The sequence below is a fragment of the Polyangium sp. y55x31 genome, assembly GCF_029946505.1.
Classification (GTDB): domain Bacteria; phylum Myxococcota_A; class Polyangia; order Polyangiales; family Polyangiaceae; genus Polyangium.
Window position 1 is genome coordinate 115,344 of sequence record NZ_JARZHG010000012.1, and the last position, 57,394, is coordinate 172,737.

Below are 57,394 nucleotides of genomic sequence, written 5' to 3' on the forward strand. Positions count from 1 at the left end.
CCCGTACGCGCGGTATTACCCGAGCCCGATGGGGATGATGCTCGACGTCATGCTGATCTCGTCGTTCATGCACATGATGCATGCGCCGATGATCCACGTGGTGAACCCGTCGGGAACGCCCGTCGGGTCGGCCGCGGACGTCTCGCAGAACCCGGGGCTCGCGGAGGCCGGCTCCGCAGATTCGGGCGACGGCGAGGACGTCGACCACGGCGATTTCGGAGGCGACGACGTCGGAGGTGACGACTTCGGAGGCGACGACTTCGGAGGTGACGACTTCGGCGGGGATTACGGCGGGTTCGACTGATTCCCCGGGGCACGATCCCCGTCCCTCCCCTGCACGCTCACCAAAACCGCCCGCCACCTCCCCATCCCACCGCCAGAGCGCTGACACCTCGTGATGCTGGAAGTTGGCGAGCGCGCAGGAGTGGTGTCTACTCCGTGCGTCGCAGCACCACCCGCTTCGAGCCCGAGCCCCGTATGCGCACGTCCTCTCGTTTCTTTTCGTCATTCCTCGCGGCGAGCCTGTTCGTCCTCGGGTGTGCCCACCACCCGCCCCCTCCACCGCCGCAGGAACCCGTGGAGTTCGCGGCCGAGATCGAGCAGGCCGAGAAGCTCGGCGCGAGCCTCCATGCGGTGGACGATGCCTCGGCGGTGGCCACCGACGTGCTCCTCGCGGCGGGCGTACTTCCGCGAGACGAGCGCGTGCGCGGTTGGGTCACGCGGCGGGAGGGCGACGGGTTCCGGGTGGAATTCCTCGGCGAGCTCCCCGAGGGGCTCCGGGTTCTGCACGTCGTGTCCCTCGGCAAAGACGTACGAAAGGAGCCGCGATTCGAATCCCTGGAGCCTCCACGTCCGCCCGATGCGACGAGCCAGGCCATGTTCCTGGCCCGCCGAACCGCGGCGCGCTCGAGCTTCCGCGCATGCTCGAATCGATACAACGCGGTGGTGCTTCCCGGTGAGCTCGCCGGGAAATCCGGCTGGCTCGTCTACCTCCTGGCCGCGACCACGGACGCCTCGGAGCGGGTGATTGGCGGCCATCATCGCGTGCTCGTCTCGGAGGATGGAACCCAGGTGCGCGAGAGCTTCGCGCTCTCGCAAGCGTGCATGACCGTGCGGGAGGAACGCGGGGGGGACAAACGCGCGGCGGCGCTCGTGGTCGATCACCTCGCCACGCCCGCCCCCACGGAGGCCCACGTCTTCGTGAGCCTGCTCTATGGGATGCCGCTCGTCGTCAAGACGACGCGGGGGCTGTGGAGCGTGGAGGGAACACGGATCACGCATATCGGAATCGTCAATTGAGCCGGTCCCGGTGAGGCGTGAGCCGATGAATCGAAAGATCGCCGAGAGAGGCGCATATCGCCCGAGAATACGCCGCCGCCCAGCCTGCGGCCCTTTGTGGACGGCACGATGATCGTGCGTTGCGTGATCACCGGGGAGGGAGCGGTCGAGGGCTGTCGCGCCTCGAAGACCCTGCCCTACATGGAAAAGGACGTCGCCCGCGCGCTCGAAGCGAGCCGATACACGCCCGTCGAGCTCGCTGGTCGTCCCCTGCGAGTCGACGACATGTTCGTGCTCGAATTCGTACTTCCCTAGGATGAGCTTGGTCGTCTCAAGGAGCCTCGCCCGGGCCCTACTCGGCCGTATGGGTATGGCAATTGCTGCACGAGAACCCGTTCGGGGCGGTCGTGGGGTCATACTTTTCGACCTGGAGCAGGTCGGCCATGCGAGGCCAGACCTGCTCCCCCATGAACTGGGCCCACCGCATGTGCTCCGGATCCTTGATGTATTCGAGGAACGCTTCCTCGGACGGGGGTAGGGGGGCGATCTGCGGGCTCGGCATCGCGTAGGTGCCGTCGATGGCGCCATTGCCGTGGCAAGTCGTGCAGGCCATGGTCTCGAACTTGGGGTCGAACGCGACGAAGATCTCCTTCATCTCGGGCATGACGACGTCGTTCATGAAGACGACGCGCTCTGCGAAGCTCATGTCCTCGTATGCGAGCGGCTCCGCGGCGGGTTCATTGTCCTCTCCACCACATGCGGCGACGAACAGACACACGGCCATCGAGATGCGCTTCATGTTCATGTCTCTTCTCCCTCGACCGGGCGGCAAGCCCTGACGCTGCCTTCACGACGAACGAGGGGTCGCGAGATCGACACGGCGGCGACTTTTTTTCGACGTCCCTCCAAGTGCTCGAAAGAATTGGACTCTACCCGCGCGCTTTGTCAGCCGCGCCCCATCGCGAACGCGATGCCGCTCTGGAGCGTACCGCGCACCACGAGCCCATCGAGCCCCAAGTCCAGGTCGACGAGCGCCCGCGCCACCTCGGGCCGGATGCCCGTGAGGACGACCTGTGCGCCGAGCAGCTTCCACGCGCTCGCCTGGCGTAATGCGTCGATCGTCCGTTGCTGCTCGGCGATCTGTCGCTCGAGATCCGCAATACGCTGTCGCAACGGATCACCGTGGAACTCCTGGGCTCCGTCCGAGGCGCCATCCAGAGAGGACATACGGACAAAGTACCGGGAATTCCGCCCAGGGGCAATGTAATCGTCGCGACTGGAACGTTCGCGCAGGAAGCGCTCGCCACAACAATCTCACCACCGCTTCGATTGACGAGTTGTCGCGCTCGTGTGCGAGAAGATACGTGGTCATCCGAAAGCGTAGAATCCAGGGTGCAAATTTTCGACTGCTTTCGCGAACGCCTTCGGGACAGCCTCCCTTGCATTGAAGGCTGCAATCTCGGCTGCCCTCGCAATCCCCCTCCCTGGCTGGGAAAAACGGCGCGCTTCGCGGGCGCCACGCTCTTGCCCGAGGCGCAGCCATTGTGAGATCGCGCACGCCACAAGCGTGCACCTATGGAGTGCACGGACACGGGCACGGCGGGGCTTTTGCAGGGGCTGGATGAGCTGGAGCTCGAGGACGAACACCCCCCGCCCGAACGCGGGCTCCCCCACACCACGCCGCAAGAGGCAAGCCGGCGAGCAACCCTCGAGTGGGCACAAGTCAGCCAAAAAAATCAAGGGCGCAGCAAAAATCAGCGCTGCTCTCTGTACCCGCGCGGCTTCAAGGTGTGGTACATGATGACGAGTTATGCACGGTCGCATCAGTAACTTTCTTCGGATTTTGCTCTCGCTCTCGGTGGTGGGGGCCGCGGCAGGCTGCGAAGTGGGGGGAGAGTTCCCCGTCGGCGAAGACGCCGGCGCCAGCAGCAGTAGCAGTAGCGGCGCAGGAGGGGGTGATCCCGGGCCCTGCGGGGTGGACTGTTCGGCGATCGAGACACCCCAGTGCACGGTCGCGGTGTGCAACACCGGGCAGGTGATCGGCCCGCTGAACACCTGCATCGTGGTCCCCGCGCCAAAGGGAACCTCGTGCGACGACGGGAAGTTCTGCACCACGAACGACACCTGCGACGAGGGCGCCTGCATCGGCGGAGGTACGAACCACTGCGGGATCGTGCCTTCTCCCTGTTCGTCGGTCATTTGCTACGAGGACTCGAAGTCCTGCGACGTCACGCCGGTGAACGACGGCACCCCGTGCACCCCGACCGACCTCTGCCAGACGAACGGCATATGCAAGATCGGTGAGTGCATCGGCGAGCCCAAGGACTGCACGTTCTCGCCGCTGAACGAGTGCAACTCGGTGTCGTGTGATCCGGCCACGGGCAAGTGCGTCGGAAAACCCGACTTCACCAAGGACAACACCCCGTGCGTGCTCACCGGAGACCTTTGCAACGTCAACCGGCGATGCTCGTCCGGGCAATGCGTGGGCGGCGTACCCGTGGATTGCACGGCGCTCGACGTCGGCTGCCAGCGCGGTGAGTGCAACCCCGCGAACGGCCTCTGCGGTCCTCGGCCCGCGCCGGTCGGTACGCCCTGCGCGGAGGGCATCACCGAGTGCCAGGTGGGCGCCTGCGACGTGAAAGGCGTGTGCATCGGGACGCTCGCGCCCGACGGCAGCGACTGCAACGACTACAACGCCTGCACGAGCGACGACAAATGCATGGCCGGCGCTTGCGCGGCCGGCGATGCGGTCACGAGCTGCTCGGCGTACCTCCACGAAGACTTCGAGGTTTGCTCGAACGGCTGGACCTTCGGCGGGGATTGGGAATGCGGCACGCCCGAGAACGTCGGTCCGCCCGCGGCCCACATCGGCAGCGGTTGCATCGGCACGCAGATCGACGGCCTGTACCACGTGAACCAGCTCTTCAGCAGCGCGGTCGCGGATTCGCCGCCCATCAACCTGGCCGGCGCGACGAGCCCGCAGCTTTCCTTCTGGGCGTGGGACCACACCGAGGGCGGCACCTTCGACGGCTGGAACCTGAAAATCAGCATCGACGGCGGGCAGAGCTTCACGCAGGTCACGACGGTGACCCCGGCCTACAATCTGAGCCTCGTCGGCCAGCCCGCCTGGGGTGGGAATCACTCGGCGGAAGGCTGGCAGAACTACGCGGCGAATCTGAGCGCCTACGCCGGAAAATCGGTCATCCTGCGCTTCGCCTTCCGCAGCGACGCCGCCACGGTTTACCCGGGCGTATACATCGACGACGTCGTCGTCGCCGAGCCGCCGCAGATCCCGCTCTACATCACCACGACATCGCCGCTCACGGATGTGTATGCGGGAATGGCTTACTCGGCGCAGATCACCAAGGTCGGCGGCTCGAGCGACGTGGAGTGGAGCATCAAGGCGGGCGGTCAGAACACGGGCTGGCTGACGATCGATCCGACGACCGGCTTGCTCTCTGGCACGCCGTCGGCGGCGGAGTCGGGGCCGGTGAGCGTCACCGTGCACGTCGAGGAAAAGACGTTGCCCTCGAATTACGCGGAAAAGACGTTCATCTTCACGGTCAAGCCGAACGCGTACTACACGAGCTTCGAGGGCCCCTGCCCGGACGGCTGGACGCTGACCGGCGATTGGCAATGCGGTGTCCCCACGAACGTGGGCCCCGCGACCGCGTATCTGGGGGCGCAGTGCCTCGCCACGCAGATCGGCGCTCTTTACAGCGTGAGCCAGACGTGGGCGGATACGACCGCCACCTCCCCCGAGATCGACCTCACCGGCTCGGCGAGCCCGAAGCTCACGTTCCGGATGTGGATCGATACCGAGGGCTCGCAGTTCGATGGCGCCAACCTGAAAATCAGCACCGACGGCGGGATGACCTATACCGTCGTCAACAGCGTCGTGCCCGCATACCCGCTGACCATCGACGGCCAGCCCGCCTGGGGTGGTCACCTCGCCGCGCTCGGCTGGCAGCTCGTGCAGGCCGATCTCTCGGCCTATGCGGGTCAGGTCGTTCGCCTGCGCTTCGCTTTCCGGAGTGACCCTTCCCAGGTCTGGCCCGGCGTCTACATCGACGATATCTTTGTCGAGTGAGGAGCAGCCCATGAGCCGCACTTCAAAGACCCATCAGCTTGTTTTCGTATCCCTCACCCTGGCCAGCCTCGCCGTCGCGTGGGCAGGCTGCGCCACGTCCAATACAAACGAGCCCACGGGGGCGATGAGCAACTCGAGCAGCTCGTCCTCCGGCGAGGGCGGTGCGGGAGGCACCGGCGGAGGCGGAGCGGGAGGCACCGGTGGAATCGACTTCGATGGCGGAGGCTCCGGCGGCTCCGGCGGCGCTTGCGTCTCCACGAGCGCGGAAGCCCGCCGTATCCCGCTCGACATCGTCTTCCTCATCGACCAGTCGGGCAGCATGTCGGGCTCGAAGTGGACCAACACCACCGCCGCCTTGACGAAGTTTTTCAACGATCCGGCGTCGCTCGGCATCAGCGCCGGCCTGGTCTACTTCCCGACCCAGGAGCCGTACGACTGCAATCCCACGCACTACGCGCTCCTCGACGTCCCGATCGACGTGCTGCCGACGAACGCGTTTGCCTTGACGAACTCGATGCCGGCCGACGCGACGGGGATTGGTACCCCCACGTACGGCGCGCTCAAGGGTGCGCTCGCGGCGGCGACCGCGTACCAGGACAAGTACCCGACGCACAAGGTCGCCGTCGTCCTGGCCACCGACGGCGAGCCCCTCGGGTGCGAGCCGAAGACGGTCGACGACATCGCGGCCATCGCCTACAGCGCGCGTGAATACAACGGTGTTCGCACGTATGTCATCGGCGTGGCCGGCTCGCAAATCGCGACCCTCAACAAGATCGCAGTGGGGGGCGGTACGACGGCGGCCTACGACGTCACGCAGGACATCAGCCTGTTCTCCGCGAAGATGGCCGAAATCCGGCAGGTGGCGCTCGGCTGCGATTTCGAGATCCCGCCGGCGCCGAACGGCCAGGAGATCGTGCCGGACGAGGTGAACTTCACGTATACGCCGAAGGGCGTGGGCACGCCGAAGATCTTGCCCCGCGCCGACGATCTCGCCGACTGCAACGACCAGCCTGGTTGGTACTACGACAAGAACGTCGGGCCCACGAAGATCATCCTCTGCCCTGCGTCGTGCACCACGGTGCAAGCCGACAACACCGCGAAGGTCAACGTACTCTTCGGCTGCAACTCGATCCTCAATTGAAGGAAACTCGCACGTCTCGCGTCGTTGTTCGAGGGCGCGAAGTCCGCGCCAGCCGTTCTCGAGGAAAGCCTTAACCTTAACCCAAGAAGTGTAGGACGATATGCTTGGAAATCATCGCGTCTCTCTGGCCCTCGCGCTCGTGAGCACCATGGCCGCCGCGGCCGTGGGTTGTGGCGGCGGCGAGAATAACGTGAACACCGGCGGCGCCGGCGGCACCGGCGGAGAGGGCGGAAGCTCCTCCTCCATGAGCTCTTCGAGCAGCAGCAGCGGCAGCGGCGGCGCCGGCGGGGGCGCTGTCTGCCCGACGCACGAGGGCACCGTGTTCGCCGTCAGGGAGCTCTACTTCGGCGAGGGCAACAGCGGCGAGTGGAAGAGCTTCGGATTCAACCTCGACGACAAGGTGTCGACCGGGAATTCGAACGACGTGTGCAAGCCGAACGCGGGCGGCTCGCCTCAAAATGCATACCCCGACGGCACTGAGGGGATCGACAACTCGTTCGGAAAGAACCTCCTGCCCACGATCCTCTCGATTTATCCGGAGTGGGTGAACGACGTCAACAAGGGCATCCAGAACGGGAACTTCACCGCGCTGGTGAAGGCGGAGTGCCTGCCTGCGACGGGCGACGCCCCCGTGCTCTTGAGCAAGCTCTTCGGCGGGACGACGCTCGGCGGGAGCCCCAAGTTCGACGGGACGGACAAGTGGCCGATCGAGCCCGGGCTCCTCAGCGATCCCATGGATCCGCTGTCGTCGACGATCCTCTTCGAGCAGAGCTCGGTGACGGGCTCGTTGTTCGATTCGGGCCGGGGCGTGACGGTCGTCCTCTCGGTCCCGGTGCGGACGCCGTCGAAGAGCACGTCGATCAAGCTGACGTTGTACTCGGCGCACATGACCATGGTCCTCGCCGACGATCGGAAGAGCGCGACGAGCGGCATGATCGGCGGCGTGCTCAACACCGAGGAGTTCGTGGCCGAGATCAAGAAGGTCGGCGACCTGATGGGCTTGTGCGGCAATTCGCTGTTCGACGGCCTCGTGACCCAGGTCCGCCAGGCGTCGGACATCCTGACCGACGGCACGCAGGATCCGGAAAAGACGTGCGACGGTATCTCCATGGGCCTCGGGTTCGATATGTACGAGGCGCAGATCGGCGAGGTCGGGCCGGCGAACCAGGTCGGCGCGGCCTGCCCGTGATGGCGAATCGGGGCGACTAGGAATCGTGGGGCCCGTACGCTGCAACGGGCCCCGCGTCCCGCGCCCCGCTCCCCTGCCCCTCCGCCGCGCTCACCCGCCCCGCCGCCGATAGACCACCGTATTGTCCTGACGAACCCCCATCCCGACGAGCTCCCATTCTGCGTTGCGGGACTCGATCGCCATCCTCGCCTGGCTCTTCGCGCCGACGACGACCCAGGTCGGGTGGAGCTCCGCGATTCGCGCGAGGAAGGCGTCACGCCCCTCGAAGCGCAGGTACTTCAGGTGGTTCGACATCGCGTCGTTCCAGAATGCGCCGATGAATGCGGACTCGTCGGTGAACACGACGAGGCTGCCCGGACCGAGCTCGCGCTCGCGTTTTTGCGCGACGTCCGGCGGCAGATGGTACCCGCCCGAGTAGGCGCTCGCGCGCTCCGCGGGCGACATGCGGACGAGCGCTGACAGCTTTTCCGGCATGGGCTCGAGGCCGAAAAACCACGAATACCAGGCCCACGGGACGAGCGAGAGGACGAGCGCCGCGGCGACGGCGGCCTCGTGCAGGCGCGCGGACTTCGAGGCGCGCGCGGCGAGCCACGCGATGGTCGCGACGGCGAGCGCGACGATGTGGATGTTGAACCGGGCAATGTTGAGGTTCGGGGTGAGGCGGAGGAAAACGGCGCCGAGGGCCACGAGGACGAGCACGCGCTCGGCGCCGGCGTCGGGCTTCTTCGACAGGCGCGCTCGAAGGGCGGTGAACGCCGCGACGAGCGCCGCGATCGAGGCGAGCGGGACGACGACCCAGGGGACGGCATACCCATAATCACGCGCGATGATGTCGGCGACGCCGCCCGTGGGGTGGTGATACTTGACGCGCGCGATCGTCGCGAGCGGCGGCTCCAGGCTGAGCTGAGCGAGGGTCCCGACGCCGCGGAAATGAATGCCGAGCCGCGGGATGGCGTGATCGACCGGCCAGAGCGGATTGCCGAAGGCGAGCCAGTTGCGGCCGAACGTGAGCGCAGCGACGCCCGTGAGCAGGATCAGGCTCGAGGCGAGGAGCAGCGCCGTCGCGCGGGGACGCGCCTTCGCATGGCGGCGCAGGAGATTCACGCCGGCGACGAGGGCCATGGGCGGCGCCCAGAAAAGCGAGGCGCTCTTCGAGGCGAGCACGAGCGCGAGGCAGCCGGCGGTGATGACGGCGTCGCGCATACGCGCCTCCGCCCGCGTCGCGAAATGGAGCGCGGCGAGCAAAAAAGCGCCGACGACGACGTCGATCATCGACGTCCGGAGCTGGCTCGTCGTGGCGGGCATCAAGAGGACGACCGCGGCCCAGCCCATACAAGGGACGGGATCGGACGCGAATCGGCGCGCGAGGAGGAAGACGCCCAGGGAGAGGGCCGGCGCAGCCAGGGTGTTGCCGATCTCGACGAAGGTTTTTCCGGTAAAAGCAACGAAGAAGAGCGCGAACGCCTCGGCGCCGCGGGGGTATCCATTGGTGGCCTGCACGACGAGCGTGCGCGGCAGGTCGACCATCTGGAAGCCGTGGTTCTGGAGGGCGAAGCCGATCATCGGCTCGTGATAAAAGAAGCTATCCCACGACTCCGAGGGCGCGAGGTAGGTGATCCACGCGGATGCGACGATGGCGAAGGTGGAGGCGAGCAGGCCGAGGACCACGGAGCTTTGCGCGCGCCACGCGAGCCCGAGCGCGTCCCAGGGCAGCCGCGCGAGCGAGACGCCGGCGCGCGCGATTTCGCGTACGAACGCGCGAGGCGCGCGACCCCGGAGAGAGGCCGCGAAGGTCGCAGCGGACACGACGAAGGAGAGCAACGCGAGCGCGCCGGGCGTCAATCGGTTCGTGTACCCGAGCGCGAAGACGGGGACGATGATCAACCCGAAAAACACCGTGGAGGCGAGCAGGCCGAGCTCGGCGCGGCCCTCGGGTTCCGCGCGGAGCGCAGCGCCGAGCGCCGCGAATGCGGCGAACGAGACGAGCACACAGAGGAGCAACGACGAGGCCACGGCAGGAGGGGCGTACACGAACGAACACGCGGCGCCAAGCATCGTGTCCAACAGCGGGAGCGGCGGCAATGGCGGCGGAGCGGGCTCCGGCGGCTCGGGAATGGGCGGCGCCGGCAGGGAGGAGGGAGAGCCCGGCGTGACCGCAGGCCCCGGACCTGTCGAACCCCACGCAGGCCACACGCGCGGACGAGTTGCCCATCGAGCCAACGACGGCCCACGGGCAGGCCGGGCCTTGACACGGCCGGATCCAGACCCAAGTTGGGCAGCCTGAATGAGCACCAAGGCCTCCCTTCACCTCGCCCGAGCCAGCAAAGCCGCGAAGCTCTTGAAGGAGGCGACGTCGCAGGAGGAAGCAGCGCTCCTGCTCGACGCAGGCCTGAGCGAGCTCAACGCAGCGCTCGCAGCGGCACCGAAGGCGCTCGCTGAGCGCGTGCAGCGCGTCGTCAACGACATCGCCCGGCAGATGATGAGCGTCGTCCACGAGGACGCGCTCGCCGAAGCGGTCGAAGCGGCGCAGGCCTGACCGTCAGGGTCGTCCCCCTCCTCTTCGCGCTCCCCAGCCTCCTCCCAGCCTCCTCCCCCGCTCCGACGCCACCGCCGTTCCGTCCGCTGTAGCTCCTGCTACCTTTGTACGCGGTTCGCTTACGAGTTGGCTTCGACCGATGGAGGATGGCCATGAGCTTCAATACGATCCTCGAGCGATACGATTTCGATGAAGTATCGCGCCGCCTTTCGAGCGCGGACGGCTTCACGGATGCGGACGTCGAGCGCGCGCTCGACGCGGGGTCCGGGGACCGACGCCCGGAGGATTTTCTGGCCTTGCTCTCGGCGGCGGCGCTCCCGCGCTTGCCCGACCTCGAAGCCCGCGCGCGCGCGCTCACGCGCGAAACGTTCGGCCAAGACATCGAGATGTTCGCGCCCCTCTACCTCTCGAATACGTGCAAGACGACGTGCACGTACTGCGGTTTTGCATACAAGAACGATATCAAGCGGAAGACGTTGGCGATCGACGAGGCGGTGGCGGAGGGTCACATCCTGCATGCGCGTGGATTCCGGCGGCTCCTGCTCCTCACCGGCGAGGATTACGTGGCGACGCCGGTCGCCTACCTGGCGGACGCATGCCGGGCGCTCGCGGGGATGTTCCCTTCGCTCAAGCTCGAAGTGTATCCGCTGGGCGAGAGCGACTACGAAGGCCTGCGCGCCGCGGGGGCCACCGGCATCGTCTGTTATCAGGAGACCTACGATCGTCGGCGCTACCGGGAGGTCCACCTTCGCGGGATGAAGCGCAAATACGACCATCGGCTCGATTGCCTCGACCGGGCCGCGCGCGCGGGCATTCTCGAGCTGAGCACCGGGGCGCTGCTCGGCCTCTCGAATCCCAGGACCGATACGTTTTTCGCCGGGATGCACGCCCATTCCTTGCTGCAATCCCATCCGGGCGCGAAGCTCTCGATCTCGCTCCCACGCCTGCGCCCGGCGGCGGGCTTCGAGGACGTTCCCCTCTTGCCCGATCCCGTCTACGTCCAGATGTTCCTGGCGACGCGCCTCTTCCTCCCGCGCGCGGGCCTGATCCTGTCGACCCGCGAGCCGCACGCCATGCGCATGCACCTCGCGTCGCTTTGCATCACGACCATGAGCGCGGGCGTGAGCGTGGCGCCGGGGGGCTATTCGGGCGCCGATACGACCGAGCAGTTCTCGCTCGGTGATCACAGCACGACGGCGGAGGTGGCCGAGAGCTTGAAAACGCATGGCCTTCACGCCTCTTTTTGAGTCACGAAGCGCTCGCGGGCTCTCCCAACTGTTGCCGTCCCCCGGCCTCCTCCGTTACGCTCTCCTCTGAATGCCCTCCGCCCGTGACGAATCGTTCGTGATCACAGAGGAGCCCGACCTCGCCATTGCGCATTATGTCGGCCACGTCACCGCCGACGACATCCGGCGACTCACGGCCATTCGAATGCGTTTTTGCGAGGGCAAACCTTACGTTTTTCTGCTCATCGACCTGCATCGCATGGTTCACATCACGCCGGAGGCACGACGTGTCGCGGCGGAGACCTCCGGCACGCCCGACGATACCGTGGTCATCCACGGGGTCGCCATCGTCGGCGCGAGTTTTCAATTTCGGGTCCTCGGCAGCATGCTGTTCCGTGGGATCCGCCTGCTCCGCCGCACCAGCGGATTTCCCGTCCACTTCGTCGACACGCATGCCGAGGCCCGCGCCTGGTTCGACGAGCGACGGCGCGAACTCGGACTCGAACGTTGAGGTTCGTCTCGACTACTTCTTCAGCGACGGGTCTCCCCCGCGCCAGTCGCTGAATGCACCACGCTCGCGTCGACATTCCACCAGCACGACACGTTTGTTCGCCTCGGAGGACGTGCCCCATTGCGAGGGCATCACGAGGGCGCCGGTGCCCTCACCGCAGGCGCTCATGATCTGCGGGCGAATCGCTTCGACTTCCTTGGGGCCCTTGGCGGCGGGCGCCTCGGCGCACGGCGTGAAATACCACCCGCGCTTGGGCGGCGAGATCGTCGGATCGGTCCAGCCCGCCGGCGTGGCGAGGCTCTCGACCGAGACCTGTCGCGTGCCACAAGCGGTGATGGTCGCTGATTCGAATTCGTTGAACCGCTTCTCGCACTGGGACCGCATCTCGGCGGCTGAAAGCTCGCCTTTCGAGGTGGTGAGCTTCGCCTCGGAATAGTCGCGGGCGAACGTTTTCCACGCGTGCATCTCCCCCGTAGGGACGTCGCCACCACACTCCCAGAGCTTCTTTCGCGCATCGGCGCGCGCCTTCACGTCGGCCTCGGTCTCGAGATTCGCCGGCGCGTCGACGCCCATGGCCGCCTCGAACTCGGCGACCCTGGCATTCGCCATCCCCGGATCGGGGGAGCGGGAGCTGCCCCCCGAAAGCGCCCCGAGACAGCCGGTCCCGAACAAGACCAGCGCGGTTGTCCCGACCCGCAACCCAATTTTCATGGGAATGGGGCTATGCCGGGTGCCACCCCCTGTCAAGCGCAAAGATGCTGCATTGAGGCGCTGGAGGGGGGCGATTTTAATGGAATGTTCAATCGTCGCTGTTTTTCGCGGGCCCCAGACCGAACACACGCTCGTGGCGCGCGCTCACGTGGCAGCCCATGCACGACGCCACGCGCCCCGCGGACGTCACCTCCCCCTCGGGCGTCACCGTTCCATAGACCCACCCCGCGTCCGTCCCCGGCGTTCCGGGCGCGACCTTGAGCACGACATAAGCCCCAGCGAGGCGCGAGGCCCGGTAGACCCGATCGCCGAGCTGTACATACGGATTGAAATGGTCGGCCGTCGTGGGCTTTTCCTGCTCTGCGCGATTGGCCTGGGGATCGGCCTTTTCCACGAGGTCGGGGTGATAACTCTCCTTGACGAGGATCTGCCCCACGGGCTGGGGCGCGGACGGGGGGGCCTGGTTGATCGGATAAGCGTCCTGGTTCTTGGCAAACACCGAATAGAGCTTGCGCGCATGATCTCCGTCCTCCGCGGCGCTCATGCGCGCGCGGCCGGGCAGCGGCATGCGGCAGAGCCAGGGCGCCCAGCGCAGCTCGTCGTCGATGCGTCCCCAAGCCTTGTAATCGCGGAATGCGGCGGCGACGAGCGGGACGAATCGGGGATCGAGCGCAGCGGCGTCCGGGGCGGCGCGCGTCGATTGCGCGGAGGGTGTCGCCGGAGCCGCGGGCGCCGATGCTTCTTTGTTTTCGTCCGCCGCGGTGATGGGCTCGTCGAGGGGACGGGTGCATCCGGGTGCGAGGGCGAAAACGAGGAGGAGCAGGGCAGGACGCATGGGGTTCCATGATACGTACGCCACGCGAGGAAGATCTACGTCCTCCGCCGGTCTTCATCACGCGTGGCGCGCCGCGGCTCCGTCCATGCCTCCCGCGGCCGCCGCCTCGGACGCGAACGCGAGCGTGCGCGCGCGATCGGGCAGGAGAGCCTCGAGCTGCCAGGTGAGCACCCGCGCCTGCTCCTGCGCCTTGCGTTGCGCCAGGCGGCTGCGCCCGACGAGCAGCGAGGTGCCGCCCGTGCCCAGGATCAAGCTCGCGGCCATGACGATCAGCGAGTCCTGAAAGCCGAGCCCCGTGGCGGGCATGATGAGCTCGACGGTGTCGCCGCGGACCACGTAGCTCGGGGAAACGAGCCCGAGCGGCTCGATCAAGAAGCAGCCGACGATGCTCAGCACGCCGAGCGCGACGAGCACACGCCTGCGCCGCGTGCTCGACTGCAGCGCGAAGCCGATCGTATTGAGGCCGAGGAAAAACGGCGTGATGAGGAGCGGGATGAGCATCCGGCCCGCCACGATCCACGCCACCGCGGTGAGCACGAAGCTGCCGTACCACGCGGACGCGGCGAGCGTGCGGCGCCAGTACATGAGGAACTTGGTCGCGCTCGCGAAGAGCATGAGGCCGACGCAGCCGAGCACGGTGCCAAGATGCGAGGTGCCGCGGGCGAGCGCGAGCGCGAGGAAGGCGAGCGACGCCACGCACTGCGCCGTCCCCACGAAGAGCAGGCGCCCGAAGAGGTCGCGGCTCTCCTCGTCGTCGAGTTTGTCGCGAACGGCCGCGGGCACCTCGCGGGGCGGCTCCTTGAGCACACGCGCGACGACCGCGAGGGCCGCCTCGTTCGACGGATCGAGCGCGAGCGCGCGCCCGGCCTCGTGCAGCGCATCCTTCCGCGCGCCCATGTCACCCGCGCCCGCGAGCGCACGCTCCGCCGCATGCCCGGCCGCCGCCGCGTGTTTGTCCGCGAGCGAGCGGCGCAGCGCGACGTCGCGATCGCCGGCGAGGTAACGCTCGACGGCCTCGTGCAGGGCACGCGCGCTCGGGTAACGGTTCGCCGGATCGAGCGCCGTCGCGCGCACGCAGATCTCGTCGAGCTCGGGCGGTACGTCGCGGCCGGGGCAGCGCTCGGAGGGGCGATTTCCCGCGAGGCCTCGGGCCATGCTGAGCAGCATCTCGACCGGATCCTCCGAGCGCGGATGGAGCGGCTCGAGCGCGAGGATCTCGAACAGGATGACGCCGAGCGCGTAGACGTCGCTGCGCACGTCGACGAGCTCGCGTTTGCCGCGGGCTTGCTCGGGCGCCATGTATCCGAGCGTGCCCACGATGCGCCCGTCCTGCGTGGCGCCGGGGCCCGACACGGCGACGTCGAGCGAGTGCTCCGGCTCGGGCGCGCCGCGCACCCGGGCGATGCCCCAGTCGAGCACGTACACCTCGCCGAAATCGCCGATCATGATGTTCGCCGGCTTGAGGTCGCGGTGGAGCACGCCGCGGGCGTGCGCGAAGTCGACGGCGAGGCAAACGGCGGCGAAGATGCCGAGCAGCTTGTGGCGCGTGTACGTGGCGAGGGCGCGTTCGTCGCCCGCGGCGAGGTCCTTGAGGACTTGCCGGAGCGTGTGGCCGCGCAGGCATTTCATGGTGAAGTACACCTCGCCGCCCTCGCGCACACCGAGGTCGTAGACGGGGACGATGGAGGGATGCTCGAGCTGCCCCTGCACGCGCGCCTCGCGCAGGAAGCGCTCGCGTGCGTCCTTTCCGCGCCCGTGCGTGGGCAGGAGCGTCTTCATCGCGACCTCACGCCCGATCCAGTCGTCCTTGCAGAGCCGGACCTCGCCCATACCGCCGCGCCCGAGCAGCTTGCGTGGTGCATAACGGAGCGCCTCGGCCGCGCCTTCGAGGGCGGCTCGCGCCGGATCGACGGGCAACACGGCCTGTGTGCCGTCACCCTCGCCGTGCCGGGGGCGATCGATCGTCGGGGAAGGGAAATCGAAATCGGTGGGCTCTTCCGGCGCACGCTGCGGCATGCGGAGAGCAGAACGGCTCGCAAGGGCCCCGTCAAGCGCCGCGCAAATCGCCGCTCCCGCGGAAAGCTCGCGCTTTGGTTCGCGCGTGACGCGCTCGCCACGGCGTATTCGTCATTTTTGCGCGTCGGGTGCGGCGAATCGGCCGAGGATGGCAGGCGCGTCGCTCACGGAGATGAGGACGATCTCCTCGTCCGTGGCGACGGCGATCCGGTCGGCGGTCGGGCTGAATGCGGCCGCGAAGATCATCGCGTCGATCCGGAACCACAACGTCTCGCCGTCACTCACGACCCCGGTGCCGTGGAGAAAGCGAAATCGATTCTGCGGGGTCGATCCGATCGCCGTCGCCGTCTCTCCGGCGTCGCCTTCGTCACGCACGTCGGGGGCCTCGGGGGACATGCGCACCACGGGATCGTTTTCGTGGAACCAGGACTGCATCACGGGGTCGAGCTGCGGGATTCCCGTGTCCATGTCCAGAACCGCAGTTTCCTCCTGCTCGCCGACCCAGGCATATCGACCGTCACGCGTCGTGGCCAGCACCGCGGGCCGATCCCCGCCCCATCGAAGAGGCGCAGGCTGAGCCGACGCGGGCGGCGACGCGCCCTCCGCGACGCTGCCGACCACGAGCTCCTCGGGCTGGTCGTGTTCGAGCAAGCGCAGCGGCATGTCCGCGGGATAGGTATCGAGATACTCTCTCGTCTCGAGGTCGAGCACGGCGACGCTCGCGCGACCCGACTTGGCGTCCCAATACTCGTCCTGTCCGAACCAATCCCACTCGTCTCGAATCCACTTCGCCATGCGCAAGCGTGATCCATGCACGCTGGTGGCGATTCGACCGCACGACGGGACGTGCGCGAGCACCTCGCCGCGCGTGGTGACGAGCCACGATCCGTGGGGCCGCTGCACGAAGAGCCGCTCGTCGTCGACGAAGATGAGGCCTGCGACCTCGGTGCCGACGTCCTCCGGCAAACGGCCGGGCGCGCCCATGAGGCGCACGGGCGACAAAATCGGCGCCGGCTCGGGCCACAGGCGTGTCGCCGCGGGAGGGGACACGGTCGCCTGCACGACGGCCTCGAAGAGCGCCTGGACCGTGCGCTGCTGGTTCATCAGGACAACCGGCGGCGGCGAGAGCTCGACGAGCTGGAGCTGGCTCTGCGCCGCGAGCACGAGGGAGCGCCATGCCTCGTTGAGCGGGCCGATCCACGGATCGACCATGGCCGGACCGAGATCGGCGAAGAAGGGCCGCATCCCCGGCGGCGGCAGCGGAATGGCGCGCGTGACCACCACAGCAACGAGCGCCGGGTCGGCTCCTCTGCGGATCAATGCCGCCTCCAGCGCGCTCGGGCCCGTCGCGCCGGCGTTCTCGTGCGTATCCATTTCTTCGGCGGGGCGCACGGTGTCGCCGTCGAACCACGCTTCGCAGCGCGCGATCGCTCGAACCTGATCGACGGACAACCCCAGCGCGTCGGCCACGAGGGGCATGACCGCGGGGTGCACGACGCCCGCGACCAGGACGTGGCCATACCGACGTTCGCGCTGCGCGGGCGTGGAGCAGAGGACTCCGCATTTCTCGCACGATTCGCCCGCGCGCTCCTCCCCGCACAGCGCGCCGCACGCGCAGCGGAACGGGCTCACGGGCCCGAAGATTCGCTGGCAGAAAATGCCGTCGCGGGCCGGCCGCCGCCCGCTGCCCGACCAGCGCCGCATGAGATCGATGCTGGTCACGCGCCCATGCGAGCGTATGTCCTCGGGAGCCGCGGGATCGAGGAGGTTCGTCTGGACCCATGAAAGGTCCGCCACGACATCCGATGGAGAAAAGAACCGATCTCGTAGAGACATGTGCACGATTCCCGCTCGGCAAACCACGACGCCGACGTGGGATGCACGTACGCGACCTTGCCGGCGGCGTCAATGGGTGGAGCGAGCGGCCGACCGCCTTTGATGTTTCGTGGATTCAGGGCGAGATATCCGGCCGCCGCGTGGTGATGCTGATTTGATTCGGGACTTCCTCCGTGAACCAGGCGACCGTGCTCGCCTCGGCGGATCCACCGCGCACGCGGGCGACACGAACCTCACTGTCGATCCCCCCGGCGGCGTAGGCGATCAGCGCATCGTCGCCGCAAATGCCGGGAGCCGCGCTGATCGACGACGGGAAATGAGCCGTCGGATCGATCGGAAGAGGCTCGCCCCAGCCCGTGCCGGGCACGTAGCGAATGGCGGAGAGCAGGCCCGACGTCTGGAGGACGCCCACGATCACGTCGCCCGCGGGGGTCGCGGTGACGGCGAGGTCGAGGCTCTGCTCCGCCAAGGTAATGCTCTCCGGCGCGGACCAGACCCCCGCGTGGAGCCACGTCGCCGCAAGGGTGACGTAATTTTCGTAGTACACGACGACCACGTCATCGTTCGGCAACGCGACGGCGCGCGGGGGCGTGACGGGAATCTCCTGCTGGAAAACACTGATTTCGTCGCGGCAATGCATATCCGTCCAGCTTCCGCCGTCCGCCCAGAAGATCTCCGTGTCGCAGAGCTCGTGCTGGGGGCCGGTACCGACACCGAGGACGGTGCTCGACGCCACCCTTTTGACAGCCGAGGTCAGGTCGAACGGCGCCGGTTTGGGATAGGAAATCCAGTCGAACGCGTCCGGATCGAAATAGGCGAGGACCGATCCTTCACCGGTATTGCCGAGAAGCAAGGAGCGTCCGACCGTGACGACCTGGCTCCACGGCTGCGGGGACCAGCCGTTGACGTCGTGGAGGTCGAAGCTCGTGCCATCGGAGGTCGACACGAAATGGCTCTGCGCGGAGCCCTGGCTCTGCTCGGTCCAGAACACGCCGAGGTGTTCATAAACGTCCACGTAAGTCGTGAGCCAAACCGGATCCGCAATCGGATATGTGTTCTTGGTCCACGTGCCCTCGTGCTCGACGGCGACGAGGCCGGTTCCGTAGCCCATGGCCGCGACAATCGCACCCTCGCCCGGCGCGCAGGTGGGCGCGGGGAGGCTGCCACCGCTGCCACCGCTGCCGCCGCTGCCGCCGCCGCCGACGGATGACGACGACACGCTCGCGTCTCCGCTCGACGCGCTGGACGCGCTGCTCCCACCCCCCGCGCCCGTCGCCTCGACCTCGACCTCGCTCCCACACGCCGCGAGCGCGGCCACGAACGCGCCTGCCGCGATTGCGCGCCTCTGGGCGCTCACGATCTCGAACATGACGTCTCTCCTCCGTTCGCCCGCCCTGGTCGAGCAGGCACGGCGAGGGTGGACGTCCGGCGCCGGCCACGCACCTTAAAGCGGATTAAATCTCACCTCCATCGGAGAACAAGGGCTCCGCTCTCGTCGAGATCCACCTGCGCGCCGAAGCCCCGGCTGATCTGGCTGAGGGTACCGCGCAGCCAAAGCGCAGCGCTTTGGCTGGCCCGATGCAGCGTGAAACGTCGAATCTGCATCGGCGTCATGCGCAGGCTCGCGAGCTCGCCCGTGGATGGATCCACGACGGGAAAGTACATCAGGGCCAGATCCCCCCGGAAAGACGCGTGCCCCGCGATTCCCTCGTAGTCGTTGAGGAAATCACCACAGCCGTAGAGAGTGAGCTTGTTCCTGTAGACCTCGATGGGCCGCACGTGGTGCGAGGAGTGCCCGTGGACGAGATCGATGCCTCCATCGATGAGCGCATGCGCGAAGCGGACGTGCTCCTCCGGGACGTCGTACCCCCAGTTGCTCCCCCAATGGATGGACGCGACGACGACGTCCCCTGCCCGTTTGATGCGACAAACCCGGTCCGTTATTTCGCGCGCGGTCGCCTCCGACAGGTCGGCGAGCCGATCGATCCCCGGAGAATCGTGGGTCGCGGCCCAGCTCGCGGGAATGCCGCTCGACTCCGTCCCGCAGGCGAGCACGAGGAGCCTGCCACCTCCGCCGAGCGGGAGGACCGCGGGCGCGCGCGCCTCGTTCAGGTTTTCCCCCGCGCCGGCGACCTTCAGATCCGCCTGCTTCAGCGTCTCCAGCGTTTCGACGAGCCCCGAGGCGCCGAAGTCGAGCACGTGGTTGTTCGCGAGGACGCAGACGTCGATCCCGGCGGCCGCGAGGCACGGGATGTTCTCCGGGTGCATCCGATAATTGATGCCCTTGCCTTCCCAGTACGCGTCACTTCGCGTGACGCTGGTCTCCAGGTTGATGATCCGCGCCGCGGGGGCCACCCGCTCGAGCTCGGAGAGGGCGTCCCCCCAGACATACGAAAATGCGACGGGCCGCTGGATCGGGCCGTTCGTTTCCTCCGCCATCGTGATGTAGGCCCTGGCATCCCGTATGTGCGGCTCGAAAAGGGTCGGCTCGCTCGGGTGTGGCAGCGCTTGATCGATGCCTCGCCCGGTCATGACGTCTCCGCACAGAAACAATGTGAGGAGCTCGCCCGGCAGAGAATGGCCTGGCCCTCGCGGATGCATCCACGGCGCCGCCTGGTGCATCGCGCTCCTGCTGTCCAGGGTGCCCCGCGCAGCACGAGAGGGCCGCTGCACGGAACGCCTGTTCGCGCGATCCGCTCGCCGGCGCCGGAGCGCGACCGGCAGGATCGTCGGGATGGCTTCATTCGCGCGGCGCTTCGAGTAGCGCGCGGCGACCATCCCACGGTAAGCTCGCGGAACGATTTCGCATGAGTCACCCCACGATCGACATCGACAAAATCCGCAAAAGACCGGGCATGTTCATCGGCGATGTCCATGACGGCAGCGGCTTGACGCACATGCTCTGGGAGTTACTCGCGAACGCGCTCGACGAGCACGTCCGCGGTACCTGTAAGACGGTCTCGATCTCGATCCGTGAAAACGGCTCGGTCACCATCCAGGACGACGGTCGCGGGATTCCGACGCATGACCTCGACGGCGTTCCCTTCGTCCAGAAAGCGCTCACGTCGTGGCATGGAACGCCAACGTTCGACGGGCACGCACCCCACGAACACGTCGGCGGCCATGGCGTCGGGATGTTCGCGGTGAACGCCTTGTCCTCCTGGCTCGAACTGGAGATTTTTCGAGAAGGCACGCATTACAGGCAACGCTACGAACGTGGCGTGCCGTGTGGCCCCCTCGAAGCCGTAGAATCGACCCATCGAACCGGGACGACGATCACCTTCCTTCCCGACCCCACGATTTTCTCGGACCCCTGGTTCAACGCCGGCACCATCACCGCCCGGCTGCAAGAACTCGCATACCTCGTCCCTTCCCTGAAGCTCTCCTTCGCGGACCACCGCAAACACGAGTTCCACGAGCCACGCGGCCTTCGCGCATTCGTGGAGAGGACGCGCCATCCGGGCATGCCCATTCCCGGCACCTTGACGGTCGAGGAGCGCGTCGGTGAGATCTTGGTCGAGGCCGCCATGAATTGGCGGGACGGTCCATGGTCTTCGTCTTCGATCGACAGCTACGCCAACATTGAACGAACGACGGACGGCGGAACCCATGTGCAAGGTCTCTTGACCGGCCTGGCGCTCGGACTCCGGGACGTCGAGGGGTCGCGCGTGCGCAAGCGACCGCTGAAGCAGCTACGCGGAATCGTCTCCCGAGGTCTCCATGCCGTCGTGTGTGTACGGCTTCGCGACCCGACATTCGACGCCCCCACGAAGAGCAGACTCATGACGTCGGCGGTCGCAAAGGCCGTTTCCGGGGTGGTGCGCCGCGCTTTCGTGGCCGAGCTCCAGAACAACTTGGAGCTGCGTCGACATTGTATTCGCCTGATCGACGGAGAGCTCGCCCCCTGAGGAAAGGGCCCCCGCGGGAGAGGCAGAGCAGGCGCTCGATATCGCGACCGGGGATGTGACCTGCAACAGCGGCTGGCTTGGCGAGGGCAATGCCTTCGGCCCGGGCGGCAACACGACCCCCGGCCTCCTGCCCCGGCCTGCCTCTCGTCCCCCCTCCCCCGTCGCCCCCTATCGCGTTCCGTTGGATGCCGCCGCGCCGCCGCGCGGTAAATGGCCTTTTCTAACCGTGTTTCCGATTTGTTTCGCAGGAGCAACGTGATAGTGCCGATCTCGTTATGCCATAGGGAGGTCTCATGAATTCTCGCACGAGCCGTGCCTTTCACGTCCTCCACGCTTCTGCCCGAACGAGATCGAGTATGCAATGCGTCACGCTCCTGCTGACGTCGGCGCTCCTTCTCGCGAGCTGTGCCGAGGGGCTCACGAGCGAGCCCGACCAAAACACCGGCGCTGGAGCTGGGACCGGCTCCGGCGGCGCGGGAGGCACCGGTCAGGGAGGGGCGTCGAATTCGTCGAGCTCGTCCGCGTCATCGAGCTCCTCTGCGTCATCGAGCTCGTCCGCGTCATCGAGCTCCTCTGCGTCATCGAGTTCTTCCGCATCGTCCGGCGCGGGGGGGAGTGGCGGCGCCGGCGGCGCCGGCGGCGCTGGCGGCAGCGGCGGCAGCGGCGGCAGCGGTGGCGGTGGCGGCGGCCCGACGGGCATGGTGGTTCAGTACAAGGTGGAGATCAACGCCACCGCGACGTCGGCCATCGGTTCCCAGTTCTGGATCGTCAACAATGGCAGCGATCCGGTGAACCTCAGTGATCTGACGCTTCGTTATTACATGACCAATGAAGTCGCTGCCACGCTCATCAAGACCGTCAACTGGGCCAATGTCGGCGCCGTGGGCGGCCCCAACGCGGGATTCCCCACGGGCAACATCGGCGTCGCCGTGACGCCGATGCCCATGCCCGCGCCGTCCGCCGACACCTACATCGAATTCAACTTCGCTGGCGGCAACGACGTGCTGGCTCCCGGCAACCGCCTGCAGTTCTCCTGGACCGTTCAGAACTTCATGTCGCAATCGTTCGATCAGCCCGGGGACTACTCCTTCAACGCCGCGGCCTCGCAGCAGATGGACTGGCAGAACGTGGTCCTCATGTACCAGGGGCAGTCGGTGGTGTGGGGCATCGAGCCCTGACGAGCGCGCCAAAAACCTCGTTTCACGGATATCTCTTCCCCGGACCATCGACGGGGAAGAGGTATCCGTGAGCGGGTCTCGCTTTGCTTACTTGGGGACTTCCGGCCCGCAATCCACGAACGAGAGGTTCGTGTCGATGCGGAACGTCGACTCGGGCGTGTGTCGCTCCGCGTGGAACAGGTCGAGCGAGTAGACGTTGCCTTTCACGATGCCGAGCTGCTCGGCGGACGCGTCGAGGACGACCGAGGTCGATCCTTTCGGGTGAAGCCCACCCAGATCGACGGCGAGGTGGCCGTTGATGAAGACCCACACATCGTCGTCCCCTTCGAACAGGAAGGTCTCGCCGCCCTTGTATTGAAACCGCGTGTGCAGCTCCGTGGTGAAGCTGAAGTTGCGGATGACGCCGGCTTTGTCGACGCCCGAGTTGCCCCAGCCCGCGTCATCGAGCGGAAAGAAGGACAAGCTCTGGAACGTGAAGAGCCCTCCCGGCTGCGGCGCGAGCCAGAGCTGGAGCAGGTAGGGCTTGTTCACGTTCGACGTGTCGCGATACCACTGGTCGAAGTTTGCCTTCGTCGTCGTCTCGGGCCCGAAAGGACACGTCGGCGGCGGGGCCGAGTTCCCTTCCTCGCACTTCGAGGCGTAGACGGGCTTGTCATCGGCGCCGAGAATGGGCTCCACGAGGCCCTTCGTGATGTCGTTTCCGTACAAGGGCCCCTCGAAATCGGGGTGCCCGCCCGCCTCGCTCCTCCCTTTGAAGTCACGAACGACGGCCACCAGGACATTGCCGCACTCCACGTTGCCGCCCGGGGCTCCTCCTTCGCCGCCCGAACCCTCGCTCGTCGGCCCCCCGAGCTTGTAGCCTCCCACCTCGGTCGCGAGGAAGCCCGCGGGGAGCGTCTCGATGATGCCGCCGCCGTCATCCGGTCCGGCATCGGGTATGTTGAATCCCCCCACGCCGACGGAGATATCGCCTCCGGTCCCGCCGCTTCCGTCGCTGCCGCCCCCGCTGCCGCCGCTCCCGCCGCCGCCCGTGTTACTGCTGCTGCCACCGGCGCCGGTCGACGCGCTACACGCAACGCATGACAAAAGCCACGCATAGACGAGTATCCGCACGGGCAGCATTCGCTTGATCCGATCCATGGTGTGGCCCCCGATCGTGTGGACTGTTCGACGAAACCTAACAACACGAGATGGCGGCCGTGATCCATCAAATTCGTAGTCAATGGATCGGTTTTACCGCCGCGGCAGCGGCGATCCACCCATATGGGCTTTTTTCGCACCGTGCCGTCACGCAATGATGACGCAATGCGGCGCCGGCACACGATAACATCGGTAAAAATGCATGCTGTACTGTGCACCCACCCGCGTTTGCTTTATCGTCGAGACATGCTTCGACGACCCTTCCTCTTCGCCTCTTTGAGTGTTGCAATTCTCGGCTCGATCGCCTGCAGCGCCGGCTCCGCCGGGCCCGGCGGCAGTGGTGGCAGCAGCGGCGGCAGTGGCGGCGCATCGAGCGGAGGCTCGGGCGGCGAGGGTGGTCTCATCCTCGCCGGCAGCGGAGGGAGCGGGGGCGGAGGCGGTCCGGACAAACCCCCGGCGAAGATCGACGAGGTCTTGCCTCCCGGCTTCACCGCCGAGACGACGTACGGCGGATGGAAGATCCTCGGCCCGCTCGAGGATTTCAACGAGCCGAGCGAGAACGTCTGCGCCAACGTCCTGCGCGCCATCGCGCGCGACTTCACGCAGGCGCACATCGACTTCGGCCAGGAAAAACCCGCGTCGTGGACCGCGCCCGGCCTCTACATGGGCCAGATCCTCCCGCTCCTCCCCGCCGACCGCAAGCCGGACGTGAACCCCGCGCGCACGCCGCTCGACGTGATCGAGGGCTTCGATGATTGGTACAGGAACATCGACGGGGTGAACGTACCTTTCGTGATCGATCTGTGGCTGCAACCGGACCCGAACAAGGAGGGGTACTTCCTGTTCGACTCGAACAGCTTCTTCCCGCTCGACAAGTGGAACACCTCGCCGGGCGACGTGCAGATCGGCGGCAACGACGTCGGCCCCCACAACTTCCTGTTCACGATCGAGCTGCACACCGCCTTCGAGTACAAGGGCGGCGAGGTCTTCAATTTCCGCGGCGACGACGACGTGTTCGTCTTCATCAACGACAAGCTCGCGGTGGACATCGGAGGCATCCACGGCCCGCTCGAGAGCAACGTGAACCTCGACTTACGCGCGGCCGATCTCGGGCTCACGGTGGGCAACGTCTACAAGCTCGATCTCTTCCAGGCCGAGAGAAACCCGGGCGGCTCGAACTTCCGCATCGAGACGAGCCTCGATTTCCGGGCGTGTGGCCTCCTGCCGGAGGACGTCCCGAAGTGACCCGGTCCGCCGGTAAATACTCCGATTTGACCCAGTTTTCGATTGTCTTGCCGACCTCTGCGTGGCTAAAGTCCCACGCCATGCGCCGCTCCTGGTCGGGTCGCCTGGCGGCGCCCTTCGGCCGCGCCTCCCGGTCGAGCGGCGCTCGGCTCGGGCGAGCCCTCGCCTTCCTCCTCGCCCTGCTCACCATTGCGCTCTGCGCGCTCGTCTCTCCCGTCGCGCGTGCAGAGGCGCAGCCTCCGCCGTCGCCCGAGGGGCGCGTGCGGGTGAGCTACTGGGAGAAATGGACCGGCATGGAGAAAGAAGCGATGGAGTCCGTCATCGACGACTTCCATCGCTCGCAAAACCGGGTCTGGGTCGACTATCAATCCGTCTCCCAGTACCAGCACAAGACGCTGATCGCGACGGCGGGCGGCGACCCGCCGGACATCGCGGGGCTGCTCGCGGCCGACATCGCCGACTTTGCCGAAAAGAACGCGCTCGTCCCGCTCGACGCGCTCATGCGCGGCACGCACATGAGCCGCGAGAGCTTCCTGCCGGTGTACTGGGACATGGGCGTCTATCGAGACCACGTCTGGGCCGTCGTATCCGTGCCAAACGTGGTGAGTTTGTACTGGAACAAGGACCTCTTCGCGAAAGCGGGGCTCGATCCGGATCGCCCGCCGCGCACCATCGCCGAGCTCGATGCTTTCGCGGAGAAGCTCACGGTCGCCAAGGGCGGCAGGATCGAGCAACTCGGGTTCATGCCGGCCGACACGAACTGGTGGCCTTATGGCTGGGGCTTCTGGTTCGGCGCGCGCCTCTGGGACGGAGGCGCGAACATCACGATCGATTCGCCGGAGAACGTCCGGGCATTCTCCTGGTTTCAGAGCTACGGAAGACGCCACGACCCCGGACAGCTCCAGAATTTCACGAGCTCGTTCGGCAATTTCGCCTCGGCGCAGAACCCGTTTTTGAGCGGCAAGCTCGCCATGGTGCTCCAGGGGATCTGGATGGGGAACTTCATCCAGAAATTCAGCCCAGACATGCGCTGGGGCGCCGCGGCCTTCCCCTCCGAGAAGGAGGGCGGGCCGCCCGTCGCCATCGCCGACGCGGACATGCTGGTGATCCCGAGCGGCGCCAAGCACCCGAACGAGGCTTTCGAATTCATCAAATACCTCACGCAGCAAGGTCCCATGGAAAAGCTCTGCCTGGGACAGCGGAAGCTCTCGCCGCTCCGCAGCGTGAGCGCAGAGTTTTACCGCGATCATAAAAACCCCTTCATCAAGAGCCTGCAGGACCTCGCCGCGAGCCCCGGAGCGACGCCTCAGCCGCGGATCAGCGTCTGGAACGAGTACACCCTCGAGATTCGCAATGCCTCGCAGCGCATGTGGCTCGGGGAGGCGACGGCCGAACAGGCGCTCGGCGACGCCAAGCTGGTCGTCCAGAAATCGTGGGACCGTCATCGCCACAGGCAGGAGGCCGCGCCTTCGCGCTGGCTTTCGCTGCTTCCCTTCCTCTTGATCGGGCTCTTCGGGGCGGGGATCGTCGGGGCGGCGCGGCGCGAGCAGAAGAGGCTCGCCAAGATGAGCGGCGTCGAGAAGCCGGTGCGCTCGAACGCGTCGCTCGGCAAGGGGCTCGCGTTTTTTTCGCCCTGGGGCATCGGCCTGCTCGTATTCCTCGCCTATCCGGTGGCGTCGTCGATCGTCTATAGCTTCTGTGATTACTCGGTTCTGTCGCCGCCGCGGTGGATCGGGCTTCAAAACTTCATCGATCTCTTCCAGGACGAGGTGTTCTGGATCGCGCTGAAGAACACGCTCATTTACGTGGCGATCGCCCTCCCGCTCGGCCTCACCGTGGCGCTCTTCTTCGCGCTCCTGCTCGATGCCAAGCTGCGCGGCTCGAGCATCTACCGCACGCTCATCTTTTTGCCCACGCTCGTCCCGGTCGTCGCGGGGGCGACCATCTGGATCTGGATGCTGAACGGCGAGTATGGCGTCATCAATCATTTCTTGCACCGAGCGAGCTTCGGGCTCTTCCCGAAGACGTCCTGGCTCGCCGAGCGGCGCTTCGCGCTGCCATCGCTCATCCTGGTGAGCACGTGGACCGTGGGACAAACCGTCTTGACGTTGCTCGCCGCGATGCAGGACGTACCGAGATCGATCTACGAAGCCGCCGACATCGACGGCGCGAGCTTCTGGCAAAAGATCCGCCACGTCACGATCCCCATGATCTCGCCCGTCATCTACTTCAACGCGATCATGGGCATCATCGGCGCCCTGCAGGTGTTCGCCACGCCCTACATCATGACGGCCGGCGGCCCCGCGCGGGCGACGCTGTTTTATACGCAGCGCCTGCACGAAAACGCGTTTTACTTCCTCCGCATGGGGTACGCCTGCGCCATGGCGTGGATCCTGTTTCTGGTCGTTCTCGGACTCACCGCGCTCGCGCACCGGCTCGGGCATACCCGGGTCCACTACGGAGGGGCGTGAATTCATGGCCGCCGCAGACTCCCCCTTCAGCAGCACGTTCCGCCAGAAGCCGTGGTCGAGGGCCGTCGTTCATCTCTTCCTCATCGTCGGCTCGCTCGTCTTCGTCTTCCCCGTCTTGTGGATGCTCTCCACGTCGCTCAAGCCCATCGAGCAGACGCTGACCCCCGAGCCCGTGTGGATCCCGCACCCGATCGAGATCGGCAACTACGCATCGACCATCGCGTACATCCCGTTCCTCCGCTACGCGCTCAACACGGTGTTCGTCTGTGCGCTCGCGACGATCGGGACGACGCTGTCGAGCGCCCTCGTCGCGTTCAGCTTCACGCGATTGGAATGGCCCGGGCGAAACCTGCTCTTCGGCCTGACGCTGGCGACGATGATGGTGCCGTTCCCGGTCGTGATGGTACCGCTCTATAGCGTCTACCGGACGCTCGGCTGGATTGGCACCCTGAAGCCGCTCTGGGTGCCGACCTTTTTCGGCAGCGCCTTCAGCATCTTTCTCCTGCGGCAGTTCTTCATGCGCATTCCGAAGAGCCTGCCGGAGGCCATGACCCTCGACGGCGCCTCGGAGTTTCGAATCTTCTGGCAGATGTACCTGCCGCTCTCCAAGGCGCCGCTCGTGGTCGTCGCGTTTTTTCAGCTCATGTACTCGTGGAACGACCTCCTCGGCCCCCTCCTGTTCCTCACCGACCAGAGCACGTTCACGCTGACGCTGGGACTCCAGGCGTACCAGAGCCAGGAAGGCGGCACCCAGTGGCACTACTTGATGGCCGCGTCGGTCATGACCACGCTGCCGATCGTCGTCCTCTTCTTCATCGTCCAGCGCGCCCTCTTTCAGGGGATGAGCTCGACGCAGAACTTCGAAGGTTGAGCGGGCGACGACGTGGTCACACGAGCCTTGCCCCGCAGCATATCCGCCGTGATAGTCTCCACGTCGGATCATGCCTTCGCGAAAAGTCGAAGTCATCGCGCGACTGCTCAAAGAGCAGATCTTGGCAGGGCGGTACGCGCCCGGCTCGCGGCTGCCGACGTACGACGCGTTGATGGAGCAGTTCGGCGTCACGCGCCCGACCGTCGTGCGTGTGCTCGATACACTCCGGGAGGAGGGTCTCCTCACGGTCAAGGGCCAGCGCAAGGTCTTCGTGACGCAGCGATTCCCGCATCACGACCGCTACGTCTGGGTCACGAGCGAGCAGCCGGGCTCGAACGAGTGGTCGCTTTTCCTGGCGATCACGCACGAGGTCATCGAGCGGGGCGAGACGGGAATCTCCGGGCAGGTGAGCGCGCTCGTGGGCGTGGACGGTCGCGCCAACAACCCCGAGTACAAGCAGCTCTGCGAGTTCGAGGCGCGCGGGTCGGCGGCGGGGCTCTTGCTCGTCAACTCCGCGATGATCTATCTGCTCCCCGTGCTGCAGAAGCCCGGGCTGCCGCGCGTCGCGATCGGGGCGTCATTGCCTCACGCGAACCTCGTCTCGCTCGATTTTGCGGGTCTCATCGACCGGGCGTCGGCGCGCTTGCTGGAGAAGGGGCGGCGCATCGCCGTGATGTCACCTCACGCGCCGAAGCTCGCCGCGGCCGAGAAGTGTCTCGAGGGTTTTGGTCTGCATCCCGACCGCCTGCTCATGGTGCACGCAGCGCCGATTGGGTGCGAGCGTTTGACCGAGCTGATGTTCGATCGCCGGAGCCGCCCGGATGCGATCTTCGTCATGGACGACAACCTCGTCCCGCCGCTGCTCGCGGGGCTCGAACGTGCGAAGGTGAAAGCCGGCGAAGACGTCTATGTGCTCGCCCATTGCAACTGGCCGAGGCCGCTCGGCATGGCGGAGGGCGTGGAGCACATTGGCTTCGACGTCCGGGAGGTCCTCTGCGCGGGGAAGGACCTCATCGACGCGCAGCGCGCGGGGGAGCCGTGTCCCCCGCGTGTCGTTCCCGCTCGTTTTCTGGGCGAGCTGACGCGCCCTCTCTCCACGGCGGCGGACGCTGCCGTGGACGAGAAAATCGTCCATCCCTGACCAACCTCCTTTGCAGGCGACTTCGTGTCGAAGCGCGCTCGCGTGGCATCGCGAGGAGCGCATTCGTGCGCCGAGGGACACGACGAGGAGTGGGAGCGAAGCAATCATGGCCAGCGTGACACTGAAGGACGTCGTGAAGGTGTACGAGGGGGGCGTCAAGGTCGTCGACGGCTTCAACCTCGAGATTGCGGATCGCGAGTTCGTCGTGCTGGTGGGGCCTTCGGGATGCGGCAAATCGACCACGCTGCGGATGATCGCTGGGCTCGAAGAGCTCAGCTCCGGCACCATCCGGATCGGCGACCGCGTCGTGAACGACGTGCCTCCGAAGGATCGCGACATCGCGATGGTCTTCCAGAATTACGCGCTCTACCCGCACATGACCGTTTACGAGAACATGGTCTTCGCGCTCAAGCTGCGGGGTCTCGGAGCGGCCGCGATCCACGAGAAGGCCATGCGCGCGGCCAAGATCCTCGGCATTGAAGGGCTCCTCGACCGCAAGCCCAAGGCTCTCTCCGGCGGGCAACGGCAGCGGGTCGCCCTCGGGCGCGCCATCGTGCGCGAGCCGAAATGTTTTCTCTTCGACGAGCCGCTCTCCAACCTCGACGCGAAGCTCCGCGTGCAGATGCGCGCGGAGATCAAGCAGCTCCACATGAGCCTTCACGCGACCACCGTCTACGTGACCCATGATCAGGAAGAAGCGATGACGCTCGGGGATCGCGTGGTCGTGATGAAGGACGGCGTGATCCAGCAATGCGACGGCGCCCTCGAGATTTACCATCACCCAAAAAACCGCTTCGTCGCTGGCTTCCTCGGCAGTCCGCCCATGAATTTCTTCGAAGGGCACCTTCTGGCCGAGGGTGATCGCTTGCTCTTCGACGAGGGGACGGCAAAAATCCAGGTGCCAGAATGGGCGCGCGCCGAGCTCGCGCCGCGCGCCGGTACGGCCGTCGTGATGGGCGTGAGGCCCGGGGCGATGTCGGACCAGGCGAGCGCGCGTTTTGCGACCGCGGACAATTCGCTCCCGATGCGCGTCACGCTGATTCAGCCCCTCGGGGACAAGATGGACGTGGTCCTCGCGACGGAGCGCCATCCGCACACGGTCGCGCACGTCGACGCGCACGCGAGGATTCGCACGGGCGAGACGTTGCCGGTCTACATCGACACGGAGCGGGTGCATTTCTTTGCACCCGGCGCGGTCGGCGAGCGGATCGCGACGAAGCGTCGCTAGAATCGAATCCATCGGCAAAACCATTTCGTGCGCGAACGCGCACGCGCGCACATTTGCGCGGCTTCGCGGGCGGACGCGACGCGCGACCGTTCGACCTCCAAGGGCCTGCCCTTCGGCCGAGGGTGCTCGGTAAACGATGATATTTAATCATGAACCTGTCTTGACGCCCTTCATGTCGAGCAATAAAACATGAAGACTTCGCTCGATCGAGGAGCGGCCTCGAAGCCATCGAGCGAACACAGGAGCACGATGGTGCGAACGACGATCGACTGCACCGACTACGCCCCGCTGGGCGACGTCGACTGGATCGAGCAGACAGAGCGCGGCCTCCTCCTCGGCGTCGGCGAGGAGAAGGTGCGGGTCGACGTGCTCTTCCCGGACGTTCTGCGCCTGAAGATCTCACAGGCGGGTTCTTTCGACGAGAGCCCGACGTTCGCGACGTGCTTCGAAATGCCCGCGCCGCCTCCGTTCGAGGTCCGAGAGACACCCGACGAGATCGTCGTCGCGACGGCGCGCATCCGTCTCCGCATCTCGAAGCGCCCCTTTGCGATGGACGCGTATCGCGAGGACGGCTCGGTGATCTTCGAGGATGACCGCGATGCGGAAGGCAAGCCGCGCGGGTATCTCCAGCTCAATGATGCGTTCGTCGTGACGCGGCGCATGGGCCCCGGCGATTCGATGTACGGCCTCGGCGAAAAAACCGGGGCATTCGATCGGCGTGGCCGAAACTTCGCGCTCTGGAACACGGACATCCTGCATCCGAACGTGCTCCGGCTGAACCACTTGCACGAGGCCGACCACACGCTCTCGGGCCGGAGCACGGAGTTCGATCCCTACTACACGTCGATCCCGCTCTTTTACCATTGCCGCTCCACGGGCGACACGGCGACGATCGCGGGGTTCTTCGTCGACAACGGCTACAAGGGAAACTTCGAGTTCACCTCAGACAATCATTACCGTTATGCATTCGCCGGTGGTCAATACACGGAGTACGTGTTTGCCGGTCCGGATCTACGCGGCGCGCTCCGCGCGTATACGTTCGTCACGGGGCGGATGGCGGCGCCGCCGATGTGGGCGATCGGTCACCATCAATGCCGCTACCACGACTACACCGACGAGGAGATCTCCGCCATCGGGAAGCAATACCGAGAGCGCCGCATCCCGTGCGACGTGCTCTGGCTCGACATCGGCTACATGGACGGCTACCGCGTCTTCACGTGGCATCCCACCAGATACCCCGACGCGCCACGCTTCATCGACGCGCTGAAAGAGAGCCGATTCCGTGTGGTCACGATCGTGGACCCCGGCGTGAAGGTCGAGCCGGGCTACCCGGTGTTCGACGAGGGCCGAGCCCGGAACCTGCTTTGCAAGACGGAATCCGGGAACCTTTACATCGGAAAGGTTTGGCCTGGTCGATCGGCGTTTCCGGACTTCGTCAAGCCCGAGGCTCGCGCCTGGTGGGCCTCGCACATCGCTCGGCACGTCGAAACCGGCATCGCGGGGATCTGGAACGACATGAACGAGCCCGCGACGGGCGACATCGAGCCGTTCGCGATGCGTTTCGATCGCGACGGGGAGGATCACCCGCACGAGCGGTATCACAATCAGTATGCGCTCCTGATGGCCAGGGCCACGGCCGAGGGCCTCGCCGAGGCGCGGCCCGACCACCGCACGTTCGTCCTCAGCCGCGCGGGATTTGCAGGCATCCAGCGTTATGCGGCGCAGTGGCTCGGCGACAACTGCTCGAACTGGGAGCACCTTCAGATGAGCGTCCCGATGGCGCTCGCGATGGGGATCTCCGGGCAGCCCTTCATCGGCGCCGACATTCCGGGCTTCGTCTCCACGCCGAGCCCGGAGCTCGCCGCGCGCTGGGTCCAATGCGGAGCGCTCACGCCGTTCTGCCGTTATCACAACCACTGGGGCGAGCCCGACCAGTACCCCTGGTCGTTTGGTCCGGAGGTGGAAGAGATATGCCGCGATGCGATCCAGCTTCGTTATCGGTTGCTGCCGTACCTCTACACCGCGTTTTTCCAGGCAAGCGAGTCGGGTGATCCCATTGCGCGACCGCTCGTCTACGATTTCCAGCAGGACCGCCGCGCACGCGAAACGGAGGACGTATACCTGCTCGGGGAAGCGCTGCTGGTCGCCCCCGTCTGCGAGCCGGGCTGCACGGAGCGCCGGGTTTACCTCCCCGAGGGGACCTGGGTGGATTGGCACACGGACGAGCGTCATACGGGCGGACGGACCATCACGGCGAAGGCGCCGCTCGATCGAATTCCGCTGTTCGCCCGCGGCGGATACATCATCCCGACCTACGCATCGGCGCCGGAATCGACCATGGGCCACGCGCCCGAGCTCATCGTGCTTCACGTCTTCCTGCCGGACGAGGACGGCGAGTTTTTCTCGGAGCTGCACGAAGACGACGGGCTCACCCTGGCCTTCTCACGCGGCGCTTACCATCGGACGGCATTCCGTCTCACGCGGCGCGGCGCGGCGATCTCGATCGCGGCGGTGGTGACGGGGGGCGGCTTTGCCGAGTTTCGCCGGCATACGCTCCGCCTCGTGCTCCACGGCTTCCGCGGCAGGGAGATCGCGCTCGATGGCAAGGCGCTGCGCGTCGAGGCCGGCGTCGTGGAATTCGAGAACCGAGCCGAGGATTTCACGGTGGAGCTCACGCTCGACGACGCGCGGAGCGTCGCGGCGAAAGGCGGAGAGCGGGAGGCTCTCCGCGAGGCGCTCTGAAAGGGAGTGCTACCAGCCCGCGTTTCCGGCGCCGGGCAGGATCTTGAACTGGCCCTGTGATTGATCGTTGACACCGACCGGGGCCTCTGTCGCCACAACGTAAGCCGCATCCATCGCGCCATTCGAGCCGGGGCTCAAATGGAACGCGGCGGTTCGGGGCTTCTTGATGTCGACCTTGTTGAACCAGATGCTGTCCATCGACGCCGGGCCCTCGACGTGAATGCCCGAATGGGTCGGCTCGATGATCTCGAGATCGTTCACGGTCACGTGCTGGAGCACCCCCTGGGCGGCGTGGAGCTTGAAGGCTCCGTGCTCCTCGTTGTACGCAGAGCCGCCGGCGCGGATCAGCGAATTGCGCTCGATCCGCGTCATTCCGCTGAAGGAATGCGAGTTGAACTGCCGCGCGATCAGGATGCCTGGATATTGCACGACGTCGGCGCACACGTTGTCCTCGACGCTGATGTCCTCACCGCCGTAGATCCCGAAGCAGTTCGCCATCCACGGCACCTGCACGAGGTTTTTGCGGAAGACGTTCTTGCGGTTGAGCGCCCGGTCGGCGGGTGACCACGAGGCGAAGGCGTCGTCGCCCGTGTTCCGCGCATGCGTGTACTCGACGATGGAGTTGCTCGTTCCGCCGTAGAAGTTCACCGCGTCGGCGAACAGGTTGCGCATGCGGCAATTGCGTACCACGAGCCCGTTCGTGTCCGCGCCCGTCCAGTAGCCGACCTTGGCGTGCTCGATCCAGATGTTCTCGAGCAGCGCGCCCGAGCTGCCATTTCCGCTGAATGCATTCTCCGGCGAGTCGTCCTTGCGCTGGATCGTGTCGCCGAACACGGAGAAGTCGTGATATTTGCAGTTGTTGCCCCAGCAGTCGAAGCGCGCGAAATAGCCGGAGATGGTCGTATGCCACATGCCGGCTCCACGGACGGTGATGTTCGACAGGCTGAGCGGCTTGCTGATGCTCCGGAACTCACCCGGCGGCAGGTAGAGCCCGGGGTGCCCCTCGCCCTGCACACGATCGATGCAATGCTGAATGGCTGTGGAGTCGTCGCTGGCGTCGTTCGGCGTGGCCCCGCAATCGTCGATCAGAGAAAGATACCCTTGGGGCTTCGGCAGCGGAGGCGCGACCGCCTCCATGTCGACCAGATCGATCACGTATTCGGCGGCCGCGTCCGACGCGTCCTTCCGGAGCATGACGGTCGCGCCCACCGGGATGTCGGAGAGCAGCGCGCGCGATTCGTCGAAGAAGTGATGAGGTAGGCCGAGGCCCGGGTCGTTCTGGTCGGGCTGATTGAAATGGTTGTGGTCGCCGTACGTCCAGGAATACCGCGACGTCACGGGCAGCTTGTGACGGAGCTCGTCGTTCACGTACACGCTGAGCGTCGTCCAGAAATCGCTGCCTCCGTCGGGGATGGAGTACCGAACGACGATCGAGTTCGATGCGCTCTGATTCGTGAAGCGCACGTAGTCGCCGACCTTGGAGAGCCGGACGGCCTGCCTGCCCGAGGCTTCCGAGGCGATCTGCGTGAACGCACGGGTCGGTTCGAGCACGACGCCGTTCGTCTCCATGACCTCGGCCTCGTATTCGACGAACGGCGCCGCCGCGCCGCCCCCCGAGGGTCCCGGCGGCTGGCCTCCCGCGCCGCCCGAGCCCGCGCCCTGGCCTCCGGCGCCGGCGGAACCGGCATCACCGCCGGCCCCGCCGGCGCCGCCGCCGCTCCCGCCGCTCCCCGTGGTCTCGCCGCTCCCGGCGGGGGGATCCGGGTCGGCCGAACAAGCGACGTTGGCGAGGAATCCCATGCCCACGGCCGCGATGATTCCAAAGGTCGACGACGAGAACGAGCGTGTTTTCATGGCACCCCACCTTGCAGAAGAAAGACCAATTCGGTGTTTGCTGGAGGAGAGCTCTGCGTTCGTGATCCGTGCGCGGGTCACCACCACATGCTTCCGGAGATCGAGATCATGTCCGCGTCGGGCGCGAGCATGGGATCGTCGACCGCCGGATACCCGCTCCGCACGAGCGGGTTCGAGCCGTACACGAAGCGCGAATACTGGAGGACGACCTGATTGCGTGACTGCCAGTCGGTCCGGAAGATCAGGCGCGGCGAGATGATCGTGAACTCGCGCCCGTCGACGTTGCTCGTCGGCCTCACGTGGTCGAGGCGCAGGGAGGCGGCAAAGAACGACGCGAGCGTATAGGTGCCCTCGGCGCCGAATTTGACCTTGTGGTCCCCGTTGTACGCCGGATCGTCGCTCGTGACGTGCGAGTAGATCCCGAACGCCGAAAGAATGATGTCGCGGCTCTTCCCGTCGTAATCGCGCGGATAGAGGCGCAGCCGGGCGAGGCTCAGGCTGTACTCGGCGCCGAGCGTGATGATCTTGCCCGTTCCGCCGCTGTTCGGGCCGAGGTAATTGCGCATCAGATCGGGCCCGCCTTGCGTGTTCATGACGGAGAGGATCCGGCCCACCGAGCGCGCGTCGGTGGCGTCCGTATACGAAGCGCCGACATAAACGTGTCCGAGGTGGCTCGCGGAGAAGCGCATGTCCGCGCCGAGCACGGTAATGGTCCCGTCGGGGGTGAATGCCTGCGACGCGCGATCGTCCTGGGTCCACGCGCGCATGTGATGAAGGCCCAAGGTGAGCTGGCGTCGGTAGGTGAGCCCGAGGTGCTCATGCATGACGAGGCTCGTCCCGGTGTTGGGATCGGCGAATCCATTCCAGCCGTCGGTGGTGAGCCCGATCGGCGGTTTGTCGAGCTGCGCCTGGAATCCTTGCTCGAAGGAAAGCACCACGTTGCCGAGCGCCAGGCGCGCGACGACATTCTCTCCGACGCCGTTCGTGCGGCCGATGAGGGCCGTCCCGTAGCGACCCTCGTCGTATTCGCCCATCGTGCCGTAGCGGTTCGAGAACGCGCCCACGTTGATTGCGAGATACGTGTTCTTGGCCAGCTTCGGGAGGTTGAACGTGATGAAGGCGTCGGTGATGCCCCCCTGGAGCGTGGGATCGAAAAAACTCGCCGCGGTAGTGGCCGTCCACGCCTTGATGATGGCCGTGCCGGTCACGATCGAATTCCCATACGAGAACGCGAGCTGCGCGTACGGCTGCGGCACGACGGTCGTGCCCGCGAACGAGTCGCGGTAATCGGGGACCACGGGCGGCGCGTGGAGCACGAGGTTCTTTTGCTCAGTCGTCACGAAGCCCTCGCGCTGGTTCAGCCCGAGCCGCAGCGGCATCGTGATGAGGCCGTGGAAGTCGAAACTATAATCCTGCTCGCTCGCCGGCTTTTTTCCGTACGACGGGCCGATTCCGCCGGGCAAGGTGGCGACGACCGGCGTCCCCGGCGTGAGCCCGAGCCCCGTATCCCCGGACGCGGGGTTTTCCTTTTCTTTCTCTTCCTGCGCGTAGGCGGCGCTCGTGACGAGAGGCAGGGTGCAGAGCGAAAGGAAGAGAGCGCGCGCCGCGCGTCCGCAAGAACCAACGTGCTCCTTCATGATCACCACCACATCCCGAAGGTGAGGGCCAGCATCTGGTTGTCGAGCTCCTCGCGCGTGAAATCGTTCGGCGCTTCCCCGTGGGTATGCGCGCCGTAAAACCAGCGCGTGTAGCTCAGCGTGACGTGCTCGTGGCTGTTCCAGTTGCTCCGGAAGACGAGCTTGGGACTGAGGACGTGGAAGCTCTCCTCGCGATCCTTCGAGTTCGGCGATACGTAATCGTACCGGCCCGAGATCGCGAGCCACGAGAAAAAGCGGTACGTGGCCTCCGCGCCGAGCTTGTACAGCGTACGGCCGTCGAAGCTCGGATCACGGCTCTCGATCACTTTGCCGACATTGGCGAACACGCTCGTGATGAGATCGGGCCCTTCTCCCCAGAAGGCCGTCGGATGCCAGAGGAACTTCGCCCAACTGAAATTGTATTCGGCGCCCGCGATGAGGAGCTTGCCCGTGCCTCCCCCCTCTTGACCGAGGAGCCGCTTCGTGAGGAGCTCGCCGGTGTCGGCGCCGTAGTAATTCATACCGGTCAGCAGATGCGCGTACGACGCGTCGGCGTACGAGACCGCGACGGCGAAATTGCCGAGGTGGTTGTTGATCATGCGAAAATCGGCGCCGAGCACGGTCATCTTCGGGTCGGGCCGCAGACCCTCGTCGAGGAACGGGGTCTTGGGGTCGTCGATCTGGTCGCGCTCGTCCTGCGCGAAGTTGTAGAGGTAATGCAGGCCGAGCACGAAGGGCACGTCACCCTCGATTCCCAGGCCGACGTGGGCGTGGTGGACGAGGGCCGACGGCCGCGAGGGGTTCGCGTCGTGATCGTACACGTTCGGCCCGCCGCCGAGGGGCACCTTGCCGAAGCGCCCCATCAAACCGTGCTCCGCGATGAGCGAGAGCGAACTCGAGAGCTTGTATTTCGCGCTGAGCGTCTCGCCGACGCCGAACGGCGAGCCGACGATCGCGGCGTTGTATTGACCGGCCCCGTATTGCCCGAGCGAACCGTATGCGTTGCGGAATACGCCCACCGTCCAGTTCAGGGTCAGGTCCGAGGTCACGGGCGCCGTGAACAAGAGAAACGCCTCGTTCAAGAAGTTCTGGCTCGTGGTTTCGCGCCAGGTCTCTCCGGCCGACGGCTTCCAGGTGCTGAGCTTGACCACCGCCTTGACGTACGCATTGCCGTAATCGAACCGGAGCTCGACCCAGCTCCCTTGCGGCGCGTTCGTGCCTCGCACGGTGCCGTAGAGATCGGGTGTCTGCGGAGGCGCGAGCAGCGTCGTCTCGAATTGCCTGGGCGTCGCGCGTTCGCGCTCGTCCATGGAGAGCCGCATCGCGGCGCTCATGTAGCCGCTGAACTTGAACGTGAATTCGCTGCTCTCCTCGGCCGGCACGCTGAAGGGAATCGTCGCGCCGCCGGGCAGGGTCGGCCCGCTCGGCGCGAACGGGGAGAGCCCGAGTCCAATGGAACGGCGCGAGCCCGGGATGTAGCCCTTGGGCGGCACGGTGGTAATGGTCTGCACCCGGGGCGCGGGCGGCGGCGAAGGTTTCTCTTCATTCGCGGCGGGAGGCTTCGGCGATGCGACGGGCGCGGCCTTCGCGACGGGAGCCTCCGCAGGGGCGACGGGCGCGTCTTTTTTCTCCGGCTCAATGGGCGGCGGAGGCGACGCGGCAGGGGTATCCGGATTCGCGGACGACGCCGCGGGCGGCGAATCCGGAGGCGGCTCCTGCCCATGGGCCGCCTTTTCCGTCACGACGGCACCCAGTGCCCACACGAGCGCTAGAAGCTCGGAAAGCCTTCTCATCGGGTCCCCCTCACCGGCGGCGATAGAAGGTCACGTTGTCGATGTACACGTCCGCGAACCCGACCGGGAGCTGCAGCGCGAGCATGTTGATCGAGCGCAGATCCAGGAACGGCGCGTGTTTCGCGAATCCGACCTGGCGGAATTCGCTGAAGGGAATCACGTAGAGCTGCCAGTCCGTGGTGAGACGAATGGACGCGACCCAGCCGTCGCCGCAGCGCTCCTGCTCCGCAGCGGGCGCCGTGCTGCCGTAGCAATAATAGCCGGCTTGAGCCCCGGAAAAATCGTAAGCCTTGCATTCGGTGCCGTCCAGGTCTCGATCGTAGTAATAATCCGGTGAACGACACGCGCTCGGGCCACAGACGGGATAAAGCTCCTCGAGCAGCGCCGGCTCGGCGATCGGCGCCATCCCCACCGCGGGATCGAAGCAGCGATGCGTCGGCACCGGCGCGTCGGGGTTCTCGGGCGTACAGGGCAAACCATTCTGACAGGCGGGGCGGCAGACCTTGATACGACGGCAGAACGTCTGATGCTCGCGGTTGAGCGCGTCGCTCGTGTGTTTGTCGTGAAGCGCGACGAGGACGCCGGGCTGGCTGTCCGGGCCACGACGCGCCCAGAAGGTGACGCCGTCGTACCGGCTGAGATCCCAGTAGCGGTGCGGCTCCGGTTGCTCGAAATCATGGCCGTCGGGCCGCGTGAGCGGCAATCCCACCGGATCGACCGTCGCGCCCGGTGCCGGCGGCTCCGGGCAGAAGTCGGAACCCGAAGGACACGCCACGATCGCGGCGAGCGGGTGCTCGAGGCCCGCGCCGAAGTAATTGAAGCGCCCGCCGCGGAAGTGCAGAGCCCAGCCGTTCGGCTGGCCATCACAGCTCGGACCATTCGTGATCCGATCCGCGGCGAGGCCCCATTTTTCTTTGTAGCGCCCGAAAAGACCGGGGTACCACGCCGCATCGCCCGGCACCCGAAACGCGCCGTAGGTCTCGTCATCGTAAGCGGACCACCCCTCCGCGACGCCCACGGAGTTCGGGAGGCTGGGATCGGCCTCGAACGTCTCGATCCAGAATGGCGAGAGCTCGATCCCGGACAAACCGCTGCAATCGACCGGGCGCGAGCCGGGATCCGGCGTCTCCGCGCCGATCGACGGATACACGGGTTCGTTCGGCGAAACCAGGGATCCGTCGGGATTTCGCAGCGGGACCGCTCCATTCGTCCACGGCACGACCGCCGCGAGCCCATCGGCGAGCCACACGCGACCGGCGTTGCCGCCCTCGGAGCAGGCGACCTGGGCGCAGAGGAGAGCTCCTGCCAGCCAGTATTCGACCTTCATAGTCCGCTCTGCGACTTCCGAATGAGCTGCATGAAGTAGTCGGGCCGTTGCCACTGCCCATGGAAGTAGTAGTCGTAGTTGCGGTTTATGCCGGTGCCTTCGCCGAGGTCGTTCCAGGTCGCAATCACGAGCAGCTCGGCGTCGCGCGTCTCTTCGAGCACGCGTGAAAGGACGACCGCGTCCTTGATGATCAGGTCGGTCTGCCTGGGGAGCTTTCCGGGATGGTCGCGGCCCACCGCGTCCCATTTGACCATCGCGTGATCGATGACGTGGCCCTTGAGCGTCGAGCGGCTGCGGCGCTCGGGGGAATTGAACGTGAACCACTGATAACGCGCATCCGCCACGCGCTCCATGGCCGCGTCCTCGAAATAAGCGGAGTCCGCGTCCACGAACGGCTCCTCCTGGAAGTCCGCGACGAACATCTGCTTGAGCCTCGTGATGAGCGCGGCGGACTTGGTGCGAGGCAGGAGCGTCCCCGCGTTGTAGAAGTAGACGAAGGGTTTGCCCTTGAAGCGATACCAGTGGCGCTTGTCCACTTGCGAGAAGAAGGGCTTCCACTTCATCGCGTAGATCCGCTTCGCCGCCGCCTCCGTATCGTCGAGATCGGGCTTCTGCTTCCAGGCCTCGGAGAAATAGGGCTGGCCCCAGGTCCACGTGTCGTCGAAGAACGCGATCTTGATCGGGTCCTCGAGGCTCGCGAGAGCCTTCGCGAGTGGTTCGAGCTTCTTGTCCTCGATGTCGGGGCCGTACGTGTTGAGCAGCAAGAAATCGAGGCCCGCGTATTTCGCGTCGATGAGCTCGCGCCGCCAGAAGCCGGGGTTGCTAGGCACGTAATAGCCGGCCTTCTTCTCTCCGAAGCCGAGCAGCGGGTGCTCCTCGGCCATGCCCGGCGCGTGCGTATTCGCCCAATCCATCTTGCAATTGACCTCGTTTGGGCAATTGAAGAAGTACATGAAGACGGCGCCGATGTCGCGCTTCAGCTTCTTGGCCGGAGCGCCCGTGAACTCGGGATGGTTTTCCCAGGGATCCGAATAAGCGAGCTGGCAGGTTCGTTTTTCCTCCTCGCAGATCGACAGCACGACATCGATCCGGCGGGTCCTCGCTTGGTTCGTGAGTTTCTCGGCCCAGCTACGCACGACCTCCGCGCTCGGCTCTTTGCCCGTGATCTGGCAATACGCCGCGCGGACGAAGTTCTCCGGCGCGTGGCCGAGGTTCACGTCGACGACCTCCGCGCGTTGACACGGACCGCTCCACTCGGGCTTGAGCTTGAACGGTCCAAGGTCCTTTTCGTCGATGGTCTGACGCACGGCCCGCCCTCCCACTGCTTGGGTCACCGGCCCCGCGCCCTTCGTTTCCGCCGGGTTTTGATGCGGGGCATCAATGTGGCTCACCGTCTGGTCGAAGCAGCCCGAGAGGAGGCCCAACATCAGCGCGACCGGCCCCACGAGGGCCGCCCACCCGAGGCCGGTCGCGACGCTTTGCGGCTTCATTTGCCGATGGGACCGGTCGGCGCCGTGCCCGAGAACAGGGTCACCTCGTCGATCCAGATGTCGAAATCGGGGCCCGGCGTGATCCAGCTCAGGCCGAGGATGACGTCCTTGACCTGCACGGATCCCGCGAGCTCACTCCATTTGATGGTATATTGCTTCCACTCCGACGTCAGCGTGATGTTCTTCCCGGGGTGGTTGTAGCAATTCGTCTCGCAATCCCCGCCGTCCGCCTTGGCCTGCGTCGCCGGGTGCACGGCCTGAACCCGGAGCGCGTTGTCGGCGCCGGCTGTGCCCTTCGCCCAGAACGAGACGCCGTCGAAAGCCGAAATGCCGGCACACGCCCCGTTCGCGTCTTTCAGGCCGAAGCCGAAGCCCGCGCCAAAGCCGCCTTCGGTCGGCGCCTTGACGCCGGTGGCGCTCACGTGGCCGGCCATCGTCGTCATCACGGCGCCCTCGCCTTCGCGGGCAATCTTGTTGTAGTTCGCGGCGTCCGTATCCGCGAACGAGTACCAACCGGGGAAAGCCGCATCGGTCTCGAAGTCGTCGACGAACGCATCGTCGACCGTCAGCACGCGAACGTTGTTGTAGCAGACGCTGTCGGGGGACACGCCACCGCCCGCTCCGCCGTCGCCGCCGCTGCCGCCTGCGCTGCTCGAAGAGCTGCTGCCGCCGCCCGTTCCGCTGCCACTCGCGGCTCCGGCGCCCCCGTTGGGATCACCTGTGCCCGACGAGCACGCCGACGCAAACGCCAAGGCGCAAACGACCGTATAGATGGACACGTGCAACGCAGGAATACGCTTCATGATCTCGCCCCGTTCCTTGCAAGTTTCGAAAGTTCGTCGCTGTCGTGAACAGCTCGTGGACAGATTCGGCGAACTCCGCCGGCACCGTCAATGCGAATCATGGTCAAATATCAGCATTTACTCGGGGTGCAATTTGGCTGCGCCAGCGGTAAAACTGAAACACGATCGAAGTGGCACGAGGCCACTTCTACGGCTCGCATTGCGCAGCGCGCAAAGTGCTCATGAAGGCGTGCGGCGTGAGCCACTGCCCCTGGTGGTAGTAGTCGTAGTTGCGGTGGATGCCGGTGCCCTCCCCGAGGTCGTTCCACGTTGCAAACACCGCCAGATCGGACGCCGCGGAGCTCTCCAGGGCCTCTTGCAGGAGCTTCGGGCCCTTCACGAGCCGATCACTCGCGTTCGCGAGATCGCCCGGGCGATCACGACCGATCGAATCCCACTTCACCATGAAGTGATCGTGCGTCACGCCTTTGAGGTTGAAGTGGCTGTCCTCGTCGCCGAACGTGTCCCAGATGAACTGCGAATCCGCGACGGCCGGCATGCCGGGATCCAGGAAGAACGCGCGATCCACGGCGACGAACGGCTCGACCCCGAAATCCGCGGCGAAGAGCTCCTTGAGCCGGGCCACCACGCCCGCCGCGACGCTCAGGGGCTTCAAGGTGCCCGCGTTGTAGAAATAAATGAACGGGCGTTCTTCGACGAGGTACCAATGCTCACGCGCGATCGCCTCGAAGAATGGTTTCCACTTCGCCTGATAGATCACCTGCGCGGCCGCCTCGGCGTCAGCGAGATTGGGGGCGACGTTCCAGGGCGGCGGTTGCTGTGCCCGCCCCCAGGACCAGGTGTCGTCCAGGAAAGCAATCCGGATACCTCCGCCGATGTCGGTGAGGGCCTCGCTCAACCTGCCGAGCCGGCCGAGATCCGGGCCGTACGTATTCACGAGCAAGAACTGGAGCCCCGCCCAGCGTGCATCGTAGAGCTCGCGCTTCCAGAACCCGGCGTTGTCCGGATGGTAGTAGCCCTCCGTCGCCGCGCCGAACGCGTAGAGCCGGTGCGGCGAATCCATCCCGCTCGCGTGGGTATTGGCCCAATCGAGATCGCAGTTGACGCCGCCGGGGCACTCACTGAAGAACATCAAGACGGCGCCCACGTCGCGCTGCGTCTTCCGCACGCACGGCGTCGTCAGCAGCACCTGGTGCTTCCACGGATCCGAGTACAAAAGGGGACAGTTTTTCCCTGCCGCATCGCAAAGGCCGCGCACGACGTCGATCCGCCTCACCCATTCACGGGTCCGGAGGTCTTCGGACAGGGTCGCGACGAGCTCGGCGCTCGGCTCGGCGCCGTGGATCTGGCAATGTGCCGCGCGGACGAACGCTTCGGGCGTATGACCGAGATTCACGTCGATGGTCGCTCGCGCCGTGCACGGGCCCTCGAACTCGGCTCGAAGCTCGAAGTCGACGTTCTCCGGGAGCGCCTCGGGGGGCGGGCTCGGGCGGAGGTGCTCCGTGGGATCGTACGAACCCCGCCCGCAGCCGCAAAGGAGCGAAAAGAGCGCAAACGAGCGAACGAGTACGCGGGAGCGCATGGATCACTCGAGGAAGGCTACGTCATCAATCGTGAAGTCCCACGCGACCGCGTCCTTGGACGTCCAGTTCAAGCCGACGAGCGCCTTCGTATCCAGCTTGGCCTTGTCGCCCCACCCGAGCTGCTTCAGGTCGCTCCACTTGAGCTCGTAGGTCTTCGCCTCCGCCGTGAGATTGGTGATGATGACCGTGAAATGGTCATAACATTTCTTGCACCGTCCGAACTCCGGCATCGTGTCCACCGTGGCCACGAGGAACTTCATCGGCGTCGAGCCGGACGCTTTGAAACGGATGCCTTTGTACTTCGTGCCGTCCACCGGCGTGAGGAGCTGCGCGCCGCACAGGTTCGTGCCGATACCGCCGCCCCATTCGGTATACCCCTTCCCCGTCGTGTGGATCGCCCCGTTCTCGATGGCGCTCGTGAACTCCTCGACCGAAGGCGGCTTTTTCACGCCTCCGGTTTTGTCGCTGTACACGAACCAGCTCCCCGGCGGCTCGATCGTGGGCAGATTCGAGATACCGCCGCCGTCCCAGATCATCGGGCCCGTGGGCACGACCGGATCGGGGACCGGCAAATCGCCCCGCGCCGCGGCGGGCGTCGCCTCCGAGGAGCTTGCCCCCGACGAGGCCGTCTCACAAGGACAAGGCGGGCACGGCGCGGCGCCCTGGGGACCGATACAGCCGACGGCCGAGCCGAAGGCGGCCGGCACGGCGAGCACGATGGCAAGACCAGCGCGGAAGGAGCTCATACCCTGACTCGCGTCGCTTTGGATGATCGTTCGCGTGTACGCCCACCTCCCTACCACGCGCGCCGGAGCGGCCCCAAGCAAAATAATAGGCAAATACGGTCATTTACTGCGCGGCGTCGGGGACGAGGGGAGAAACCCGAGGGGGCGGGTTTGTCGGGGGTAGAGCGCGCGGCCGCAGCGTCCGCGTCGTGGGCGCCGGCGGGGGGCACCGGCGAAGGAAGGGGGCGTCTTCCAGGCTACGCGATGCGGCAGGCTTCGTCGAAATCGAGGCGCGGATTGCGCGGGAAGAGCTTCGTGGGGTCGCCGTGGCCGAGGTTGACGAGGAGAATGGATTTCCACGGCACGTCGGCGAAAAACGCCGCGTCGACCTTCTCCCGGTCGAAGCCGGCCATCGGCCCGCAGTCGAGCCCGAGCGCGCGGGCCGCGAGGATCAAATAGCCGGCCTGGAGCGAGGCGTTTTGCAGGAGCATGAAGTCGCGGTGCTCCGGCGGCATCCCGGCGAGGATCTCGCCCATCGTCGGCCGCGCCGGAAAGAGCTTCGGCATCTTCTCGTGGAAGCGCGTGTCGTACGCGATGATCGCCGTGACGGGCGCGCTCATGGTCTTTTCGACGTTGCCCTCGGCGAGGCAGGGGCGCAGGCGCTCCTTCGCCTCGGGGCTCTTCACGAAGACGATCCGCGCCGGCACGCTGTTGGCCGCGGTCGGCCCGAGGCGCAGGGCCTCATAAAGGCGGTGCAAGGTCGCGTCGTCGATGGGCTCGTCGAGCCAGCCATTGTGGGTACGGGCTTCGAGGAAAATCTGCTGGAGGAGTTGGTCGCTCATAGGAGGCTCGTGATGTGGGAGGTGGGGGGATGCCATCCATTCAGGTCGCGAGCGCGGGCTTGCCAATGCGTGCTTCCGCCTCGCGCTTCGGCTCGCTCGCGAGCTTGCGGCTCTCGGGGCGCAGCGCCCACGAGGCGGCGGCGACGGCGACGAGGACGAGCGGCGTGATCACCTTGCCGGCGGGATCGCCGCTCACGGCGTGGGAGTAGGCGGCGCCGGTGAGGTCAAAAAAGATGCCGGCATACGCCCACTCCTTCAGGCGCGGGAAGCGGGGAGCGAGCAAGGCGACGGCGCCGAGCACCTTCCACACGCCGAGGATGGTGGCGAAGTAGGCCGGATAGCCGAGGTGCGTCATGCCCTCGAGGACCTGCGGGGCGCCGGAGAGATCGCCGACGCCGCCCGCGGCGAACGCGAAAGCAAGGAGACCCGTCGAGACCCAGTAACCGATCGTTCGTGCCCTGTCGTTCATGAACAGGCATTGTCAGACCTGCGCGTGCCTGTAACAATGCATCAACAATTGGAAGCACCTGACAGGATTTGATCCAGATGGACGCCCCCCTCGAAACCTCCGAGCTCCTCGCCTTCTCGAAGACCGTGGAGGCGCGATCGCTCTCCCGCGCCGCCGCCGAGCTCGGCGTGCCCCGCGCCACCATCAGCCGCCGTCTCGCGCGGCTGGAAGAGCGGCTCGGGGTGCGCCTGCTCCGCCGCACCACGCGTAGCCTCGCCCTCACCGACGCGGGCGAGGCGCTCCACCGCCACGCCCGCATCGTGCTCGACGCCGTCCACCACGCCGAGGCGTGTGTGCGCAAGACCGACGACGCCATCCGCGGCGAGCTGCGCGTCTCGGTGCCGCCGATGAGCGGCACGACCTTCAACGCGATGGTCTGCGATTTCGCGCGACGTCATCCCGAGGTCCGCCTCCACGTCCACAGCACGACCCAGCACGTCGACCTCCAGCGCGGCGGCTATGACCTCGCGCTACGCGCCGGCACCGCGCTCGAACCAGGCCTCGTCGCCCGGACGCTCGCGCGGGATCCCGTTCTCGCGGTCGCCTCCCCCGCTTACCTCGAAGCCCACGGCACGCCGCGCCACCGCCGCGACCTCCGCCGCCACCGCTGCCTCATGGGCTTCGTCCGAGGGGAGCTGCCGCAAACGCACTGGCCGTTTTCCGGCGGCAACTTCCAGGTCGAGGGCGCGCTCTTCGCCAACGACATCCACCTGCTCTGCGACGCCGCGCTCGAAGGCCTCGGGATCGCGTTCTTGCCACTGATGTTGGTACGACCGCACCTCGAAAGCGGCGCCCTCGTGCACGTGCTCCCGGGCTCGCTCGAGGGGGAATCACACATCGCGGTGGTTTATCCGGAGCGGGAGTTCATGCCGCCGCAGGTGCGCGCGTTCATCGATACATTGGTGGCGTGGGCGCCGGAGATCGTCGCGCAGGCGAACGCGTCGAAGCCGAAGCGGGCGGCGAAGAAGCGCGGCGGGAAAAACGCGTAATGCGCTGAATACGACAGTGAACGTCAGGTCGTAAAATGATCGTCGACGTTCCGCCTCAGATCAGCCGCGCCACGGCCTCGAGCAGCTTGCGCTGGTCGAAGCGGCCCTTGACGATGTATTCGTCGGCCCCCGCGGCGCTCCCCTGCGCCAGATCCATCGGCCTGTCCAGGCTGGTCACGAGAATCACGGGCAAACTCTTGAACTTCGGATGCGCGCGAATCCGTTGTGTCAGCTCCACGCCGTTGAGCCGCGGCATCTGGACGTCCGAGACGACGAGGTCATAAGCGCCTCCCTGCAACGCTTGCCAGGCAGCCTCGCCGTCGTTCGCCGTGTCCACCTCGTACCCCGCCGCGGCGAGGATGTTCCGCTCCAGCGTCCGGCTCGTGAGCGAATCATCGACCACCAGGATACGCCGTTTCTTCACCGCCTCCGCCGCGTGGACGGTCTCCGTGCGCTCGCCATGGCGACCACGCGCGACATCGAGCAGGCGCGGCACGTCGAGGACGACGGCCAAAACGCCGCTGCCCAGGATCATCGCCCCCGCGATGCCCGGGATGCGCGGGATGTTCCACGGCAACCCCTTGGCGACGGACTCGACTTCACCGACGACCTCGTCCACCACGACGCCGAGACGGGTCGCGCCGTCGGAAAGGGCAATGACGATGAGCTTCGCCGGGTCGGTTTGTCGGGGCTCTTGCATGAGCGCCGAGAGCCACCGCAGCCGCAGAGGTTCGCCCCCGGCGTCCGGCACCGCCGCGACGCCGTCGACGACCTGCACCTCGGAGGCGGCCACGCGGAACGCTCGCGCCACGTACGCCGTCGGCAGCGCATAAGCCGTACGCGCCGTGCGCACGAGCAGCGCTTTCGTCGACACGACCGTCGCCGGCACCTCCATCCGGAACGTGCCCCCGCCCCCCGTGGGCTCGGCGATCCGGACGTGGCCCCCGAGCTCCGAGAGGCGTTGCTTGACGATGTCGAGGCCCACGCCTCGGCCACTCACGTGGCTGACCGACGTCGCGGTGGAAAAACCCGCAAAAAAGACGATTTCGGCGGTCTCCGTGGCGCTCATGCGCGCGAGCCGCTCCGGCGACACGATCCCGCGCTCGACGGCCCGACGGCCGATCTCGGCCGCATCCATGCCGCGCCCGTCGTCGGACACCTCGAGCTCGACCATCATCCCGGGCGCGCGGGCGCGTACGCGGATCGTGCCCATGCGGGGTTTGCCCTGACGCTCCCGGACCTCGGGCGGCTCGATGCCATGATCCACCGCGTTGCGCAGGAGGTGCATCATCGGATCGCGCAGGCCGTCGAGGATCTGCCGATCGACCTCGATGTCCCCTACATCCGCGACGAGGCGCACTTCGCGGCCGAGGGCGTGCGCGGTCTCCGCCACGGTCCGCCTCCACTGCGGCACCGACCCGGAGAGCGGCAACATGCGAGCGCGTTTGACCGCGGCCGACCAGTCGCGGACGAGGTGTCCGGAGCGCTGCACGTCCTGCCGGTTCGCCTCCACCAGACCATCCAGCCTGCGGGCGACGTCGCCGAGGGCCGAGCGCAGCTCCCCCGAGGCCGCGCGCTCGATCTGCGAGAGCTCGAGGAGGCATTGTTCGAGCTCGGCGTGGCGCACGTGCCTGCGCCCCTGCGCGACCAAAAACTCCTCGGCGAAGTGCATGAGATCGTCGAGGCGGCTCGCTTCGACGCGCACCGTGGTGGAGTTCGTCGGGCTCGGCGTGGGTCCCGACTTCGTGGGCACGGTGTCGCCCGCGGGAGAAGAGTCCGCGGAGGTCGTGCGCTCGGAGAACGTCTCCGGCTCCACGGAGACCGCGAAATCACGCGCGGCCTCGAGGGGCGCATCTCCCCCGAGGAAACGCGAGATGAGGCCGATGCCGTCGCGCAGGCGCGTGATCACGTCGGCGATCGGCACGCCCTCCCGGCGATAGGCGCCGAGCACCTCTTCGAGGCCGTGCGCGACGGCCTCGACGCCCTCGCTGCCCGCGACACGCGCCGCGCCCTTGATGTTGTGGAGGATCCGGAGCGCTCGCTCGAGCGCCCATGCATCGCCCAGCGTCTCGGGCGCCGCGAAGCGCTCGACGACCCGCGCGAGATCCTCCAGCGCCTCGGTCGCCTCGTCGCAGAACAGCGCCCAAATGTCGTCGTTGTCGCTCTGGCTCATCCCGCCTCGCTCCCGCCCTCGATCCCACACGACCGCTCGGCGCGGCTAGAACCGATCGCTGGTCGCTTTGAGGTCGAACGTGAGGCGCTCGATGTCGACGACCGCGCCCTCGAGCTGCCGGACGCCGGTGGCGTTGTCCCGCGCGGCCTTCGTGATGCCGCCGAGCGCCGAGGCGATCTGCGCGACGCCGGAGGCCTGTTGCGCCGAGGCGCCGGCGATTTGCCGCGCCCGGGAGGCGCTGTCGCTCAGCACCACGGCCAGGTTCTCCACGATGTCGCGCACCGCCTCGACCGCGCGACGCCCGTCGTCGCAGCGCTTCGTGCCCTCCTCGGTCGCCATCACCGCGCTCTGCGTGGCCTTCTGGATCTGCGCGAGGATGCCGCGGATCTGCTGGGTCGCGCGCTTGCTCTGCTCGGCGAGGCTACGCACCTCCGACGCGACCACGGAGAAGCCGCGCCCCTGCTCGCCGGCCTTCGCGGCCTCGATGCTCGCGTTCACCGCGAGGAGGTTGCTCTGCTCGGCGAGGTCACTCACCGCGTCGACGATCGTCGCGATCTGCGAGGTCTGCTCGGAGAGCTGGAGGATCTGGGACGCGATACCGGCGACGCGCTCATTGATCGTCTGCATCATCGCCATCGCCTCGAAGAGCCTGTCGCGGCCGAGATGGCCGTTCTTCGCGGCCTCGTCGGAGATCTGCGCGACCTCTCGCGCGCTCGCCGCGGCGGCCTCGCTCGTCTGCTTCATCTCCTCGACGGTCGTGCTGACCTCGGTCACCGCAGAGGCCTGCTCGGACGCCGTCCCCGCGTACTCCTTGGCGGTCGCGCTGATCTGCGTCGCGTTCGTGGAGAGCCGGGCGACGCCCTCGCGCATGCTCTTCGTCACGGTCCGCAGCCCCTCGGTCATCTCGCGCGCCGCCGTGACGAGCGTGCCGACCTCGTCGTTCGCCTGCGCGCTGCCCGCGGCGACGTCGACCTGCTTGAGCTCCTCCGCTGCGCCCGCCGTATCGCCCGCCGCCATCTTGCGGAAGACCTCGACCAGCCGCGAGATCGGCGCGGCGATCGTCCCCGACAGCCAGAAGGCGAGCGTGACCGCCACGGCGAGGACAACCCCGATGACGAGGATGAGCATGTTCCGCGCCTCGGTGTAGGTAGCCTGCGCCTGGCTGGCTGCAGTCATCGCCTCGCGCCGGTTGTAGTCGAGGAGCCCGTCGAGCGCGACGTTCGACGCGTCGTAATGCGTCTTCGCTGCGGCGAAGAAGTCCTTGCGGGCCTCCTCGTTCTCGTTCTTGCGGCTCTTCGCGAGCAGACGCGCCGCCTCTGCGAGGTGCGCCCGATGCGCGCTGACGAACGCGTCGTGGAGCTTCCGCTCCTCGTCGTTGGTGATGTCGCGCCCGTACTCCTGGATGCGCTTGTCGATGGTGTCCTGCATCGACTTGATGTCGACCTCGACGCGGCTCATGTCGCCCTCGTTCGTCGAGTCGATGTGACTGAGGTAGAGCAGGCGCAGGTCGGAGGTGTTCGCGTTCAAGAGGCCGAGCGAATCCACGCTCGGCACGGTGCTCTCCGCGAGCTCCCTGCTGACGTTGCGCAGGTTGCCCGCCTCGTACACGCTCACGATGCCGAGCACGCCCGAGAGAATCGTCACCGCGAGAAACCCTGCCAGCATCCTGCCGCGTATCGTCAAGTTCATGTCTTTCCTCAATCCGTGATCGCCCGCGTCCCCGCGCGCGGGCTTTCCCCCTCGCCGTGCGCGACGGGAAGGCGCTCGACGTCGATGATCGCCACGAGATCCTTGGTCATGGCCTGGACGGGACGATGCGAATCGGACTTCATCTGCGACGACAGCTCGTCCTCGTAGATGTCCCGGAACCCGAGGACGGACTCCACCGAAAGCCCGAGCGGCCCCCTCGCGCCCTCGACGACGGCCATGGCGCTCGCGCGCTCTCCGCCCGCGCCGAGGATCGACGCGAGGTCGACGACGCCGACGATCTCGCCGCGGACGTGCGTGATCCCGACGAGCCAGCGCGGAAGGCCCGGCAGCGTGGTGATCTCGGGCATCGGGACGATCTCGCGCAGCACCTCGACCGGGATCCCGAGGCGCTGCGCGCCCGCGCCGACGAGCGCGACCCGAGCGGCAATCCGACGAGGTCCGTCGTCGCTCGCCGTCGCGGCCAGGCGCTCCGCGCGCCGCTTGAGGATCTCCTCGCGCGACGCATCGTTTTCGTGTCGTGCTTTCATAAAAGGCCTTCCTTGACGAACCGCACGGCGTCGAGGAGCTGCCCCGCCGTGGTCTCGCCGTCCTCGAGCAGCGCGTCGTGCGCGCATGTCGCGAGCAGTCCTTCCAGCGCGCGCCCCTGCGTGATGGCCTGCCCAGCCTGGCCGGCTCGCTGCAGCGCCACGACGTACCAGTAACGCGCGAGTCGATGCTCGGGCCGCAAGAACAAAGTCCGCCGTAGGTCCTCCACGGCGGCCTCGTGCTCGCCCCGTTCGAGCGAGACTTGTGCCCGGATCATGTATCCGATCGGCGCCGTCGAAGGCCGCTCGAGCAGCGCCGTGACGATGGAGAGAACGGCGGCGGGCTGGCTCAGATCGGCGCGGCGCAAGGCCTCCGCTTCGACATCACGATGGTCCGCGGGCGCCGGGGCCGGAGGCGGCGCCGGGGCCGCAGGCGGCGCCGGGGCCGCGCGAACCGCAGCGCGCGACGGGCGGCCCACCGCGGCGAACGACGGTCGCGACTTCGAAGCCAGGTGCGCCGAACGCGAGGAGCGAGGCCCGGCGCGGCCTCGACGGCTCGACGGCACCGGCTGCACGTCGGGCTCGAACCCCGGGGCGCGTGTTCGGTAGATGCTCGTGCTCTCGTGGCCCGCGTCGACGAAATGCGCCGTGTTCGGCCGAGGATCGGCGGGCGCCACGATGAGGAGCCCTCCGGGCCTGAGCACGCGGTGAAACTCGCGATACGAGTCCGCGATCACGCTCGGGCTCAGGTAGATGGCGACGTTCCGGAAAAACACGGCATCCACCGAGCCCGCGGGGAGCGTCGCCGCGTGGTGCACCACGTGCCCCACGTCGAACGTCACGGCCCGCCGCACGAGCTCCGCCACCTCCGCGCCCGACCCCTCTCCGCGCCGGAAGTAGCTGGCCGAGAGCCAGGCCGGCGCCTCGCGAAAGGCCCACGCGCCGTAGACGGCGGCGCGCGCCTTGCGGATCGCCTCGGGGCTGATGTCCGACGCGAGGATGCGGACCCGCGCGAGCGCCTTCACGCCGAGCCGCGCGTGGATGGCAATGGCGATGGAATACGGCTCTTCGCCGCTCGCGCAGCCGGCCGAGAGCACACACGCGCTCGCGAGCGGATCGGTGAGCCGTGACTGGAGCGTATCGACCAGAAAATCGAAATGGCCGTTGTGCCGAAAAAAAAACGTCTCGCGGACCGTGAGATGGTCGAGGAGCTCGGGCAGAAGCGAGGGCCACGCCGAAGTCTCCCGCGAGAGCGCCTCGACCGTGGTGCCGCGACGAACCGCGATGTGCTCGAGCCCGCGCGAGGCCTGCAGCGCCCAGTCGTCGCGCGGCGAGAGCCCACTCGCGCGTGCGATCGCGTCGAGCAACGCGTCGAGCCCACCCTCCCCGCTCATCGCGCGGGCGTCTCCTCGTGCCTCGCGTTTTCCGCCTCGGGAGGCGCCTCGAGCGGCGGGATGTCCGAGGTCGCGATGAGGCGGCCCAGGCTGAAGAGGAGCACGAGCCCCTGGGCATCACGGAGCGTCGCCCGCACGTAGGGCGCGATCGGCAAGCTCGCGCCCGGGCCGTTCGTCCGCTCTCCCAGCGCGAGCACGCGCACGCCGAGCACCTCCTGCACGACGAGGCCGATCCGTTGCTCTTCGTGTCGGCAGATGACGATGTGATCGTCGACGTCGAGCGCCCGCGCACGGCGCTCGATCCGGGCCGCCACGTCGAGCACCGGGAGTGCCCGACCTCGGAGGTTCAAGAGCCCGTGCACCCACGGAGGCGCTTCGGGCAAGGGCGCCATCGCGGCCGCGGGGACCGCTCGCTCGACCACGTCGAGCGGCAAAGCGACCCGCGTCTCCTCGACGCGACAAACGACCGCCTGGATCTCGCCCGCGAGCGGCAGCGGCTCGTCGGCTTCGTGCGTCGACGTGGATCGTTCGAGCTCATAGAGACGTCGCTTGAGCTCGGCGATTTCCCGCCCGATGTCTTGACGCGTGCTCACGCTCCCCCCGAGGCCCGTGCGGGCTTTTCGAGATGCGCGGAGACCGCCGCGACGATCTCGCGCGCGTCGCCCGTCTTGCGCAGATGCCCCGCGGCGCCGAGGCGCTTGGCCGCCGCGCGGAGCAAGGTCTCCGGCTGGTTGGAAAAAAGAACGACCGGTATCCGGTGGAAAACGCCGTCCCGGCAGAGCCGTCGGAGCAACGCGCCGGCGTCCTGCTCCGCGATGGAGAGGTCGAGCAGGATGAGCGCGGGCTGCTCCCTGGAAATCGCGTCGACCGCGGCCGCCATCGTGTTCGCCGTGAGCGCGCGGAGCCCCGCCCCCTCGAGCGCGCGCTGCACGACGCGGAGCACGGTGCGGCTATCGTCCACGACGAGGACGGTCCGCGACCGCGCGAGGGGGACGGCCTGGTGCCCCCGCATTTCGGCCCGCGCCGGGACGTGGCCCCGGCCCTGCGTGGCCGGAGCTCGTTGCATGCCCGCGAGCGCCTTCACAGTCTCGTCGACGAGCCTCAGCGCATCCTCGGGGCTCCGGCCCTCGTCCCGTCGCAGCGCGCCGACGGCCTCGTCGAGCCGGCACGCGAGGTCCCTGAGCGCCGGCAGCTCGACCATCATGAGAATGCCCCGCAGCGTGTGGGCGTCGCGGGAGAGCTCACGCAATGCGGCTCGATCCGAGGGGCAGGCCCGCAGGGAATCACGCGAGCGCACCATCGAGTCGAGGAGCATCTCGGATTCCGCAAGGAAATCGCTCAGGAGGAGCTGGTGCTCGGAGGCCATTTCGTATGCTCCGTCTTTCTGCCGCGGGTGACGTGTCCACGCCGGACGCGCTCCGGGTGAAGCGGCGCGCGGCGGCGCGAGGCTCCTAGCTCCCTGTGTCGAGACCCGGCCGCATCGTTTCGAGCCACGCCCTCGCCGCGGCCTCGTCCCGGGAGAAATGGCGGTGCAGGGGCTTGCCGGTGAGCTTCGACACCGCACGCTGGACCATTTCGAGGACCACTTGAATATGGAAGTCCGCACCGAACACGGCCATCGCGTGGGGCGGCACGCGCCTCGCCCAGGCGCTCATGTGGTCCCGCGCCGCCGCGTCGAGGTCGACGGACTCGGACATGTCGAAGAGGATGAGGTAATAGGGGCGCGGACGGGCGAACGCCTCCAGTCGCGAGATCGCGGCCTTGCCGAGGTCATTCGCGACGGCGCCCCGCGCCTTGAGCACGACGAGGTCCGGCGGCTCGATGGTCATGTCGAGGCTGCCCGTCTCGCGGATCGACGCCCTGCGCGTGGAAGGGGGAGGCTCGCCGTCGGTCGACCTCGCGGGCGTCTCCCGCAAAGGGTCCGAAAGGAGCGCCGTCGCGCTCATGCGCACACGGCTCGCCGGCTCGGCGAGCATCGCCGCTTCGAGCACCGAGGCGAGCTCCTGCGTGTCCTCGGGCTTCTGGATGGCGCCGTCGGCCCCGAGCCGATCCGCGAGCTTCTGCAGAACGCCCTTGTGCATGTTGCTGCACAGGATCACGCGTACACGCGGCGCGCTCGAGGTCTCCCGGATCATCCGCACCAGACGTGGGCCGTCGAGCTGCGGCATATTCACGTCGAGGAGCACCACATCGCAGGCCGTCTCCCGGATCGCCTGCAAGCTCCCCTGCGGCCCGTGGTTGAAACGCGCCGTGAAGCCCGCACCTTCGAGCGCAGATGCCGCGCGCCGGCCGAAGTCGTCATCATCATCGATGATGAGGACCTTTCTTCTGCCCGTAGGAAGCATCCCCCGCCGAGAAGCGTGAAGGGGTGTCTTACTTTGAATCAAAGTGATTCCCCATCGTTTGGGGGTAACAGACTTCTCGGCCCGGCGTCAATCGTGATCACCGCTCCTGATCGTAAAAACGAACCCTCCCGACCCATCCGATGTTCGGCTCGGTGGGCAACGTCAATGCGATGACGATCCTGCCCCCCGCGTCGCGCAACGCATGGTCAACGGCGACACCATGCCGATTCCGACCCCGCGTTGCGCGACTGGCTGGCGCACCGCCCTCACCCTCCGGCCATGGATTTCGCGTCCTTGCTCGACGCGAGATTCATGATCAAGGCGCCGGGGTTCCTGCGCAGGTGACGGGCGCGCCCGCGGAGCAGGCCTTTTCGAAGGGTTTGCCGGCGACCCGATCCCCGAGGAAAGAGAGGATCTCCGGCAGCGCCCAGGTCGTGGCCTTCGTGTGCGAAGCGCCGGCGCACTCGAGGTAACGCATGGGCATGCCCGCGTTGCACAGCGCCTCGAAGGCCGCGCGTTCGGTCGGGGTATCGACCAGCGTATCCGCCTCGCCCGTGATGTAGAGAATGCCGTAACTCTGCGCGTCCTTCTGGATGCGCGACACGCTCGTCGTGGTCAAACCATTCTCGGCGGCCATGCAGCCCCACGGCGCGAGCTCGTCCAGCGTCCCCGACGCGGCGGCGTCGAGCACTGCGGGCTGGAAGAGCGACGAAAGCATCTCCTTGCCCGAAAGGAGATCCCCCGGATCGCACCCCGCGCCGAGGGCCTCCGGGACGTCCTGATCGAGCGGCGGGAGCAGCACCTCCGCGAGCTTGCCCTCCGCGCCGTACCAGCCCGCGCTCGCGCCATAAAACGCAATCATGTTGGCGGTCGATTCGCGCATCGTGGTGAGCGCCAGCGTGCCTTCGCCGACCATGTCCGCAGGCGGGACCGTGGTCGCAACGCCGACGATCTCGAGCTCGCGCGCATAATAAGGCGCGAGGCGATCCACCCAGAGCGCCGCGTGCCCGCCCTGGGATCCGCCCACCACGGCGAGCCGCGTCGAGGGACGCGCGCCGCCCTCGCGGATCTCCTCGGGCAGGCGCAGGACCGCGCGGGCCGCGTCGAGCGATGCAATGGCGGTCGCCTGACCGACCAGGTACGGGTGCAAAAAGCCCGTGGGCGGCGATTCGTTCTTGAGGCCGATGTAATCGGGCGCCACGACGATGTACCCGATCGACGCGAGCGCGGCCGCGAGCGCCGCGGTATCCGACGCCGAGCTCGGGCCGCAGCCATCGGTGAACCCGCTGGTCCCGTGCAGGACCATGAGCGTCGGCAGCGCCTCGGCGCCTTCGGGCACGGTCGTCGGCCACGCGAGGAGCGCGGTCGCCTCCACCTGCTTGCCGCGGTCCTGGGTCACGTACGTGAAAACGTGGGTCACGACGTCGTATTGCAGCGAGACGGGCAAGTCGCCGAGCGCCTCGGCCGCGAGCGCGTCGAGCAGGCCCTTGGGGTACGTGGCCGTCGCCCTGTGCGTGGTGACCTCGCCGAGCGCGAGATCCCTCTGCCAGGCGTGATCGGGCTGCCCGCAGCGGGCCGCGGCATCGGCGAGGGCGTCGGTCTCGGGCGTCCCTGCGACCTCGGGGGCCGGGGTTTCCGGCGTACCGGGGACACTGGGCGGGGGATTTTCCTCACCGCCGCACGCGGCGAGGGCGAAGGTGGTGCCAAAAAGAATGCCGCGAACGCGGCGAGCGAAAAGGTGCCTCATGGGCCCCGCACCTTACGCGTTGCGCCGCGGGCCGGCAATGGCCCCGGCGTGCCCGAGCTTTTGATCAACGAACCGCGGGAGCCACGCGTCCGGAGCGCCAAAACAAGAACCCGGCCACGACGAGCGTCAGTGCCGCGGCGAGAACCGAGCTTGCCAAAAGCGTTCGTCCGCAATCCCCGGAGCGAGCGCTCATCCACCAGCCCGGATGAAGCACCAGAAGCAGGAGCAACGGCCACTGCTTCCGAACGCCAGCGGCGCGCACTCGAGGAACGAAGGTCGATCCCACCGCCACGAGAGCGGTCACGAACCACAGGATCCAGCCGAATCGCTCGGCGCGGAGGATCGCTTCCATCGCCCCCGGACCCGAGCACGCAAACGCGACCCCATCGACCCCCAGCACGGCGGCGACGATCCCCAACACGTACCACGGCCGGGCAGTGCTCGGAAAACGCATTCACCACGGCTAGCAAACGGTTTCCGGGTGTCAAGAGACGCCGCGCGTTCACGATATTCCAACGCATCGCGTCCTCGACCGCAAGATTCTTCCAAACGGCCCGTGCTCCGGCCCGCGTCGCGCCCGCGGCCACCCCGTTTCCACCTTCGACTCCCGCGCATTCACACTTTTTCCGCGGGAGCGCAAGGCGCGTCCATACGCCG

48 protein-coding genes (1 of these 48 running past the window's edge) are annotated in these 57,394 nt (G+C 66.9%); 18 read left to right on the forward strand and 30 right to left on the reverse strand.

Annotated features, from left to right (window positions below; translation table 11 throughout):
- From QHF84_RS21955 to QHF84_RS21965, 3 genes are all read left to right on the forward strand, one after another.
- Positions 1-304: the 3' end of a hypothetical protein gene (locus QHF84_RS21955; protein WP_281315315.1), read on the forward strand. 692 nt of this gene lie to the left of the window's left edge; 304 of the gene's 996 nt are visible here — the last part of the coding sequence; its start codon lies beyond the left edge, outside the window; its stop codon occupies positions 302-304.
- Positions 305-477: 173 nt separating this feature from the next.
- Positions 478-1,299, forward strand: coding sequence for a hypothetical protein (locus tag QHF84_RS21960; RefSeq protein WP_281315316.1), 822 nt, complete (start codon positions 478-480; stop codon positions 1,297-1,299).
- A 108-nt stretch (positions 1,300-1,407) separates the two neighbouring features.
- Positions 1,408-1,593 carry a hypothetical protein gene (locus QHF84_RS21965; protein ID WP_281315317.1) on the forward strand — a complete coding sequence of 62 codons (186 nt, stop codon included), beginning with the start codon at positions 1,408-1,410 and terminating at the stop codon, positions 1,591-1,593.
- A 37-nt stretch (positions 1,594-1,630) separates the two neighbouring features.
- Here QHF84_RS21965 and QHF84_RS21970 read toward each other — a convergent pair whose 3' ends face one another.
- Positions 1,631-2,083, reverse strand: a complete 453-nt coding sequence (locus QHF84_RS21970) for a hypothetical protein (protein ID WP_281315318.1) — start codon at positions 2,081-2,083, stop codon at positions 1,631-1,633.
- A gap of 140 nt (positions 2,084-2,223) precedes the next feature.
- Positions 2,224-2,505: a hypothetical protein gene (locus tag QHF84_RS21975; RefSeq protein ID WP_281315319.1), complete on the reverse strand. Its 282-nt coding sequence runs from the start codon at positions 2,503-2,505 to the stop codon at positions 2,224-2,226.
- Positions 2,506-3,088: 583 nt separating this feature from the next.
- Here QHF84_RS21975 and QHF84_RS21980 point away from each other — a divergent pair.
- The 3 genes from QHF84_RS21980 (at position 3,089) to QHF84_RS21990 (ending at position 7,698) form a co-directional block, all read left to right on the forward strand.
- The gene (locus QHF84_RS21980) at positions 3,089-5,368 is read left to right on the forward strand and encodes a choice-of-anchor J domain-containing protein (RefSeq protein WP_281315320.1); all 2,280 of its coding nucleotides are present in this window, start codon (positions 3,089-3,091) and stop codon (positions 5,366-5,368) included.
- Between the two features lie 124 nt (positions 5,369-5,492).
- Positions 5,493-6,509 (forward strand): vWA domain-containing protein, encoded by a 1,017-nt coding sequence (locus QHF84_RS21985; RefSeq protein ID WP_281315321.1) that lies wholly within the window; start codon positions 5,493-5,495, stop codon positions 6,507-6,509.
- Between the two features lie 100 nt (positions 6,510-6,609).
- Positions 6,610-7,698 (forward strand): hypothetical protein, encoded by a 1,089-nt coding sequence (locus QHF84_RS21990; RefSeq protein ID WP_281315322.1) that lies wholly within the window; start codon positions 6,610-6,612, stop codon positions 7,696-7,698.
- Positions 7,699-7,788: 90 nt separating this feature from the next.
- On the opposite strand, the gene QHF84_RS21995 is transcribed toward QHF84_RS21990, so the two are convergent.
- Positions 7,789-9,762: a hypothetical protein gene (locus QHF84_RS21995; protein ID WP_281315323.1), complete on the reverse strand. Its 1,974-nt coding sequence runs from the start codon at positions 9,760-9,762 to the stop codon at positions 7,789-7,791.
- A gap of 220 nt (positions 9,763-9,982) precedes the next feature.
- On the opposite strand from QHF84_RS21995, the gene QHF84_RS22000 reads away from it, so the two are divergent.
- The 3 genes from QHF84_RS22000 (at position 9,983) to QHF84_RS22010 (ending at position 11,971) form a co-directional block, all read left to right on the forward strand.
- Positions 9,983-10,234, forward strand: a complete 252-nt coding sequence (locus QHF84_RS22000; protein WP_281315324.1) for a hypothetical protein — start codon at positions 9,983-9,985, stop codon at positions 10,232-10,234.
- A gap of 152 nt (positions 10,235-10,386) precedes the next feature.
- On the forward strand, positions 10,387-11,481 hold the full coding sequence (thiH, locus tag QHF84_RS22005) for a 2-iminoacetate synthase ThiH (RefSeq protein WP_281315325.1): 1,095 nt from the start codon (positions 10,387-10,389) through the stop codon (positions 11,479-11,481).
- 70 nt (positions 11,482-11,551) lie between these two features.
- The gene (locus QHF84_RS22010) at positions 11,552-11,971 is read left to right on the forward strand and encodes a hypothetical protein (protein ID WP_281315326.1); all 420 of its coding nucleotides are present in this window, start codon (positions 11,552-11,554) and stop codon (positions 11,969-11,971) included.
- A 12-nt stretch (positions 11,972-11,983) separates the two neighbouring features.
- On the opposite strand, the gene QHF84_RS22015 is transcribed toward QHF84_RS22010, so the two are convergent.
- The 6 genes from QHF84_RS22015 to QHF84_RS22040 all read right to left on the reverse strand — a co-directional run bounded on the left by QHF84_RS22015 (position 11,984) and on the right by QHF84_RS22040 (position 19,991).
- Positions 11,984-12,682 carry a hypothetical protein gene (locus QHF84_RS22015; RefSeq protein ID WP_281315327.1) on the reverse strand — a complete coding sequence of 233 codons (699 nt, stop codon included), beginning with the start codon at positions 12,680-12,682 and terminating at the stop codon, positions 11,984-11,986.
- Between the two features lie 88 nt (positions 12,683-12,770).
- Positions 12,771-13,517, reverse strand: coding sequence for a hypothetical protein (locus tag QHF84_RS22020; RefSeq protein WP_281315328.1), 747 nt, complete (start codon positions 13,515-13,517; stop codon positions 12,771-12,773).
- 57 nt (positions 13,518-13,574) lie between these two features.
- Complete coding sequence (locus QHF84_RS22025) at positions 13,575-15,533, reverse strand: serine/threonine-protein kinase (RefSeq protein ID WP_281315329.1); 1,959 nt, start codon at positions 15,531-15,533, stop codon at positions 13,575-13,577.
- Positions 15,534-15,644: 111 nt separating this feature from the next.
- A complete protein-coding gene (locus QHF84_RS22030) occupies positions 15,645-17,330 on the reverse strand; it encodes a hypothetical protein (RefSeq protein ID WP_281315330.1) in 1,686 nt (561 codons plus the stop codon).
- Between the two features lie 154 nt (positions 17,331-17,484).
- Positions 17,485-18,738: a hypothetical protein gene (locus QHF84_RS22035; protein ID WP_281315331.1), complete on the reverse strand. Its 1,254-nt coding sequence runs from the start codon at positions 18,736-18,738 to the stop codon at positions 17,485-17,487.
- Positions 18,739-18,830: 92 nt separating this feature from the next.
- Complete coding sequence (locus QHF84_RS22040) at positions 18,831-19,991, reverse strand: CapA family protein (protein ID WP_348652868.1); 1,161 nt, start codon at positions 19,989-19,991, stop codon at positions 18,831-18,833.
- Between the two features lie 185 nt (positions 19,992-20,176).
- Here QHF84_RS22040 and QHF84_RS22045 point away from each other — a divergent pair, with 185 nt between their 5' ends.
- Complete coding sequence (locus tag QHF84_RS22045) at positions 20,177-21,277, forward strand: ATP-binding protein (protein ID WP_281315332.1); 1,101 nt, start codon at positions 20,177-20,179, stop codon at positions 21,275-21,277.
- 487 nt (positions 21,278-21,764) lie between these two features.
- Here the strand turns inward: QHF84_RS22045 and QHF84_RS22050 are convergent, their stop codons facing one another.
- Complete coding sequence (locus QHF84_RS22050; RefSeq protein WP_281315333.1) at positions 21,765-21,977, reverse strand: hypothetical protein; 213 nt, start codon at positions 21,975-21,977, stop codon at positions 21,765-21,767.
- Between QHF84_RS22050 and QHF84_RS22055 the strand changes: the two genes are divergently transcribed.
- Positions 21,976-22,455 (forward strand): cellulose binding domain-containing protein, encoded by a 480-nt coding sequence (locus QHF84_RS22055; RefSeq protein ID WP_281315334.1) that lies wholly within the window; start codon positions 21,976-21,978, stop codon positions 22,453-22,455. The genes QHF84_RS22050 and QHF84_RS22055 overlap by 2 nt on opposite strands.
- Positions 22,456-22,542: 87 nt before the next feature.
- Here QHF84_RS22055 and QHF84_RS22060 read toward each other — a convergent pair whose 3' ends face one another.
- Entirely contained in the window at positions 22,543-23,595 is a 1,053-nt protein-coding gene (locus tag QHF84_RS22060) for a fibro-slime domain-containing protein (protein ID WP_281315335.1), read from the reverse strand.
- 246 nt (positions 23,596-23,841) lie between these two features.
- On the opposite strand from QHF84_RS22060, the gene QHF84_RS22065 reads away from it, so the two are divergent.
- The 6 genes from QHF84_RS22065 (at position 23,842) to QHF84_RS22090 (ending at position 33,293) form a co-directional block, all read left to right on the forward strand.
- Complete coding sequence (locus QHF84_RS22065) at positions 23,842-24,840, forward strand: fibro-slime domain-containing protein (RefSeq protein WP_281315336.1); 999 nt, start codon at positions 23,842-23,844, stop codon at positions 24,838-24,840.
- An 80-nt stretch (positions 24,841-24,920) separates the two neighbouring features.
- Positions 24,921-27,311 (forward strand): extracellular solute-binding protein, encoded by a 2,391-nt coding sequence (locus tag QHF84_RS22070; protein ID WP_281315337.1) that lies wholly within the window; start codon positions 24,921-24,923, stop codon positions 27,309-27,311.
- Positions 27,312-27,315: 4 nt separating this feature from the next.
- Entirely contained in the window at positions 27,316-28,182 is an 867-nt protein-coding gene (locus QHF84_RS22075) for a carbohydrate ABC transporter permease (protein WP_281315338.1), read from the forward strand.
- A gap of 70 nt (positions 28,183-28,252) precedes the next feature.
- On the forward strand, positions 28,253-29,323 hold the full coding sequence (locus tag QHF84_RS22080; RefSeq protein ID WP_281315339.1) for a GntR family transcriptional regulator: 1,071 nt from the start codon (positions 28,253-28,255) through the stop codon (positions 29,321-29,323).
- A 106-nt stretch (positions 29,324-29,429) separates the two neighbouring features.
- Positions 29,430-30,551: a sn-glycerol-3-phosphate ABC transporter ATP-binding protein UgpC gene (gene ugpC / locus QHF84_RS22085; protein ID WP_281315340.1), complete on the forward strand. Its 1,122-nt coding sequence runs from the start codon at positions 29,430-29,432 to the stop codon at positions 30,549-30,551.
- Between the two features lie 189 nt (positions 30,552-30,740).
- Positions 30,741-33,293, forward strand: a complete 2,553-nt coding sequence (locus tag QHF84_RS22090) for a glycoside hydrolase family 31 protein (RefSeq protein ID WP_281315341.1) — start codon at positions 30,741-30,743, stop codon at positions 33,291-33,293.
- A gap of 9 nt (positions 33,294-33,302) precedes the next feature.
- Here QHF84_RS22090 and QHF84_RS22095 read toward each other — a convergent pair whose 3' ends face one another.
- From QHF84_RS22095 to QHF84_RS22140, 10 genes are all read right to left on the reverse strand, one after another.
- Entirely contained in the window at positions 33,303-35,147 is a 1,845-nt protein-coding gene (locus QHF84_RS22095) for a hypothetical protein (protein WP_281315342.1), read from the reverse strand.
- Between the two features lie 77 nt (positions 35,148-35,224).
- Complete coding sequence (locus QHF84_RS22100) at positions 35,225-36,784, reverse strand: hypothetical protein (RefSeq protein ID WP_281315343.1); 1,560 nt, start codon at positions 36,782-36,784, stop codon at positions 35,225-35,227.
- A gap of 2 nt (positions 36,785-36,786) precedes the next feature.
- Positions 36,787-38,577, reverse strand: coding sequence for a hypothetical protein (locus QHF84_RS22105; RefSeq protein ID WP_281315344.1), 1,791 nt, complete (start codon positions 38,575-38,577; stop codon positions 36,787-36,789).
- Positions 38,578-38,587: 10 nt separating this feature from the next.
- Positions 38,588-39,904, reverse strand: coding sequence for a hypothetical protein (locus QHF84_RS22110; RefSeq protein WP_281315345.1), 1,317 nt, complete (start codon positions 39,902-39,904; stop codon positions 38,588-38,590).
- The gene (locus QHF84_RS22115; RefSeq protein WP_281315346.1) at positions 39,901-41,394 is read right to left on the reverse strand and encodes a DUF5010 domain-containing protein; all 1,494 of its coding nucleotides are present in this window, start codon (positions 41,392-41,394) and stop codon (positions 39,901-39,903) included. The genes QHF84_RS22110 and QHF84_RS22115 overlap by 4 nt, the downstream gene beginning before the upstream one ends.
- Positions 41,391-42,197: a hypothetical protein gene (locus QHF84_RS22120; RefSeq protein WP_281315347.1), complete on the reverse strand. Its 807-nt coding sequence runs from the start codon at positions 42,195-42,197 to the stop codon at positions 41,391-41,393. The genes QHF84_RS22115 and QHF84_RS22120 overlap by 4 nt, the downstream gene beginning before the upstream one ends.
- A gap of 187 nt (positions 42,198-42,384) precedes the next feature.
- Positions 42,385-43,779, reverse strand: coding sequence for a DUF5010 domain-containing protein (locus tag QHF84_RS22125; protein ID WP_281315348.1), 1,395 nt, complete (start codon positions 43,777-43,779; stop codon positions 42,385-42,387).
- 3 nt (positions 43,780-43,782) lie between these two features.
- Complete coding sequence (locus QHF84_RS22130) at positions 43,783-44,526, reverse strand: hypothetical protein (protein ID WP_281315349.1); 744 nt, start codon at positions 44,524-44,526, stop codon at positions 43,783-43,785.
- A gap of 236 nt (positions 44,527-44,762) precedes the next feature.
- Entirely contained in the window at positions 44,763-45,347 is a 585-nt protein-coding gene (locus QHF84_RS22135; RefSeq protein ID WP_281315350.1) for a malonic semialdehyde reductase, read from the reverse strand.
- Positions 45,348-45,387: 40 nt separating this feature from the next.
- Complete coding sequence (locus tag QHF84_RS22140) at positions 45,388-45,816, reverse strand: DoxX family protein (RefSeq protein WP_281315351.1); 429 nt, start codon at positions 45,814-45,816, stop codon at positions 45,388-45,390.
- Between the two features lie 77 nt (positions 45,817-45,893).
- Here QHF84_RS22140 and QHF84_RS22145 point away from each other — a divergent pair, with 77 nt between their 5' ends.
- The gene (locus QHF84_RS22145; protein ID WP_281315352.1) at positions 45,894-46,844 is read left to right on the forward strand and encodes a LysR family transcriptional regulator; all 951 of its coding nucleotides are present in this window, start codon (positions 45,894-45,896) and stop codon (positions 46,842-46,844) included.
- A gap of 55 nt (positions 46,845-46,899) precedes the next feature.
- On the opposite strand, the gene QHF84_RS22150 is transcribed toward QHF84_RS22145, so the two are convergent.
- From QHF84_RS22150 to QHF84_RS22190, 9 genes are all read right to left on the reverse strand, one after another.
- Positions 46,900-49,017, reverse strand: coding sequence for a response regulator (locus QHF84_RS22150; RefSeq protein ID WP_281315353.1), 2,118 nt, complete (start codon positions 49,015-49,017; stop codon positions 46,900-46,902).
- Between the two features lie 45 nt (positions 49,018-49,062).
- Positions 49,063-50,706: a methyl-accepting chemotaxis protein gene (locus tag QHF84_RS22155; protein ID WP_281315354.1), complete on the reverse strand. Its 1,644-nt coding sequence runs from the start codon at positions 50,704-50,706 to the stop codon at positions 49,063-49,065.
- A gap of 8 nt (positions 50,707-50,714) precedes the next feature.
- Positions 50,715-51,254: a chemotaxis protein CheW gene (locus QHF84_RS22160; protein WP_281315355.1), complete on the reverse strand. Its 540-nt coding sequence runs from the start codon at positions 51,252-51,254 to the stop codon at positions 50,715-50,717.
- Positions 51,251-52,645 (reverse strand): CheR family methyltransferase, encoded by a 1,395-nt coding sequence (locus tag QHF84_RS22165; protein WP_281315356.1) that lies wholly within the window; start codon positions 52,643-52,645, stop codon positions 51,251-51,253. The genes QHF84_RS22160 and QHF84_RS22165 overlap by 4 nt, the downstream gene beginning before the upstream one ends.
- The gene (locus tag QHF84_RS22170; RefSeq protein ID WP_281315357.1) at positions 52,642-53,238 is read right to left on the reverse strand and encodes a chemotaxis protein CheW; all 597 of its coding nucleotides are present in this window, start codon (positions 53,236-53,238) and stop codon (positions 52,642-52,644) included. Before QHF84_RS22170 ends, QHF84_RS22165 begins: the two co-directional genes overlap by 4 nt.
- Positions 53,235-54,011, reverse strand: a complete 777-nt coding sequence (locus tag QHF84_RS22175; RefSeq protein WP_281315358.1) for a response regulator — start codon at positions 54,009-54,011, stop codon at positions 53,235-53,237. Before QHF84_RS22175 ends, QHF84_RS22170 begins: the two co-directional genes overlap by 4 nt.
- An 85-nt stretch (positions 54,012-54,096) precedes the next feature.
- On the reverse strand, positions 54,097-54,990 hold the full coding sequence (locus tag QHF84_RS22180) for a response regulator (protein WP_281315359.1): 894 nt from the start codon (positions 54,988-54,990) through the stop codon (positions 54,097-54,099).
- Positions 54,991-55,306: 316 nt separating this feature from the next.
- Positions 55,307-56,737, reverse strand: coding sequence for a lipase family protein (locus QHF84_RS22185; RefSeq protein WP_281315360.1), 1,431 nt, complete (start codon positions 56,735-56,737; stop codon positions 55,307-55,309).
- A 64-nt stretch (positions 56,738-56,801) separates the two neighbouring features.
- Complete coding sequence (locus QHF84_RS22190; RefSeq protein ID WP_281315361.1) at positions 56,802-57,191, reverse strand: hypothetical protein; 390 nt, start codon at positions 57,189-57,191, stop codon at positions 56,802-56,804.
- Between the last annotated feature and the right edge of the window lie 203 nt (positions 57,192-57,394).

Excerpts from the sequence above, each read along its gene's own strand:
- QHF84_RS21960 (WP_281315316.1), top strand. The coding sequence starts at position 478 with ATGCGCACGTCCTCTCGTTTCTTTTCGTCATTCCTCGCGGCGAGCCTG.
- QHF84_RS21965 (WP_281315317.1), top strand. The coding sequence starts at position 1,408 with ATGATCGTGCGTTGCGTGATCACCGGGGAGGGAGCGGTCGAGGGCTGT.
- QHF84_RS21970 (WP_281315318.1), bottom strand. The coding sequence starts at position 2,083 with ATGAACATGAAGCGCATCTCGATGGCCGTGTGTCTGTTCGTCGCCGCA.
- QHF84_RS21975 (WP_281315319.1), bottom strand. The coding sequence starts at position 2,505 with ATGTCCTCTCTGGATGGCGCCTCGGACGGAGCCCAGGAGTTCCACGGT.
- QHF84_RS21980 (WP_281315320.1), top strand. The coding sequence starts at position 3,089 with ATGCACGGTCGCATCAGTAACTTTCTTCGGATTTTGCTCTCGCTCTCG.
- QHF84_RS21985 (WP_281315321.1), top strand. The coding sequence starts at position 5,493 with ATGAGCAACTCGAGCAGCTCGTCCTCCGGCGAGGGCGGTGCGGGAGGC.
- QHF84_RS21990 (WP_281315322.1), top strand. The coding sequence starts at position 6,610 with ATGCTTGGAAATCATCGCGTCTCTCTGGCCCTCGCGCTCGTGAGCACC.
- QHF84_RS22000 (WP_281315324.1), top strand. The coding sequence starts at position 9,983 with ATGAGCACCAAGGCCTCCCTTCACCTCGCCCGAGCCAGCAAAGCCGCG.
- thiH (WP_281315325.1), top strand. The coding sequence starts at position 10,387 with ATGAGCTTCAATACGATCCTCGAGCGATACGATTTCGATGAAGTATCG.
- QHF84_RS22010 (WP_281315326.1), top strand. The coding sequence starts at position 11,552 with ATGCCCTCCGCCCGTGACGAATCGTTCGTGATCACAGAGGAGCCCGAC.
- QHF84_RS22015 (WP_281315327.1), bottom strand. The coding sequence starts at position 12,682 with ATGAAAATTGGGTTGCGGGTCGGGACAACCGCGCTGGTCTTGTTCGGG.
- QHF84_RS22020 (WP_281315328.1), bottom strand. The coding sequence starts at position 13,517 with ATGCGTCCTGCCCTGCTCCTCCTCGTTTTCGCCCTCGCACCCGGATGC.
- QHF84_RS22025 (WP_281315329.1), bottom strand. The coding sequence starts at position 15,533 with ATGCCGCAGCGTGCGCCGGAAGAGCCCACCGATTTCGATTTCCCTTCC.
- QHF84_RS22035 (WP_281315331.1), bottom strand. The coding sequence starts at position 18,738 with ATGTTCGAGATCGTGAGCGCCCAGAGGCGCGCAATCGCGGCAGGCGCG.
- QHF84_RS22040 (WP_348652868.1), bottom strand. The coding sequence starts at position 19,991 with ATGCACCAGGCGGCGCCGTGGATGCATCCGCGAGGGCCAGGCCATTCT.
- QHF84_RS22045 (WP_281315332.1), top strand. The coding sequence starts at position 20,177 with ATGAGTCACCCCACGATCGACATCGACAAAATCCGCAAAAGACCGGGC.
- QHF84_RS22055 (WP_281315334.1), top strand. The coding sequence starts at position 21,976 with ATGGTGGTTCAGTACAAGGTGGAGATCAACGCCACCGCGACGTCGGCC.
- QHF84_RS22050 (WP_281315333.1), bottom strand. The coding sequence starts at position 21,977 with ATGCCCGTCGGGCCGCCGCCACCGCCACCGCTGCCGCCGCTGCCGCCG.
- QHF84_RS22060 (WP_281315335.1), bottom strand. The coding sequence starts at position 23,595 with ATGGATCGGATCAAGCGAATGCTGCCCGTGCGGATACTCGTCTATGCG.
- QHF84_RS22065 (WP_281315336.1), top strand. The coding sequence starts at position 23,842 with ATGCTTCGACGACCCTTCCTCTTCGCCTCTTTGAGTGTTGCAATTCTC.
- QHF84_RS22070 (WP_281315337.1), top strand. The coding sequence starts at position 24,921 with ATGCGCCGCTCCTGGTCGGGTCGCCTGGCGGCGCCCTTCGGCCGCGCC.
- QHF84_RS22075 (WP_281315338.1), top strand. The coding sequence starts at position 27,316 with ATGGCCGCCGCAGACTCCCCCTTCAGCAGCACGTTCCGCCAGAAGCCG.
- QHF84_RS22080 (WP_281315339.1), top strand. The coding sequence starts at position 28,253 with ATGCCTTCGCGAAAAGTCGAAGTCATCGCGCGACTGCTCAAAGAGCAG.
- ugpC (WP_281315340.1), top strand. The coding sequence starts at position 29,430 with ATGGCCAGCGTGACACTGAAGGACGTCGTGAAGGTGTACGAGGGGGGC.
- QHF84_RS22090 (WP_281315341.1), top strand. The coding sequence starts at position 30,741 with ATGAAGACTTCGCTCGATCGAGGAGCGGCCTCGAAGCCATCGAGCGAA.
- QHF84_RS22095 (WP_281315342.1), bottom strand. The coding sequence starts at position 35,147 with ATGAAAACACGCTCGTTCTCGTCGTCGACCTTTGGAATCATCGCGGCC.
- QHF84_RS22100 (WP_281315343.1), bottom strand. The coding sequence starts at position 36,784 with ATGAAGGAGCACGTTGGTTCTTGCGGACGCGCGGCGCGCGCTCTCTTC.
- QHF84_RS22105 (WP_281315344.1), bottom strand. The coding sequence starts at position 38,577 with ATGAGAAGGCTTTCCGAGCTTCTAGCGCTCGTGTGGGCACTGGGTGCC.
- QHF84_RS22110 (WP_281315345.1), bottom strand. The coding sequence starts at position 39,904 with ATGAAGGTCGAATACTGGCTGGCAGGAGCTCTCCTCTGCGCCCAGGTC.
- QHF84_RS22115 (WP_281315346.1), bottom strand. The coding sequence starts at position 41,394 with ATGAAGCCGCAAAGCGTCGCGACCGGCCTCGGGTGGGCGGCCCTCGTG.
- QHF84_RS22120 (WP_281315347.1), bottom strand. The coding sequence starts at position 42,197 with ATGAAGCGTATTCCTGCGTTGCACGTGTCCATCTATACGGTCGTTTGC.
- QHF84_RS22125 (WP_281315348.1), bottom strand. The coding sequence starts at position 43,779 with ATGCGCTCCCGCGTACTCGTTCGCTCGTTTGCGCTCTTTTCGCTCCTT.
- QHF84_RS22130 (WP_281315349.1), bottom strand. The coding sequence starts at position 44,526 with ATGAGCTCCTTCCGCGCTGGTCTTGCCATCGTGCTCGCCGTGCCGGCC.
- QHF84_RS22135 (WP_281315350.1), bottom strand. The coding sequence starts at position 45,347 with ATGAGCGACCAACTCCTCCAGCAGATTTTCCTCGAAGCCCGTACCCAC.
- QHF84_RS22140 (WP_281315351.1), bottom strand. The coding sequence starts at position 45,816 with ATGAACGACAGGGCACGAACGATCGGTTACTGGGTCTCGACGGGTCTC.
- QHF84_RS22145 (WP_281315352.1), top strand. The coding sequence starts at position 45,894 with ATGGACGCCCCCCTCGAAACCTCCGAGCTCCTCGCCTTCTCGAAGACC.
- QHF84_RS22150 (WP_281315353.1), bottom strand. The coding sequence starts at position 49,017 with ATGAGCCAGAGCGACAACGACGACATTTGGGCGCTGTTCTGCGACGAG.
- QHF84_RS22155 (WP_281315354.1), bottom strand. The coding sequence starts at position 50,706 with ATGAACTTGACGATACGCGGCAGGATGCTGGCAGGGTTTCTCGCGGTG.
- QHF84_RS22160 (WP_281315355.1), bottom strand. The coding sequence starts at position 51,254 with ATGAAAGCACGACACGAAAACGATGCGTCGCGCGAGGAGATCCTCAAG.
- QHF84_RS22165 (WP_281315356.1), bottom strand. The coding sequence starts at position 52,645 with ATGAGCGGGGAGGGTGGGCTCGACGCGTTGCTCGACGCGATCGCACGC.
- QHF84_RS22175 (WP_281315358.1), bottom strand. The coding sequence starts at position 54,011 with ATGGCCTCCGAGCACCAGCTCCTCCTGAGCGATTTCCTTGCGGAATCC.
- QHF84_RS22180 (WP_281315359.1), bottom strand. The coding sequence starts at position 54,990 with ATGCTTCCTACGGGCAGAAGAAAGGTCCTCATCATCGATGATGATGAC.
- QHF84_RS22185 (WP_281315360.1), bottom strand. The coding sequence starts at position 56,737 with ATGAGGCACCTTTTCGCTCGCCGCGTTCGCGGCATTCTTTTTGGCACC.
- QHF84_RS22190 (WP_281315361.1), bottom strand. The coding sequence starts at position 57,191 with ATGCGTTTTCCGAGCACTGCCCGGCCGTGGTACGTGTTGGGGATCGTC.